57 protein-coding genes and 1 other RNA gene (2 of these 58 only partly in view) are annotated in these 55,607 nt (G+C 49.3%); 27 read left to right on the forward strand and 31 right to left on the reverse strand.

All coding sequences use genetic code 11. From position 1 onward, the window contains the following. The 4 genes from recB to ACTHTJ_RS01110 form a co-directional block, all read right to left on the reverse strand. A protein-coding gene (recB, locus tag ACTHTJ_RS01095) for an exodeoxyribonuclease V subunit beta (RefSeq protein WP_070584169.1) crosses the window boundary here: on the reverse strand, positions 1–367 show its 5' end (the start). Its footprint begins 3,290 nt before the window's first position; 367 of the gene's 3,657 nt are visible here — the first part of the coding sequence; the start codon lies at positions 365–367; its stop codon lies beyond the left edge, outside the window. A 144-nt stretch (positions 368–511) separates the two neighbouring features. Continuing rightward, the gene (locus ACTHTJ_RS01100) at positions 512–4,270 is read right to left on the reverse strand and encodes a hemagglutinin repeat-containing protein (RefSeq protein ID WP_070584171.1); all 3,759 of its coding nucleotides are present in this window, start codon (positions 4,268–4,270) and stop codon (positions 512–514) included. A 254-nt stretch (positions 4,271–4,524) separates the two neighbouring features. After that, a complete protein-coding gene (locus ACTHTJ_RS01105) occupies positions 4,525–6,192 on the reverse strand; it encodes a ShlB/FhaC/HecB family hemolysin secretion/activation protein (RefSeq protein ID WP_070584172.1) in 1,668 nt (555 codons plus the stop codon). A gap of 211 nt (positions 6,193–6,403) precedes the next feature. Continuing rightward, complete coding sequence (locus ACTHTJ_RS01110; RefSeq protein ID WP_070584173.1) at positions 6,404–7,312, reverse strand: Dyp-type peroxidase; 909 nt, start codon at positions 7,310–7,312, stop codon at positions 6,404–6,406. Positions 7,313–7,415: 103 nt separating this feature from the next. On the opposite strand from ACTHTJ_RS01110, the gene ACTHTJ_RS01115 reads away from it, so the two are divergent. Both ACTHTJ_RS01115 and ACTHTJ_RS01120 read left to right on the forward strand, forming a co-directional pair. Further along, positions 7,416–8,504, forward strand: coding sequence for a metallophosphoesterase (locus tag ACTHTJ_RS01115; RefSeq protein ID WP_070584175.1), 1,089 nt, complete (start codon positions 7,416–7,418; stop codon positions 8,502–8,504). A 139-nt stretch (positions 8,505–8,643) separates the two neighbouring features. Further along, the gene (locus tag ACTHTJ_RS01120; RefSeq protein WP_070584177.1) at positions 8,644–9,234 is read left to right on the forward strand and encodes a LemA family protein; all 591 of its coding nucleotides are present in this window, start codon (positions 8,644–8,646) and stop codon (positions 9,232–9,234) included. A gap of 108 nt (positions 9,235–9,342) precedes the next feature. On the opposite strand, the gene ACTHTJ_RS01125 is transcribed toward ACTHTJ_RS01120, so the two are convergent. From ACTHTJ_RS01125 to ACTHTJ_RS01140, 4 genes are read right to left on the reverse strand one after another with little or no spacing between them, the layout of a single operon-like run. Next, positions 9,343–10,455: an SGNH/GDSL hydrolase family protein gene (locus ACTHTJ_RS01125; protein ID WP_070584180.1), complete on the reverse strand. Its 1,113-nt coding sequence runs from the start codon at positions 10,453–10,455 to the stop codon at positions 9,343–9,345. Continuing rightward, entirely contained in the window at positions 10,452–11,480 is a 1,029-nt protein-coding gene (gene patB, locus ACTHTJ_RS01130) for a peptidoglycan O-acetyltransferase PatB (protein WP_070584182.1), read from the reverse strand. The genes ACTHTJ_RS01125 and patB overlap by 4 nt, the downstream gene beginning before the upstream one ends. A gap of 10 nt (positions 11,481–11,490) precedes the next feature. Continuing rightward, positions 11,491–12,927, reverse strand: coding sequence for an MBOAT family O-acyltransferase (locus ACTHTJ_RS01135; RefSeq protein WP_070584183.1), 1,437 nt, complete (start codon positions 12,925–12,927; stop codon positions 11,491–11,493). Between the two features lie 46 nt (positions 12,928–12,973). Continuing rightward, positions 12,974–13,612, reverse strand: coding sequence for a DedA family protein (locus ACTHTJ_RS01140; RefSeq protein ID WP_070584185.1), 639 nt, complete (start codon positions 13,610–13,612; stop codon positions 12,974–12,976). A gap of 229 nt (positions 13,613–13,841) precedes the next feature. Between ACTHTJ_RS01140 and hda the strand changes: the two genes are divergently transcribed. The 4 genes from hda to ACTHTJ_RS01160 all read left to right on the forward strand — a co-directional run bounded on the left by hda (position 13,842) and on the right by ACTHTJ_RS01160 (position 16,492). Next, positions 13,842–14,510, forward strand: a complete 669-nt coding sequence (gene hda, locus ACTHTJ_RS01145) for a DnaA regulatory inactivator Hda (protein ID WP_036490522.1) — start codon at positions 13,842–13,844, stop codon at positions 14,508–14,510. Then, positions 14,507–15,175 carry an HAD family hydrolase gene (locus tag ACTHTJ_RS01150; RefSeq protein WP_070584186.1) on the forward strand — a complete coding sequence of 223 codons (669 nt, stop codon included), beginning with the start codon at positions 14,507–14,509 and terminating at the stop codon, positions 15,173–15,175. Before hda ends, ACTHTJ_RS01150 begins: the two co-directional genes overlap by 4 nt. A 59-nt stretch (positions 15,176–15,234) precedes the next feature. Continuing rightward, positions 15,235–15,549: a TonB family protein gene (locus ACTHTJ_RS01155; protein WP_070584188.1), complete on the forward strand. Its 315-nt coding sequence runs from the start codon at positions 15,235–15,237 to the stop codon at positions 15,547–15,549. A gap of 157 nt (positions 15,550–15,706) precedes the next feature. Further along, positions 15,707–16,492: an endonuclease/exonuclease/phosphatase family protein gene (locus ACTHTJ_RS01160; RefSeq protein ID WP_070584190.1), complete on the forward strand. Its 786-nt coding sequence runs from the start codon at positions 15,707–15,709 to the stop codon at positions 16,490–16,492. A 162-nt stretch (positions 16,493–16,654) separates the two neighbouring features. Here the strand turns inward: ACTHTJ_RS01160 and ssrA are convergent. From ssrA to ACTHTJ_RS01175, 3 genes are all read right to left on the reverse strand, one after another. Next, positions 16,655–17,017: a transfer-messenger RNA gene (gene ssrA, locus ACTHTJ_RS01165) on the reverse strand. Positions 17,018–17,130: 113 nt separating this feature from the next. After that, positions 17,131–18,345, reverse strand: coding sequence for a pyridoxal phosphate-dependent aminotransferase (locus tag ACTHTJ_RS01170; RefSeq protein WP_070584192.1), 1,215 nt, complete (start codon positions 18,343–18,345; stop codon positions 17,131–17,133). A gap of 84 nt (positions 18,346–18,429) precedes the next feature. Further along, positions 18,430–18,645, reverse strand: coding sequence for a tautomerase family protein (locus ACTHTJ_RS01175; RefSeq protein WP_070584194.1), 216 nt, complete (start codon positions 18,643–18,645; stop codon positions 18,430–18,432). A 169-nt stretch (positions 18,646–18,814) separates the two neighbouring features. Here ACTHTJ_RS01175 and ACTHTJ_RS01180 point away from each other — a divergent pair, with 169 nt between their 5' ends. After that, entirely contained in the window at positions 18,815–19,414 is a 600-nt protein-coding gene (locus ACTHTJ_RS01180) for an MlaC/ttg2D family ABC transporter substrate-binding protein (RefSeq protein WP_070584229.1), read from the forward strand. A 59-nt stretch (positions 19,415–19,473) separates the two neighbouring features. On the opposite strand, the gene efp is transcribed toward ACTHTJ_RS01180, so the two are convergent. From efp to ACTHTJ_RS01195, 3 genes are read right to left on the reverse strand one after another with little or no spacing between them, the layout of a single operon-like run. Continuing rightward, positions 19,474–20,034 carry an elongation factor P gene (gene efp / locus ACTHTJ_RS01185; protein ID WP_070584196.1) on the reverse strand — a complete coding sequence of 187 codons (561 nt, stop codon included), beginning with the start codon at positions 20,032–20,034 and terminating at the stop codon, positions 19,474–19,476. A gap of 42 nt (positions 20,035–20,076) precedes the next feature. Continuing rightward, positions 20,077–21,237 carry an elongation factor P maturation arginine rhamnosyltransferase EarP gene (gene earP, locus ACTHTJ_RS01190; protein WP_070584230.1) on the reverse strand — a complete coding sequence of 387 codons (1,161 nt, stop codon included), beginning with the start codon at positions 21,235–21,237 and terminating at the stop codon, positions 20,077–20,079. 32 nt (positions 21,238–21,269) lie between these two features. Then, positions 21,270–21,548: a hypothetical protein gene (locus tag ACTHTJ_RS01195; RefSeq protein ID WP_070584197.1), complete on the reverse strand. Its 279-nt coding sequence runs from the start codon at positions 21,546–21,548 to the stop codon at positions 21,270–21,272. 102 nt (positions 21,549–21,650) lie between these two features. Here ACTHTJ_RS01195 and nadE point away from each other — a divergent pair, with 102 nt between their 5' ends. Beyond that, positions 21,651–22,439, forward strand: coding sequence for an NAD(+) synthase (gene nadE, locus ACTHTJ_RS01200; protein WP_070584199.1), 789 nt, complete (start codon positions 21,651–21,653; stop codon positions 22,437–22,439). Between the two features lie 68 nt (positions 22,440–22,507). Here the strand turns inward: nadE and ACTHTJ_RS01205 are convergent, their stop codons facing one another. After that, on the reverse strand, positions 22,508–22,708 hold the full coding sequence (locus tag ACTHTJ_RS01205) for a protein MIGRI (protein ID WP_003682450.1): 201 nt from the start codon (positions 22,706–22,708) through the stop codon (positions 22,508–22,510). A 116-nt stretch (positions 22,709–22,824) separates the two neighbouring features. On the opposite strand from ACTHTJ_RS01205, the gene metX reads away from it, so the two are divergent. Together metX and metW are read left to right on the forward strand one after the other, a co-directional pair. Further along, positions 22,825–23,964, forward strand: a complete 1,140-nt coding sequence (gene metX / locus ACTHTJ_RS01210) for a homoserine O-succinyltransferase MetX (RefSeq protein ID WP_070584201.1) — start codon at positions 22,825–22,827, stop codon at positions 23,962–23,964. Beyond that, positions 23,961–24,542: a methionine biosynthesis protein MetW gene (gene metW, locus ACTHTJ_RS01215; protein ID WP_004519858.1), complete on the forward strand. Its 582-nt coding sequence runs from the start codon at positions 23,961–23,963 to the stop codon at positions 24,540–24,542. The genes metX and metW overlap by 4 nt, the downstream gene beginning before the upstream one ends. 95 nt (positions 24,543–24,637) lie before the next feature. Here metW and ACTHTJ_RS01220 read toward each other — a convergent pair whose 3' ends face one another. Both ACTHTJ_RS01220 and ACTHTJ_RS01225 read right to left on the reverse strand, forming a co-directional pair. Next, on the reverse strand, positions 24,638–25,102 hold the full coding sequence (locus ACTHTJ_RS01220; protein WP_070460025.1) for a low molecular weight protein-tyrosine-phosphatase: 465 nt from the start codon (positions 25,100–25,102) through the stop codon (positions 24,638–24,640). A gap of 86 nt (positions 25,103–25,188) precedes the next feature. Then, complete coding sequence (locus ACTHTJ_RS01225; protein ID WP_070584203.1) at positions 25,189–26,289, reverse strand: conjugal transfer protein; 1,101 nt, start codon at positions 26,287–26,289, stop codon at positions 25,189–25,191. Positions 26,290–26,493: 204 nt separating this feature from the next. On the opposite strand from ACTHTJ_RS01225, the gene gloA reads away from it, so the two are divergent. Next, positions 26,494–26,907, forward strand: a complete 414-nt coding sequence (gene gloA / locus ACTHTJ_RS01230) for a lactoylglutathione lyase (RefSeq protein ID WP_039864394.1) — start codon at positions 26,494–26,496, stop codon at positions 26,905–26,907. Between the two features lie 52 nt (positions 26,908–26,959). Here gloA and ACTHTJ_RS01235 read toward each other — a convergent pair whose 3' ends face one another. Further along, positions 26,960–27,709 carry a lysophospholipid acyltransferase family protein gene (locus ACTHTJ_RS01235; RefSeq protein ID WP_070584206.1) on the reverse strand — a complete coding sequence of 250 codons (750 nt, stop codon included), beginning with the start codon at positions 27,707–27,709 and terminating at the stop codon, positions 26,960–26,962. 59 nt (positions 27,710–27,768) lie between these two features. Next, positions 27,769–28,524, reverse strand: coding sequence for a GNAT family N-acetyltransferase (locus ACTHTJ_RS01240; protein WP_070584207.1), 756 nt, complete (start codon positions 28,522–28,524; stop codon positions 27,769–27,771). 308 nt (positions 28,525–28,832) lie between these two features. Between ACTHTJ_RS01240 and ACTHTJ_RS01245 the strand changes: the two genes are divergently transcribed. The 4 genes from ACTHTJ_RS01245 to ACTHTJ_RS01260 all read left to right on the forward strand — a co-directional run bounded on the left by ACTHTJ_RS01245 (position 28,833) and on the right by ACTHTJ_RS01260 (position 31,839). Beyond that, entirely contained in the window at positions 28,833–29,273 is a 441-nt protein-coding gene (locus ACTHTJ_RS01245; RefSeq protein ID WP_070584209.1) for a YadA-like family protein, read from the forward strand. A 93-nt stretch (positions 29,274–29,366) separates the two neighbouring features. Beyond that, entirely contained in the window at positions 29,367–30,299 is a 933-nt protein-coding gene (locus ACTHTJ_RS01250) for an AEC family transporter (RefSeq protein ID WP_070584211.1), read from the forward strand. Between the two features lie 182 nt (positions 30,300–30,481). After that, the gene (gene dnrN / locus ACTHTJ_RS01255) at positions 30,482–30,955 is read left to right on the forward strand and encodes an iron-sulfur cluster repair protein DnrN (RefSeq protein ID WP_004519850.1); all 474 of its coding nucleotides are present in this window, start codon (positions 30,482–30,484) and stop codon (positions 30,953–30,955) included. Positions 30,956–31,113: 158 nt separating this feature from the next. Continuing rightward, on the forward strand, positions 31,114–31,839 hold the full coding sequence (locus tag ACTHTJ_RS01260; RefSeq protein WP_070584213.1) for a hypothetical protein: 726 nt from the start codon (positions 31,114–31,116) through the stop codon (positions 31,837–31,839). Positions 31,840–31,880: 41 nt separating this feature from the next. Here the strand turns inward: ACTHTJ_RS01260 and ACTHTJ_RS01265 are convergent, their stop codons facing one another. Next, positions 31,881–32,846: a tRNA dihydrouridine synthase gene (locus tag ACTHTJ_RS01265; RefSeq protein ID WP_070584215.1), complete on the reverse strand. Its 966-nt coding sequence runs from the start codon at positions 32,844–32,846 to the stop codon at positions 31,881–31,883. Positions 32,847–32,930: 84 nt separating this feature from the next. On the opposite strand from ACTHTJ_RS01265, the gene ACTHTJ_RS01270 reads away from it, so the two are divergent. Further along, positions 32,931–34,505: a glycosyltransferase family 2 protein gene (locus tag ACTHTJ_RS01270; RefSeq protein ID WP_070584217.1), complete on the forward strand. Its 1,575-nt coding sequence runs from the start codon at positions 32,931–32,933 to the stop codon at positions 34,503–34,505. Positions 34,506–34,727: 222 nt separating this feature from the next. After that, complete coding sequence (locus ACTHTJ_RS01275) at positions 34,728–36,056, forward strand: anaerobic C4-dicarboxylate transporter family protein (RefSeq protein WP_070584219.1); 1,329 nt, start codon at positions 34,728–34,730, stop codon at positions 36,054–36,056. 69 nt (positions 36,057–36,125) lie between these two features. On the opposite strand, the gene ACTHTJ_RS01280 is transcribed toward ACTHTJ_RS01275, so the two are convergent. Beyond that, positions 36,126–36,551, reverse strand: coding sequence for a DUF4124 domain-containing protein (locus ACTHTJ_RS01280; RefSeq protein ID WP_070584220.1), 426 nt, complete (start codon positions 36,549–36,551; stop codon positions 36,126–36,128). Positions 36,552–36,740: 189 nt separating this feature from the next. On the opposite strand from ACTHTJ_RS01280, the gene guaB reads away from it, so the two are divergent. From guaB to ACTHTJ_RS01295, 3 genes are all read left to right on the forward strand, one after another. Then, the gene (gene guaB, locus ACTHTJ_RS01285; RefSeq protein ID WP_003678893.1) at positions 36,741–38,204 is read left to right on the forward strand and encodes an IMP dehydrogenase; all 1,464 of its coding nucleotides are present in this window, start codon (positions 36,741–36,743) and stop codon (positions 38,202–38,204) included. Positions 38,205–38,488: 284 nt separating this feature from the next. Continuing rightward, positions 38,489–39,508, forward strand: coding sequence for a lipopolysaccharide heptosyltransferase II (gene waaF, locus ACTHTJ_RS01290; protein WP_070584222.1), 1,020 nt, complete (start codon positions 38,489–38,491; stop codon positions 39,506–39,508). Positions 39,509–39,624: 116 nt separating this feature from the next. Next, positions 39,625–40,278: an IS1595 family transposase gene (locus ACTHTJ_RS01295; protein WP_440360736.1), complete on the forward strand. Its 654-nt coding sequence runs from the start codon at positions 39,625–39,627 to the stop codon at positions 40,276–40,278. Between the two features lie 96 nt (positions 40,279–40,374). Here ACTHTJ_RS01295 and ACTHTJ_RS01300 read toward each other — a convergent pair whose 3' ends face one another. The 3 genes from ACTHTJ_RS01300 to ACTHTJ_RS01310 form a co-directional block, all read right to left on the reverse strand. After that, positions 40,375–41,349 (reverse strand): class 1 fructose-bisphosphatase, encoded by a 975-nt coding sequence (locus tag ACTHTJ_RS01300; RefSeq protein WP_070583371.1) that lies wholly within the window; start codon positions 41,347–41,349, stop codon positions 40,375–40,377. A 67-nt stretch (positions 41,350–41,416) separates the two neighbouring features. Continuing rightward, complete coding sequence (locus ACTHTJ_RS01305) at positions 41,417–41,770, reverse strand: hypothetical protein (protein WP_070583373.1); 354 nt, start codon at positions 41,768–41,770, stop codon at positions 41,417–41,419. Between the two features lie 130 nt (positions 41,771–41,900). Next, a complete protein-coding gene (locus tag ACTHTJ_RS01310) occupies positions 41,901–42,746 on the reverse strand; it encodes a 23S rRNA (adenine(2030)-N(6))-methyltransferase RlmJ (RefSeq protein WP_070583375.1) in 846 nt (281 codons plus the stop codon). A 125-nt stretch (positions 42,747–42,871) separates the two neighbouring features. On the opposite strand from ACTHTJ_RS01310, the gene ACTHTJ_RS01315 reads away from it, so the two are divergent. Together ACTHTJ_RS01315 and ACTHTJ_RS01320 are read left to right on the forward strand one after the other, a co-directional pair. Then, a complete protein-coding gene (locus ACTHTJ_RS01315) occupies positions 42,872–43,486 on the forward strand; it encodes a riboflavin synthase (RefSeq protein ID WP_003683409.1) in 615 nt (204 codons plus the stop codon). A 16-nt stretch (positions 43,487–43,502) separates the two neighbouring features. After that, positions 43,503–44,369, forward strand: a complete 867-nt coding sequence (locus tag ACTHTJ_RS01320) for an ATP-binding protein (protein ID WP_036472369.1) — start codon at positions 43,503–43,505, stop codon at positions 44,367–44,369. Positions 44,370–44,435: 66 nt separating this feature from the next. On the opposite strand, the gene ACTHTJ_RS01325 is transcribed toward ACTHTJ_RS01320, so the two are convergent. Further along, on the reverse strand, positions 44,436–44,864 hold the full coding sequence (locus tag ACTHTJ_RS01325) for a Spy/CpxP family protein refolding chaperone (protein ID WP_070583377.1): 429 nt from the start codon (positions 44,862–44,864) through the stop codon (positions 44,436–44,438). Positions 44,865–45,141: 277 nt separating this feature from the next. Here ACTHTJ_RS01325 and rpe point away from each other — a divergent pair, with 277 nt between their 5' ends. Beyond that, the gene (gene rpe, locus ACTHTJ_RS01330) at positions 45,142–45,822 is read left to right on the forward strand and encodes a ribulose-phosphate 3-epimerase (RefSeq protein ID WP_070583379.1); all 681 of its coding nucleotides are present in this window, start codon (positions 45,142–45,144) and stop codon (positions 45,820–45,822) included. Between the two features lie 104 nt (positions 45,823–45,926). Here rpe and ACTHTJ_RS01335 read toward each other — a convergent pair whose 3' ends face one another. Both ACTHTJ_RS01335 and ypfJ read right to left on the reverse strand, forming a co-directional pair. Continuing rightward, positions 45,927–47,309, reverse strand: coding sequence for a phosphomannomutase/phosphoglucomutase (locus tag ACTHTJ_RS01335; RefSeq protein WP_440360735.1), 1,383 nt, complete (start codon positions 47,307–47,309; stop codon positions 45,927–45,929). A 121-nt stretch (positions 47,310–47,430) separates the two neighbouring features. After that, positions 47,431–48,270: a KPN_02809 family neutral zinc metallopeptidase gene (gene ypfJ, locus ACTHTJ_RS01340; RefSeq protein ID WP_070583383.1), complete on the reverse strand. Its 840-nt coding sequence runs from the start codon at positions 48,268–48,270 to the stop codon at positions 47,431–47,433. 186 nt (positions 48,271–48,456) lie between these two features. Here ypfJ and ACTHTJ_RS01345 point away from each other — a divergent pair, with 186 nt between their 5' ends. After that, positions 48,457–48,954, forward strand: coding sequence for a YbhB/YbcL family Raf kinase inhibitor-like protein (locus ACTHTJ_RS01345; protein WP_002232090.1), 498 nt, complete (start codon positions 48,457–48,459; stop codon positions 48,952–48,954). A gap of 76 nt (positions 48,955–49,030) precedes the next feature. Here the strand turns inward: ACTHTJ_RS01345 and ACTHTJ_RS01350 are convergent, their stop codons facing one another. From ACTHTJ_RS01350 to ACTHTJ_RS01360, 3 genes are all read right to left on the reverse strand, one after another. After that, complete coding sequence (locus ACTHTJ_RS01350; protein ID WP_004519830.1) at positions 49,031–49,540, reverse strand: peptidylprolyl isomerase; 510 nt, start codon at positions 49,538–49,540, stop codon at positions 49,031–49,033. A gap of 118 nt (positions 49,541–49,658) precedes the next feature. Continuing rightward, on the reverse strand, positions 49,659–51,077 hold the full coding sequence (locus ACTHTJ_RS01355) for an SLC13 family permease (protein WP_070695531.1): 1,419 nt from the start codon (positions 51,075–51,077) through the stop codon (positions 49,659–49,661). Positions 51,078–51,342: 265 nt separating this feature from the next. Next, positions 51,343–52,515 (reverse strand): sugar transporter, encoded by a 1,173-nt coding sequence (locus tag ACTHTJ_RS01360; RefSeq protein WP_070583388.1) that lies wholly within the window; start codon positions 52,513–52,515, stop codon positions 51,343–51,345. A 144-nt stretch (positions 52,516–52,659) separates the two neighbouring features. Between ACTHTJ_RS01360 and ACTHTJ_RS01365 the strand changes: the two genes are divergently transcribed. Continuing rightward, the gene (locus tag ACTHTJ_RS01365; RefSeq protein WP_004519826.1) at positions 52,660–52,869 is read left to right on the forward strand and encodes a heavy-metal-associated domain-containing protein; all 210 of its coding nucleotides are present in this window, start codon (positions 52,660–52,662) and stop codon (positions 52,867–52,869) included. Between the two features lie 246 nt (positions 52,870–53,115). On the opposite strand, the gene cueR is transcribed toward ACTHTJ_RS01365, so the two are convergent. Then, complete coding sequence (gene cueR, locus ACTHTJ_RS01370; RefSeq protein WP_004519824.1) at positions 53,116–53,508, reverse strand: Cu(I)-responsive transcriptional regulator; 393 nt, start codon at positions 53,506–53,508, stop codon at positions 53,116–53,118. Positions 53,509–53,655: 147 nt separating this feature from the next. Between cueR and ACTHTJ_RS01375 the strand changes: the two genes are divergently transcribed. Together ACTHTJ_RS01375 and ACTHTJ_RS01380 are read left to right on the forward strand one after the other, a co-directional pair. After that, on the forward strand, positions 53,656–53,865 hold the full coding sequence (locus ACTHTJ_RS01375; protein WP_003674677.1) for a heavy-metal-associated domain-containing protein: 210 nt from the start codon (positions 53,656–53,658) through the stop codon (positions 53,863–53,865). Between the two features lie 99 nt (positions 53,866–53,964). Continuing rightward, positions 53,965–55,607 carry the 5' portion of a heavy metal translocating P-type ATPase gene (locus ACTHTJ_RS01380; protein ID WP_070583391.1) on the forward strand. It continues 520 nt past the right edge of the window, so the window shows 1,643 of its 2,163 coding nt (coding positions 1–1,643); it begins with the start codon at positions 53,965–53,967; its stop codon lies off the right edge, out of view.

A 55,607-nucleotide genomic window follows, 5' to 3' on the forward strand; every position in this document is an offset into this window, starting at 1 on the left:
CGTCTTGCTCGCCTAAAGCCAAAGGAATCAATCGATTGAGAAAGTCATCGGGGGATTTTTTCTCTTTTTCGTAATATTTGTTCAGGCCGTCTGAAATATGTTCCGGCTCGCCGCCCAAGGTTTGAATTTCGTTCAAAACCTGCAACACTTCGTCCAAACGCGCGCGCAAACGGGTTTTCAGTTCTGCCGTCGCCGCTTTGGTAAAGGTAACGACCAGAATTTTCTCGATGTCTTTTTTTTCTAAAACAATCAGTCGGGTAAAAAGCGCGGCAATGCCGTAGGTTTTACCCGTACCGGCAGAAGCTTCGATGAGGTTGGTACCGTCGATGGAAAGTGTGAGCGCGTCAAAAGGAAGGGCGGAAGACATGGTGGGAACGGAATAATATTAGCGAGGCATTATCATAACAGAGATAGTGTGTTGTTTTGCATTGATGATAAAAATGCCGTCTGAAAACTTTCTGTTTTCAGACGGCATGTCTTAATGGCTATTAAATGACTTCAATAGCGCATCTTAGTAGCGCAAACGGCGTCTGGCGTAGCTTGGTTGGCGAGGACGGTAGGTATAACGGTTCGCCGCAGGAGCTTTACTGTCGTCATAGTAGTACGCAACATTATTACCGTTGATGGTCGTATTGTTGACGCTCAAACCGGTTGGAGAGCCGGTAGTAATAACAACATTGTCGCTTTGGATGGTGTTTGCCGTATTGGTTACGTTGGCTTCGTTTTTACCTTTGGCGTTGATGCCGCCGTTTGGTTTGCCTGAAGCGTAGCTGCCGTTGACATTGACGGTCAGATTTTTTTCGTTAACGCTGCTGATCGCGCCGGAAGTATTGACTTTGTTGCCTTCTACTTCAACGGAGTTGTTGGATACCAGGTTGGTGCCGTGCAGGTTGACGTCGCCGTTGTTGGCATTGATTTTAATCTCGTTGCCGGCCGCTACATTCGCGCCTGTGGCGGTAGATGAAGCGTTATCGGTTTTATTGACGCCGACAGAGCCATTGACGTGAGGAACGGCAACACCGGTTTCAACATTGATTGTCGCGCCAGCGCCGATACCGACATTAACGGCTGTACCTTGGTTGGAGGCAGTATTGGCTGACTCGGTGAAGGTTACGCCGTTGCCTGCGGTAATGTTGACGTTGTTGTTGGCAGTAATGTTGGATGCGATTTCAGCAGAGTCTTTGGCGTTGATGACAACATTGGTCGCATTCATATCGCCTTTGACGGCGGTAGATTCTTTTTTGTTTTCATCAGCGTAGTTGACGTTCAGGTTGGCATTCACATCAACGTTTGAACCGTCTTTGGTGTATGCGCCGACAGTCAAAGAAGCGCCTCCTTGTTTACTGCTGCTGTTGCTGGTGTTGTGGGCGGCAGTGTTGTGGTATGAACCTGCATCAATGTTGATCGCACCGGTAACATCATATTTTGTACCTTCATCAGACACTTTGTCATTTGCCAAAATGATGGCATTGCCTGCGTTGATGGTGGTTACGGTTGCAGTGGATTCATTGTGGGTCGAAGAGTTGCCTTGACCTTGTGCAGTGATTTCACCGCCGATGCCTTTGTTGGTGCTGATGCCAACAGAAACGACCAAACCGCCGCCGTTTTGTTTCACATCGGATTTTGCACCGCTGTGTGCCGCTGCATGGGTAACGTTTTTGGCAGATTCAACCACATTGCCGGTCGCGTTAATCACGGTACCTTCTTGATTAATATTGCCGTTTGCAGTGATGGTAGCGTTGCCGCCGGTGTTGATGTTGGATACATGGGATGTATTCGTTACGGTAGTTGCATCTGTTTTGGTGCTGGTAATGCCGACAGATACGCCGACGCCTGCAACGTTATTTTTTTCGTATGCAGTAGCAGATACGCCCAAATCGGTTACGCGGCCGGATTCGGTCACAGTGCTGCTGCCTTTGGATGCAACAACATTGACGTCATTGGCTGCGGAAATGTTGACAGATTCTTCGCCGTTGACTTGGCTGCCGCTGACGGTAACGTTTGAGTTGGAAGACAACTGGGTGTTTTTACCGGTCAAAATGCTGCCGTTCAGGCCGACAGAATGGGTGTCGGTGTGGGTATCGGTAAATTTGATACCGGCTTTGGCAGTCACGCTGCCGTTTTCTTTATTGGTTTCGATACCAGAGTAGCCTTTGATGGAATACTCGTTGACCTGCTTGTTTTCTACTGCTTTGGCTGCATCAATGGTCAAATCGCCTGCGGAAGACAGTTGCAGTTTTTGTGCCGCAAACAATGCAGAACCGATCACATTGATGTCTTTGTTGGAAACAACGGTCAGGTCGGCATTGGAAACCAGGGTAGAACCGGTTACTTTTTCAATGCTGCTGTTGCTGCTGGTTTTAGAGGTAGTGATATTGAAAATCGTACCTTTACGCGCGCTTTGTGCGGAAGTATCGGTGCTGGTGGCGTTTTTAATATCAACATTGCCTGCTTTGGAGCTGACGAATGTACCGGCTTGGCCTTCAACGGTACTGCCGTAAACGTTGACGCCGTTTTTTGCACCCAAGACTACGTTTGAGTTGGCAGTAATGTTGCTGCCGTGCAGGTTTTCTGTACGGTTGTTTTGAACTTGGCTTTCACCGCCGAACAGGCCGCCCCAGTATTTTTTCTGGTCATCGAGGCTGTTGGTATTAGTGGTGGTTTGAGTGCCCAAGTTGATCTTGTTGACATCGGTAACGACATTGCCGTTTGCCGCGATGCTTGCGCCGTAAGTGCTCAAATCGCCTTCGGAAATCAAACCGATATCACCGGCTGCGGAGATTTTGGTTTGATGGGCGGTAGAGTTTTTGGAAGATTTTGTAGCGATACCGGTTTTCAGGGCGGCAGTTTCATTTTTGAAGCTGACATAAGTCGAGCTGCTGTCGGTTTCGCTGTTGCTGCTCAATACGATTCCTTGTTGGGCGGCAATGCGAGCATCAGCAGCCGAGTTTAGTTCGGTCGCATCCAATTGAACTTTGCCTGTGGTGGCAATATTGACAGAGCCGGCATTGATTTTGGTTTGATGCAGGCTTTCGTCAGCAGAAGAGCTCAGGTTGTTGTTGTACCAAAGGCCTTTGCTTTGAGTATGGTCGGATTCTATGCGGTTGGTGGTTTTTACCGCGTTAGAATTGAAGTTGCCTGTGGCAGATGCGGTCAGCGCGCCGGCATTGATGTTGGCTGCGCTCAGGTTGAGGCTGCCGCTATTGTTCAAAGTCAATGACTCGGATGCATTGATATTGCTGGCGGTAAAGGTTTCCGTTTTGTTGCGGTCTGAACGGAAGTGCTGAACATTTTTCGCCTCTTTGCCGCTGGAAGACTTGTTAGCAGAATGGCTGTTAACCGTGCCTTTGATGTCGGTATCGCGGGCAAACAATTCCATTTGTGCGCCGGTCAGATTGGCAGACTGGATGCTCAGGTTGCCTTTGCTGTCGATATTCAGGTAGCGGGTGCCGGTAATCGCCGCATTTTGAATGTTTTGTTTGGCGCGTTTGTCGGTCGCGTGGATGCGGATGGTACCGGCACGCATACTGCCGAAGATATGACCGTCAAGCACCGGCGCATTTGAAGCAGCGTCCAATGCTTCGATTTGCGAGGTTTTGTAGTCGAAGTTGCTTTTGCCTGAAGAAACGTTGATGGCGTCGGCGGCATTAACATTGGCTGATTTACCGACAACAACTTGCGGCGCGAGCAGGTCAACTACGCGGTTGCCGCTCAAATTGCCGTTTACTTGCAGTTGTTTGCCATTGTCGCTGATATTAAAAGATTTCAACGTGCCGTCTGAAACGGTTGGCGTACCGACAACCAAGGATGTGCGGTTGGCATTCAGGATGCTGCCGCCGTTGTGGGTAATGCCGTTAGGGTTTGCCAAAACATAGTCTGCGGCAATACCGAAGATCTCTTGCTGACCCAAGATCAGAGAAGGGTTTTTGCTGACCACTTCGTTCAAGATCACAGATGCGGCCTGACCTTGGAAGTTTTTGTTGGCAGACAGGTTTCCGGCCAGTTGGGATTTACCGGCAGACAGGGCGTTATTCAAAACGGCACCGTGTTGGGAAACGTTGTACTTGTTATATTGGTTGTGAGAAAGACCTTGGGCCGTCGGTGCGGCAATGTTGACGATGTCAACATTGTGTTGCTGCTGTACCGAAGTTTGGCCGATGGCTTCGATATTGGCCGCTACCGCTGCATTTCCCAGGAATGCAAAGCACACGGCGACAGTTACTTTGCCAGAAGCTGAGAGCTTAGGCTGATATAAAGTGTCGATTTTCATGGATTTTAATCCTTATTTATCGTGATGGAGATTGAATCAGAAATCCCATATCGGGTATGAGATTTCTGTTGAGGAAATTTTGAATGTATTAACATTGTTATAAAATTTTTTACAATAATACCACCAGTACGGCCTTGTGTGCACTATTTCAAATGCAAATATAAACCGCCCATCTTATTGATATTAATGAAAAATTAATAATGTTAAGATGGGCGGTTTATATATTGGATAAAAGGATATATATTTACATAACTTTAAAATGGAATGCGCAAAGAAACGGTCACATGATCCTGTATTTCACTGTTTGATTGGTTGGGCATGCGCGCAAAACCTTTGCCATAGTCGGCAGAAAGTTGCCATTTATCCGCCTTGCCCAAATTCAAACCTGCAACCACACCCATGGCGCGTTGCGAACCTTCGTTATTGTTTTTGGCAACGCCGATGTCTGCACCCAGATAAGGCTCGATATAGATGCCGTGAGGCGTATTGCGGCGGAAATAAACGGTATTGCTTAACAGGACTGCGCTGTTTGCGCTCAAAGAAGTTGAACGGAAACCGCGTACATTTTGATGACCGACGACGTCCATTTCTTTGGTGGCAAACAAATCATGAGGGCTATATTGGGCATCGATTTGGTGATGGTTGCGCACGATCCATTTACCCAATGGGCGGTTTTGAATCAAATTGCTTTGCAAGGATACAGAGGTATAGCGCTTGTCGAACGGCGTATGTTCGGTATTTTTCGCAAACCCTTGTTCCACGCCGATATTGTTGAGCCAAATACCGTTTGGCAGGATGGTTGTATGCGACAGGCCGACTTGTGCCGAATAGATTTCCGGGCTTTGCAGTTCCAGTTTGCTGTCGGCAAATTTTGCAGTCTGTTTCACATAATCGATGCCGGCATAGGCGGAGGTAATGTGTTTTTGACTGCGTGAAAATACGCGGTCCGCTTTGATTCCTGCCGCTTTGGATTTGGAGCGGTAGGCATAGCGCGTTACGCTGGGCGTTAAGATGCTTTGCGATTGCGACGCGGCGGCGTAAGTGCTGAATGTCCATGCGCCATAAGGTACTTGGTAGAACATACTGCCGCCGCGACTGTAATGGCTGTCGTGATTGTTTAGATTGGTATAGCCGTTTAGATAAAGGGAGTCGCTCAATCCCAACGGGCTGCCGACATTCAGGCTGCCGCGAAGTGTCGTGGTATTGGGTTTGCTGCCTTTATTGTCGATAGTCACGCTACCGCCCCAATGTTTTTGGGCATCGTTGTTGAGTTGGATGGAGGCGGTGCCGTCATCATGCGGATAAACATCGATGCTGACGTTGTTGCCGGCAACATGGTTTGCCTGTTCAATACCTTGGTCGAGGTATTGGATGTTCAGCGGTTTGCCTTGATGATCGGGGAAGAGGGTATTGACATTGACCGTACGGGAGCCGCCGGTAATTTCACGGATTTTGCCTTCGATGACTGCCAATTTCAGGACGCGTTCAGGCGTGGTTTCAAATTTGATTTGCGTATGCGGATAGCCTTGAGCGATATATTCGGCAACGATATCCCGGTTCAGTTGGTTGATACTGTTTTGATTGATGCATTTGGGTAACTTGGCTTCAATCTTTTTGGAATCGATGAGGGTAATACCGGAAAGCTCGATACCGGTGTAATCCAAGCATTCGGTATTGTTTTCAGACGGCATTTCTTGTGCAACCGCGTCATTATCTTGCTTTTTCTGCAAATCCCATGCCGACTGCTCGCGTTTTTGGATTTCGACGGAATGAATTTGGTCGAGATTGTCGCGGAAGTCTTTGTCGAATTGGTTGGGTACGTTTTTATCGATTTGATCAAGCGGATTCGGCGTATTGGCCGCATAGGCGTTTAGCGCGGAGAGAATCAATACAGGCAAGGGAAGAAGGCGGGATTTATACATGGTGTCGTAATTTTATAGGGATAATGATTGGGTTTATTTTATCGAAAATAGCTGCTTGGGCGTATCAGTTTTTATCGTTGTCTGTAATCAGGGTTTATTAAGCAACAAGTGGATAAATTTCTATGATAATACCATAAAAGTATTAAGGGAATTTAAATAACAAAAACCTGCCTTTTCAAAGGCAGGTTTTTTTCAGACGGCCTTTGAGCCGTTAAAGATTTTGCAAACGCTCGACAGAAGGTGCGTAGTAGTAAGCACCTGATACGGCTTTAGACAAATGTTTCAACAGCAAGTCGGTTTTGCCGTCAGATTCGCCGAACATATTGAGCAGTTGAACTTCAATATTGTGCAGCGTGTTGCAATAGGAAGTGAACATCAGACCATGTTCGCCACTGAGTTTGCCGAAGGGCAGGCTGCGGCGAACGATTTTCAGGCCAACGCCGTTTTCTTTGACATTGACGCGACCGAGATGAGAGTCGGGCAGGCGCACGTCTTTGCCGAATTCGTCATTGGTTTCTTTGCTGCGGCCAACGCTGGCTTCTTGTTCGGCAGTAGAAACAGCATCCCATTTTTTCAAATCGTGCAGATATTTTTGAAGCAAAACATAGCTGCCGCCGGCATCCGGCTTGCCTTCGGGAATGATGGCAACATTGCGCACATTGTCATCGCCCTGCGGATTTTCCGTACCATCGACAAAACCGTCCAAGCCGCGGTCTTCATACAGGCGCAGGCCGTGTTCTTCAGTGGCTACTCGGATGCTATCACCGAATGCGCTGAAAACAGATTGGGCCAAGGCGTAGGCGGCTTTTTGCTCGGTGGCTTGAATGTGGATATAGAGGTCGTGTTGGGTGGAGGGTGCGAGGCCGTTGCCCAATTCTGGGAAAGGTTTGATTTCGCTGCCTTCGTCAGTATGGCCGAACGATTGCCATGCGCGGCTGCCAAAGGCAATGGTCAAACCCAAAATATCATTCGGAAAACGGGTTTTCAGTTTAGCCAGAGCCTCCAAAGAAAGACGGCAGGCAGATTTGATGTCTTCATTGCGGCCGTCTGAAATGTCTGCTTCGATAAAAATACCGGCTTGTGCGTGATCAGGAATAATGGCTGATTGGGGATGGCTCATGATGATTCCTTTCAAAATATTATGGGTTTTTACGCGGGGGATTATACACTGAAAGTTTCAGACGGCCTAAAATCTGCCTTTTGATTTTTTAGGGCGGAAAGGCATGTTTGGCAAGATGTTTTTTGTGAGCGTCATTCTGTTGCAAGTGTTTACATTCGGGCTCGGGCGTTCGCTGCAATGGTTGTTTGCGCCTTGGATTGGCAAAGTCGGCAGACGTTGGCTGATGGGTATTTCCTATTTCATTACAAACGGCTTGTTGGTCGGTTTGCTGCTGGAGTTGGGACATATAATATTCCGCGCGATGGCGTTTTGGATGGTGATCTTGCTGTTTGTGATGTATGCCGCGCTGGCGACATTTATCCTGTATCTTTTGCTGCGCCGTTTTATGGCACGCCAACTGCTGTCACGAAGCCTGCGGCTGTTTGCGCCTTTGTTTGTGGCCGGTTTGCTCGGTTTTGGGATGTATAACGCCTATACGCCTGTTGTTCGCCATCAGACTGTATTCATCAATAAGAAAATGGATAAGCCGCTGCGTATCGGCGTGGCCAGCGATTTGCACTTGGGGATTTTGTTTGGCGCGCGTCAATTGGACAAGCTAACGGACATCATGAAGCGGGAAAAAGTCGACATGGTGTTGCTGCCGGGGGATTTGATGGACGATACCGTTGATGCCTACCTTAAAGAAAACATGAAACCGCATTTGCAGAAGCTGACTGCGCCGATGGGCGTTTATGCCACTTTGGGCAATCATGACTGGTTCCGCGATCAGAAGCGTATCAAACATGAATTGGAAGCGGCAGGTTTGACGGTTTTGGCCAATCAGGTTCTGGAAGTGAATGGTGTGTTGCTGGTAGGGCGGAGCGATGATTTGGATCGCAAGCGTCCCAGTGCGGAGCAGCTTTTGGAAGGTCAAAATACCCAATTACCGGTTTTATTGATGGATCACCGTCCTACTTCAATCGAAACCCATGCCCGGCTGCCGATTGATGTGCAGGTCTCCGGCCATGTCCACAACGGCCAAGTTGCACCTGCCAACCTTATCGTCCATACGCTTTATCGTCTCGCTTATGGTTATGAAGCAATCGGCAACGGCCATTTCTTCACCACTTCGGGCTATGGCTTCTGGGGCATTCCCCTTCGTTTGGGTTCGCAATCAGAAGTGTGGATTATCGACATCAAGTCAAAGCATTGAAATAGAAATATAAACTTCAGGCCGTCTGAATTTCAGACGGCCTTTTTTATGAAAATTGGGAAAAATATTGAAATTGGATTATAATCAATGTAAAAAATCAGCCACCGATATGAGTGGCATCATAACTAGGGAACTTACTATGGGTATTATTAGTCTTGCACTTATCTTCGTATCAATCACCGCCGTCTTATTGTATTTCAAACAACAGTTGAAAGACCGCAAAAAAGACTGTCGCGAATCTTTTGTCTCTTTGCGCATTGCGCTCGACTGCCGCCATCAGGCTGTCCGTCATATATTGGATGCATACAGCAAACACCTGCAAGAGCAGGGCATTGCATCGGATCAAAACGTTCAGCAGATGTGTGCCGAAGTCGAAACCGCATTGGCGCAAACTGTCAAAACATTTTCCGAATCCAAAATCAAACATCTGTGTGAAGCCGAAACAGCATTGAATTATGCCCTGAAAAAATTGCAAACTGCCGTCAACGGTCTTTTGAAACAGTATCCTGATAAGAAATTGGCCGGTTTGATGGAAATGCTGAATGCAGCAGAAGCGGAAGTCGCATCGGCACGCCGCACTTACAACCGCAGAGCCGGAAGTTACAACCATCATTTAAACAAGCTGCCCAACCGTCTTGTCGCCAAGCCATTAGGCTTTGACAAGCAGGCAGGATTGGTTCGTTTTACGGAAAATCAAACGCAACGCATGAGCAGCAATATGTTGGCTTAAAAATTAAGCAGTTTGCTGAATAAGCGATAAATAAAAGGCCGTCTGAAATATTAATTTCAGACGGCCTTTTGTGTACTGTTAATGAAAAGTACTTAGGCTTTGGCTAATTTATTGAGCAAAGCGGATCAGGCTGTCGGCAAGCTTATCGGCTGCAGTTTCGTAACCTTGTGCAGAGAAGTGAACGCCGTCTTTGGTTGCCAAGCCTTGAGCCATCCAGCTTTTCATGCTGCATGCGCCCCCCATTGCATCTTGCCAAGACCAGAACATGATTTTTTCGTCACGGGCAACGCGTTGCTGCATTTGTTGTACTTCGCTGAGCAAGACCGGACGGTTGCCGCAGCTGCCGTAGGCGGTTTTCAAAGATTCCGGAGCGCCGAGGATCAGGATACCTGCGTTGGGCAGGGTATTTTTGATTTGGCGGATGTAATTGCGCCATGTCCGTTCGGTAGAGGAAATATCGAGATTGCCGGAAAAGGCTTCATTGGTACCGTAGGCAAGGATGATTAAATCGGCTTTGGTTTGTGCCAAATCTTCCCACATGCCCGGCCGCCATTTTGACCATTGGGATAACTGCGCGCCGTTGATGCCCATGGCGGAAACAGTTACGCCGCGTCCGGGGCGTTCGATATTAATGAAACCGATTTGCCAAGGCATGCTGCTGCTGAGGGTCATCGGTAGGGAGGCATTGGTATGCATCAGTTGCCAACCGTTTTGTGTGGCAGGGATTTCGTGGCCGTTGACGGTCAGGGTTTGCTCGGACCAAACCGGTTTGCCGAAAATGGAGATTTGTTGCATATCCATGTTGCCGTCGGCTGCGCTTAAGGTAACGCTGCCGCCATCGGCGCGTGCTTCAATACCGCCGAAAGAAAAATCGCTGTGTGATTTGCGGCTGCTTATGGTGTTCCAACCGCTGCCGTTGTAGCGGACGGTTGCCATACGTTGGCCCTTGACGGTGTTGGGATAAACCCAACCGATGCCGCCGTTGCCCCATTGTTGTTGCAAACGGCGACGAAGGCGGTCGGTGAAGTAGTCGCCGGCGGTGTGGGAGTCGCCGACTTGGATGATGCGGAATTTGCCGTCTGAAGTGTTGTTGAGCTGTTGCAGTTTGTTCAGCCAGGCAGGGCGGTTGGAGCCGTAGTTGCTTAACAGGCCGTCATTGGTTGCGCAGGCGGTAATAGGGAGTGCGAGAAGCGTGAGGAGTAAGGTTTTATTAAATTTCATGGTTGTGTATCGTGTGTAAAATTAATTTTTTCCATAATTTTTCCGGCCAATAGCTTTTGGCCTTCTGCGGAAAAGTGAATGCCGTCCTTACTGCGGTAACGGATGATTTTTCCATCTACTTTGACAGAGTCGGCATATTCTTCTGCGCCATTGCTCAACAGTTTGTCGGTCGGCAGCCAAATGGCTTGAGGCGACACCGTACCCGACAGGATTTTGTCGAGGTAGCGCATCTGTTCGTTGAGCTTGGCTTTTTTCATGTAAGGAATGCCCAGCCAGATGACTTGGACATCATGTGTAGAGGCTGCATCAAGAATACGGCGGACGCGGTTGAGGTATTCTGCCTCCCATTCGGGGGAAGCGAACTTCAGGTATTTTTTACCCATCGGGAAATCCCAAGGGTCGTTAGGGCCTAAGAATACAACCAAAACGCGGATGTCAGGTTCTTTTTGCAAAGTTTGTTCGATGGTTTTCGGCCAGTCAAAGAAATTGGGGTAGGACAAACCGGTACTTTGTTTGCTGAGGTTGACCGATTGTACGCCATATTCTTGCTTGAGGTGCTTTTGTACGAAAGGTGCAACGCCCTGCATCAGCGAGTCGCCGGCAAAGAAAACTTTGTTGCCTTTTTTCAATACAACCTGCGTTGCCGACTGATCAGCCTGATTGCTTGGCTCGCTGGCTGCGGTATCCGTATTGTTGGCTACATCAGAAGCAGCAGAGTCTTTTTGGTTGTCCGATACCCCAATATCTTCGGTATTTTCAGACGACCTTGTTGTTTCAATGCCAGAGTCTTCCGAAGCCAAAGTGTCTTCTGCTTCCAGCGAAGCTTTCAGGCCGTCTGAAAATTCGTAGGCTTTTTGTTGCCAATCCGCACCGATACGCCACCAAGCGTATTCGGATAAAGGCTCAAGCGGACTGTTTTCATGATAGGTTTGCTGCCAATAGGCATTGATGGAGTTTTGGGCAAACCACGTCAGCGCAACCGCACTGAGCAGAATCGAAACAAACAGGGAGATAAAGCGTTTCATGTTCTGCTCCTTAGAAGTTGGCGTAAATAAAGCCGGGAATGCCGGACGGGGCGAAGACGATAATCAGGGCGAGGATAAGCGTGATGGGGATAAACCACAGCCATGCAGGCAGTTTGTCCAAGCCTTTTACCGATGCTTCAAATAAGCGAAGCAAATATGGGTATAGCAAAAGCATCAGTGCAAAGGCACCCAGCAACATGAGGTCGGTCGGTAGAGGCGCGTTCCAACCTTTGTCATTGGCAAATAATGCGCTGAACAGCATTTCCGTATCGGCAAGCGTTGCGCTGTTGAACACGACAAAAGCGAAACAAACGAAATGGAAAGTAAACAGCCAGGCGAGCGGTTTACCGATTTTCAGACGGCCTAAAGCATTGCGGCCAACGATTTTATCGCCACAATTAAGAAATACTAAAGCCGCACCGTGCAACGCGCCCCAAATCAAAAAGCTCCAGCCGTAGCCATGCCAAATGCCAGAAAGCAACATGGCAATCATTAGGTTGAGCTGGGTGCGGCCGAAGCCTTTTTTGCTGCCGCCCAAAGGGATATAGATATAGTCGCGAATCCAAGTGGACAGGCTGATGTGCCATCTGTCCCAGAAGTCACGGATGTTGATGGCGCGAAGCGGCGCGGCAAAGTTTTTCGGCAGCTGGAAGCCGAGCAGCATGGCCAAGCCGATGACCAAATCTGAGTAGCCGGAAAAGTCGAAAAAGAGTTGGAAGGTGTAGCCATAAATCGCAGACAACACGCCCCAGCCGTCGAACTGGGCCGGATTTTCAAAAACAGGCGATACCCAGCCTTCCGCCAATACGCCGGCAAGCCACCACTTTTTGGCAATGCCCAACATAATCAGGCCAACCGCCAAAGCCGGATAAATCAGCTGGCGTGCCTGTTTGGTGCGGATTTGCACCAATGCGCCTGCTTGTTCGCCATCTATGCTTTTAAAAGCGGCTGCACGGATAATCGGGCCGGATGTGATGGTGGGGAAGAAGCTCAGATGCAGTAGGAGCTCGTGCCATTCAAAACGCTCTCCCTTAGGCTCACGGTAGCAATACACCAAGTAAGCCAGCGATTGGAAAGTGTAATAAGACAAGCCCAGAGGCAAAAGGATGTCGATGATGGCGCTTTGTCCTGTATATTGCTGAATAATCGGGCGGAAAAAGTCGAAGTATTTGAAGAAACACAAAACAGTCAATGCCGCCAAAATACCGCAACCCAGCCAAAATTTGCGGATATGCTCGTTTTCAGAAAACATCAGCACGCTGACCAGGTAAACCACAGACGAGTAAACCAAAATCAGCGCGGCAAAGATGGGGTCGATACGGTAAAGCCAGCCCAGTCCGGCAACCAAAAGTAAAACGTTTTGAACTTTCGGCAAACGTGCAAATGCCCAGTACAGCGGCAAAAATACGATAAAGAATACCGCAAACTCAATAGACAACAACGGCATGACAATTCCTTGATGTGTTTAAACTTTCAAACTTTTCGATTGATTGTTATTTTTGGGCGTTAAGTTTGGCACGAATGACTTCAACTACTGCAGGTAAAATCGAAATTACGATGATTGCCGCCATGACTAAGCCCAGATTGTTTTTGACGATGGGGATATTGGCGAAGAAGTAGCCTGCATAGGAAAACGACAATACCCACAACACTGCGCCGATAATGTTGTAACGGATAAACGTCGCGTAGTGCATATCGCCCATACCGGCGACAAATGGCGCAAACGTCCGCACAATCGGCACAAAGCGGGCAATGATGATGGTTTTCCCGCCGTGTTTTTCATAAAACGCATGGGTTTTTTCCAAATACGAACGGCGGAAAATTTTGGAATCAGGATTGGCAAACAGTTTTTGTCCAAAATACTTGCCAATCATAAAGTTGGCCGCATCGCCTAAAATGGCGGCCGCTAAGAGCAGCAATACCATGACATGGATGTTCATGCCGCCGATGGCCGCAATACCGCCGGCAGCAAACAGCAGCGAGTCGCCGGGTAAAAATGGAGTCACGACCAAACCGGTTTCGCAGAAAATCACAACAAACAAAATCGCGTAAATCCACGGGCCGTATTGGGCGGAGAGGTGGACAAGGTGTTGGTCGATATGGAGGATGAAATCAATAAGGGTAGAAATCACTAGGGTTCCCAAATAAAAAGGTCGTCTGAAAAAGAACAGACAAATGTTTCGGCCAGAAGTTCGACATTGTAAAACCAAAGCGGAATAAAACCAATGCCGTAAGCGCGTCAAGATATGTTTAGAAGTGCAGATATGTTGCAGGTATAGGCTTCAGACGGCCTTTATCCTTGATGGTGAACCGCAAAACAACGTAAAATAAAACCGATTTCAACCTAACCGGTGCGCCTTTGTGAACCAGCTCATCTTCGATTTTGCCAGCCATGATTATCCCGGCTTCGACAAATTTCTGGGAACAGAAAATGCCGAGCTGGTGTATGTGTTGCAGCACAAACATGGGCAATTTATCTATGTTTGGGGCGAAGAGGGTGCAGGCAAAAGCCATCTTTTGCAGGCATGGGTCGCACAGGCGCTCGATGCCGGACGAAATGCCCTCTATATTGATGCCGCCGCCACGCCGCTGACAGAAGCCGCGCTGGATGCGGAATATCTTGCCATTGACCAAATCGAAAAGCTTAATAATGAAGAACAGGCTTTACTGTTTGCCATCTTCAACCGCTTCCGCAACAGCGGCAAAGGCTTTTTGCTTTTGAGTTCCGAATATACGCCGCAGCAGCTCGTTATCCGTGAAGACCTGCGTACACGCATGGCGTATTGCTTGGTTTACGAAGTCAAACCGCTGACCGACCGGGAAAAAATCGATGCGCTCGTCAGCATGGCGGCCGCCCGTCAGGTAACCATCGATCCGGAAATCTTTGAATACCTGATGAACCATTGGCGGCGCGATATGGACAGCCTGATGCAAATGCTCGATACCCTCGACAACTACGCCGTTATGATGGGCAAGCGCATTACTTTGCCGCTTTTGCGTCAGCTTTTAAAACAACAGGAAACCCAATGAAAAACCTTGCCATTTTCGACCTCGACAATACCTTGATCAATACCGATTCGGATCACTCCTGGCCGCAATACCTGATTAAAAAAGGCATAGTCGATGCGGCTGAAACCGAGGCGCAAAATGAAAAGTTCTACCAAGACTATCAAAACGGTTGTCTTGATATTGATGCTTTCCTCAAATTTCATCTCGCGCCTTTAGCCCGTTTCAGCAAGAAGGAATTGGCTGAGTTTCATCGCGAGTTTATGGCCGAATATATTGTTCCGCACATTTCTCCGATGCAGCGTATGTTGGTGCAAAGCCATCAAATGGCGGGCGACGAAATGTTGGTTATTTCTTCGACCAACGAATTTATCATTACCCCTATCTGCCAGCTTTTCGGTATTCACAATGTTATCGGCACACAGCTTGAAACCGGCGAAGACGGCCGATATACCGGCAACTATATCGGTACGCCCAGCCTGAAAGAAGGCAAAATTACCCGATTAAACCAATGGCTTGCCGAGCGTGGCGAGACATTTGAAAGCTACGGTAAGGTTTATTTTTACAGCGACTCCAAAAACGACTTGCCGTTGCTGCGTATCGTGGACGAACCTGTCGCCGTCAATCCGGATGCCGAGCTGGAAAAAGAAGCCAAAGCAAAAGGTTGGCCGATTTTGAATTTCAAATAACGACGAATCAGGCCGTCTGAAATATTTAACCTAACCACAACCCTAATAAGGACTAAAACATGAAAACGACTAAACTCCTCGCCTCAGCCCTGTTGTTTGCCGCTGTATTCGGTACTGCACAAGCAGCCGATACCGAAACTCTGGAAGCCATGAAAGCGCAAAACGGCAGCGTTAAAACCGTTTTGATGGATGTCTTCACAACTCCTGCCGGTAATGTCGACCGCGTGAATATCATTCAATCCAGCGGCAATCCTGAAATGGACGAACGCGCAGTGAAAAGCGTTTCCAAATATCCTTATCCGAAACGCAAAACCGCATCTAAATATCAGCACGCCGTTACTTTTGAAACCAATGTCGAAGTAATCAACAACTGATTTGGACGCAAGGCCGTCTGAAAAATAGAAGGCGTTTTGATTGGGAAATTCTCTGTCAAAACGCCGTTTTATTTTTTAAACAAGTATAACCAAAATTGCCGTAAAACCACACGCTCCGGTGCTATACTAAAACAAATAAACCGCTTCATCACACATCATGTCTCCCCGTCCAGTTACCATTACTTCCTACAATATGCACAAAGGCATGTCTGCGCTCAACCGCAAAGTACAGGTCAACCGCATGGCTGACGCGCTGGGTGCATTGGGTTCGGATGTTTTGTTTTTACAAGAAGTCCAAGGACAACATCTCAACAGAAGCCGTCGTACCGACTTCCCCGATGCGCCGCATTACGACATCATCGGCGACAGCCTGGATTATCATCGCAGCTACGGCAAAAATGCCGTCTATCCCAAACGACACCACGGCAACGCCATTCTCAGCCGCCTACCGCTGAAAACGGAAAACAACCTCAATATCAGCGTCAATAAACTCGAACAACGCGGCCTGTTGCATTGCGAAGTCGTGCCTGAAGGTTGGGAAGATCCGCTGGTGTGTTTGTGCGTCCACCTCAACCTGCGTGAGCCGGACCGCCTCAAACAATACCGTGCCATCAGCGACTACGTTGGTCGATACATTCGTCCGGAAAGCCCGTTGATTATCGCCGGCGATTTCAATGACTGGCGGCAGAAATCAGCGCGTGAGCTGGGCAGGGCATTAGATTTGAACGAAGTATTCGTCGATAATACAGGCAAACGCCCCAAAACCTTCCCTTCGCGCCTGCCCATCCTCAGCCTCGACCGCATTTACACGCGCAATCTTGATGTCATCGATTCTGAAATCCACAACAGTAAAGACTGGCAGCATTTGTCAGATCATCTGCCATTGAGTGTAACAGTTAGGCCGCATCGTAAAATGAATATGAAATCAGATAGAAAAATGTAAGGCTGAAATTTTTTAAAGCACTATTGGCAATGTATCGAAAGAAAAAGTTTTTTCAATCAGATATTTGAGATAAAAACAGGCCGTCTGAAAAGTTTCAGACGGCCTGTTTAAGTTTATAAAAAAGCGCAAACCTTTTTAAATCAAAAATTTGCGCTTCAAATCTGGTGGAGGCGGGGGGAATCGAACCCCCGTCCGAAAGTCCTCTACAGAGCGTTCTACATACTTAGTTGTGTCTATTTAGAATCTCGTCCCCATCATGCCGACCAACAGGCCTTCAGAGAACCAGTTACCTTAAATCTCGTTTCCTGCCAAGTAACCCGACAGAAAACCAGTCAATGTAGAATGACGTTGCGGTAGCTCGCGCTACACAGCCCATTGACCAACTGCTGCAACGGCAGGCCTTAAGCGGCCAGTGCGTAAGTTTCGTCGTTTGCGACTATTTAAATTCAGTGTTTAACGGGAAATCTGAGACCCCGGTATGCCCGCATCTGCTTTGCAACCCCCGTCGAAACCAAGATCGCCCCCAGATAGGAAAAGTCGATTATACGCATGTCAGCGTGCTTTGCCAAGTTGCCGATTAATTGAAAAGGCCGTCTGAACAGCAGTTTGCTTTTTCAGACGGCCTGTTTGGCTTAGATTTATTGATGGTAGTTTTGCAAGAAGCGTTTGAGTTTGTCCATGGCTTCTTCGATTTGATGAACGGGCGGCAGGGTAACGATACGGAAGTGGTCGGGGCGTATCCAGTTGAAGCCTGTGCCTTGGACGAACAAGACTTTTTCACGCACGAGCAAATCGTAGACGAATTTCATGTCATCTTGAATACCGTACATTTCGGTATCGATTTTTGGGAACATATACATCGCACCCATCGGTTTGACGCAGGAAACACCGGGGATTTGGTTTATCAGTTCCCATGCTTTATTGCGTTGTTCCAACAGGCGGCCGCCGGGCAGGATAAACTCGTTGATGCTTTGATAGCCGCCCAAGGCCGTCTGAATGGCGTGTTGCATCGGCGTATTGGCACACAGACGCATGGAGGAGAGCATGTCGAGGCCTTCGATATAGCCCTTGGCATGATGTTTCGGGCCGTTGAGCACCATCCAGCCTTGGCGGAAACCGGCCACGCGGTAGGCTTTGGAGAGGCCGTTAAACGTAATGGTCAGCAAGTCGGGGGCGAGGGCGGCAATGTGATGGTGTACGGCGCCATCGTAAAGAATTTTGTCGTAAATTTCGTCGGCAAAAATAATCAGGCCGTGTTTACGCGCTAATTCGGCGATTTCCAGCAGGATTTCTTTGCTGTACACCGCGCCGGTAGGGTTGTTGGGGTTGATGATGACGATGGCTTTGGTTTTCGGCGTAATTTTGGCTTCTATATCGGCCAGATTCGGGAACCAGTCGTTTTCTTCGTCGCACAAATAATGACGCACATTGCCGCCGGCCAGTGTTGCAGCGGCGGTCCACAGTGGATAGTCAGGCGCAGGAATCAGGATTTCATCGCCGTCGTTGAGCAATGCCTGCATGGACATGGTAATCAGCTCTGACACGCCGTTGCCGATGTAAACGTCGTTGACGGTAACGTCGAGCAGTCCTTTGGTTTGATAGTAATGAACGATGGCTTTGCGTGCGGAATAAAGGCCTTTGGAGTCGCAATAGCCTTGAGAAGTCGGCAGATTGCGGATGACGTCAACCAAGATTTCGTCGGGCGCTTCAAAGCCGAACGGGGCAGGGTTGCCGATATTGAGCTTGAGGATTTTGTTGCCTTCTTCTTCCAGTTGCAGGGCTTTTTTATGAACCGGGCCGCGGATGTCGTAGCAAACGTGGTCCAGTTTTGATGATTTGGGGAATTTCTCCATGATGTGTGTTCCGTAAAATTGTAGACAATGGGATAAATGTACTCTTTTTGAGGGTAAATTAAAAGGGTTTCAGACGGCCAAAGTTTAGTTATTGCGCGCTTCATTTCGGCGAATCGTCACGCTTTTGCCGCCTATGCCCCAGTTGTCCATATCGATTTCGTCAATGACGACGACGGTCGTCTCAGGGTTTTTGTTGAGAACGCGTGAAAGTAATTCGGTGACGCCGCGGATTAATTCGGCTTTTTGCTCTGCACTCGGGGCTTCATTGCCGCCGGTTACTTTGATATTGACGTAAGGCATGGCTTTTTCCTTTTAAAATAGCGTTCATATGTTATCTTATTTTTATCGGGCCGTCTGAAATTTGATTGCAGGATTTTTCATTGCTCATGACTGCTTTTACAAAGAATTAAGTTTTTTGGAATAGATTGTTTTTACAATGCGGTTTTATTTTGGTTGGATGGATATCGTCATGAACCGTTTTCTTCAGACTTTGATTGTGACCGCGCCGATGGTGATTGCCGCGCCTTATGTGGCGGCGGAAACGCATCCTGCGCAAAAGCAGATGCAGCAGAACATTGATGCCGTGTTGAAAATTGCACGCAATACGTCTTTGACAGAAGCGCAGCGTGTGAAACAGGTTGAGCAGTATGCTGACCGTTATCTGGATTATGAACGTATTTCGGCTCTGGCTGTCGGTGCGCCATGGCGTGAATTTTCTGCCAAACAGAAAACCGATTTTATCCGTGCATTCAAAGATATGGTGATTGCGATGTACTCGCATTCTGCACTGATTGGTGCGGCGGATGCGAATGTGCGCTTGTTGCCGAAGATGACGGCAAACGGTAATAAGTTTGACGTTTTCTCGGAAATTCAGACCAAAAAAGGCACTAAGTATGAAGTGGCCTACCAGCTTTACCAAAGCGGCGGTGCGTATAAGATTTACAACATCCGCGTGGACGGTACCAGCCTGGTAACGGTATACCGCAACCAATTTGGTGAGCTGATTAAGAGCAAAGGCATTGATGGTACGATTGCAACTGTTGAAGCCAAGGGCTTGAAGAAACAATAAGGCAGATTGAGAAAAAGGCCGTCTGAATATTCAGACGGCCTTTTTGTGTTACGGGCTGATTAAGCACGTTTGCGGAATTCGCCAGTACGGGTATCGATTTCGATTTTGTCACCGTTTTCGATATAAGACATCACTTGGATTTCAGTGCCGCCGACCAGACGCGCGGTTTTCATCACTTTACCGGAGGTATCGCCTTTAACGGCAGGCTCGGTGTATTCAACTTCGCGAACGATGATGGTAGGCAATTCTACGGAGATTGGGTTGCCTTCGTAGAAAGTGACTTCGCATACATCTTCCATGCCGTCAACGATGAATTTCAACGCGTCGCCGATGTTGTCGGCTTCGATTTCGTATTGGTTGAATTCTTCGTCCATGAAGACGTACATTGGGTCGGCAAAGTAGCTGTAAGTACAGTTTTTACGGGCCAAGATTACGACGTCGAATTTGTCGTCGGCTTTGTAAATGCTTTCAGAAGCGGCACCGGTCAGCAGGTTTTTCAGTTTCATGCTGACTTTGGCGGAAGAGCGACCGCCTTTGATGTATTCGGTTTTTTGAACAACCATAGGGTCGTTGCCAACCATGAATACGTTGCCGGCGCGCAGTTCTTGTGCTGTTTTCATTGTAGTTTTCCAATCAAATCGGTTGTAATAAAACGCGCTATTTTAGCGTATTTTTTTGTGCTTTGAAATAAAGGCGGCAAGTTTTTCAACGGCACTTTTTTGGGCAAAAAGTCCGTCCCGCCATTTTGCCGCGCTTTGGCGCCATTCATTTTGGTGTGCAGCTAGGATTTGCCATGCCTGCAGGCGTTGGCTGTCGCTGAGTGCTTCTCCGTTGTTGAGTTCGTCGGAAAGGAGGCAGTGTGCCGTGGCGACAACATCCGGATAAACCTGATGCGCTTTGTTCCAAAACGCGTGCAGTTTGTCGAGATGGATATTTTCTTCTTGCGGGTAGATGTGCCAAAAGAAAGGCTTTCCGGCGAGCTGGGTGCGAACAAAGCTGTCTTCGCCGCGTATGACGGCGCCGTCGGCAAGATTGAGCAGTTTATCGAAATCCTGTTGGGGGACAAAAGGGATTTTGATAAGGGTAACGTGTTCGCTCTGATACACATCGCCGTTTTCAAGCAGGGCATTTTTCGGCACTAGGCCGCTGTTTTTCAGGCTGGCGATGATTTGTGTACCTGCCAGCAGCAGGGTAATGGGTAGTTGGTCGGCCTGTTGCCACATGGTCAGCCATTTTGCCCAAATATCGCTTTGATAGCCGAAAAGCAGCCATTCGGGCGCATTTTTTGCGGGAAGTTTGAGTTGTCGGCGTAAGGCTTCCGTATCAAATCCGGCAGATTCGGCGTAATTGCATTCGCGCAGCAGGCCGCCGCTTTTTGCGCTAAAACCCATAAACCAAAAATATTTCTGTATGCCGCCGGCTTGGGGCGAGGGCATTAAGTGCAGCCTTTCGTTGCTACCTTCCGCGCTGAGGTATTCCCAGTTAAGCCAAAGCGGTCGGTGTCGGCGGATGATGGTTTGAACGTTGTCGGGCAGTTCGCAGGCGAAGGTTTCGATGACGATGTTGGGGGTAGGGGCTGTGTCGGTATCTTCGGCGTGGTCGGCTTGCCAAGCGTGAATGCCGATGCCTTGATGGATGTTGGGAATTGAGGCCAAGTCAGGGCAGAGTGCCTGAAGGGACGGGAAGTCGTCTGTCCATAAATGAATTTGCCAGCCGAGTTCGCGTTGCAAAATACGCGCCAGCCGCCATGAAACGCCGATGTCGCCGAAGTTGTCGATGACGTTGCAGAAAATCCAGCAGGTATAAGGTGGGGTGGTGTTCATGGAAAAAATATGCCCAAGGCCGTCTGAAAACATCAGAATGCGCCGAAATAGTGAAACAAATAAACAATCAGCAAAACAATCGGAATAAACATCCATATGCTTTGCCGTTTCAATTCGGGCTCTTGTTTTAGGTGGTGTTTGATGACGTCAAAGAGGATGAATTTGAATAGGAACGTGGCTTCGCAGGCAAGGATGATGCCGTTGATGAGGTGTTGCGTTTTGTCTTCGGGCGGGTTGAGGGCAAACCACAAAAGGGTGGCGAGCGGAATCAGGCAGACAACGAGCCAGCGCAGAAGGATGGGTTTGGACATGGTGTGTGTGCAAGAAATAAAAAGGGCATTATACCCTGTCGTCTTTCAGACAAGTGCAAATCAGGCTATCATTCGTTTTATTTGAAGCGAACATTTATCCCTATGCAAACCCAAGCCATCATCCGCCATATTGTTCAATGGCTCAAAGATTACGCCGAGCAGGCGCGTGCCAAAGGTTTTGTCGTCGGCGTATCCGGCGGCATCGATTCTGCCGTGGTTTCCACACTTGCCGCGCAAACCGGTTTGTCGGTTTTGTTGTTGGAAATGCCGATTCGTCAGAAATCCGACCAAGTAAACCGCGCGCAAGAACACATGGGCCGTCTGAAACAGCGTTATCCGAATGTAAAAGCGCAAAGCGTTGATTTGACTCCGGCGTTCGATACGTTTGCCGATACCGTTGACGTCAGCGAAACCGAATTTTCCAATAAACAGCTGGCACTGGCCAATGCACGCAGCCGCCTTCGCATGACGACGCTGTATTATTACGGCCAGTTGCATGGTTTGTTGGTGGCGGGGACGGGCAACAAAATTGAAGATTTCGGCGTCGGTTTCTTCACCAAATACGGCGACGGCGGCGTGGACATCAGCCCGATTGCCGATTTGACCAAAACTCAGGTGTACGCGTTGGCAGCCGAGTTGGATGTATCGGAGGATATTCAAAAAGCCGTACCGACGGACGGACTTTGGGATACCGAGCGTACCGATGAAGAACAAATGGGCGCATCTTATCCCGAACTCGAATGGGCGATGAGTGTGTACGACAGCCACAAGCCTGAAGATTTTGAAGGCAGACAGCGCGAAGTTTTGGCAATCTATACCCGATTGCACAAAGCCATGCAGCACAAAGTCAATCCGATTCCGGTTTGCAAGATTCCGGAAGAGCTGTTTTAAATTTGAACATCAAAAGGCCGTCTGAAAACGCTGGATTAAGGTTTTCAGACGGCCTTTTATATTTTATTTCAATAAGAATTAGGAATATGCTTGAAAAACAGCATCATCAGATACCAAAACAGCGTAGCGGCCGCCGCGCCCAGCAATACCCACGCGCTGATTTTGGCGATTTCCCGAATGGTGCGCTTTTGTTTGCGGCTGAACAAACGGTTCACAATCAATGCCGCTATGGCGCAAAAGAAAAAAAATCGCAAAAGCCTGCCTATCATTCTACATCCTCTCAAAAATATTGCCTCTAATTAGGGCAGGCCGTCTGAAGCCTCATGCACAAAACAAAAACGAAACGTTATAATACCCCTTTTGCCGCTTCACTTGGAAATTACAAATGACAACAAATGCCTCAGTGGGCATTGTAACGCCCCAGAAAATCCCGTTTGACACACCGCTTGCTCTGGAAAACGGCAAAACCTTACCTCGTTTCGACCTGATGATTGAAACCTACGGTACGCTCAATGCCGACAAAAGTAATGCCGTCCTTATCTGCCACGCCCTGTCAGGCAATCATCACGTTGCCGGCAAGCACAGTGCGGAGGATAAATACGCCGGCTGGTGGGACAATATGGTCGGCCCCGGCAAACCCATCGATACCGAACGCTTTTTCGTTGTCGGTTTGAACAACTTGGGCGGCTGCGACGGCAGTACCGGCCCTTTGTCCGAAAATCCTGAAACCGGCCGCGAATATGGCGCGGATTTCCCCGTCGTAACCGTCAAAGACTGGGTGAAGTCCCAATCCATGCTTGCCGATTATCTCGGCATTCAAAAATGGGCGGCCATTGTCGGCGGCAGTTTGGGCGGTATGCAGGCATTGCAATGGACGATTTCTTTGCCTGAACGCGTTGCCCACGCGCTCGTCATCGCTTCTGCGCCTAAACTTTCCACTCAAAACATCGCGTTTAACGATGTTGCCCGTCAGGCCATTTTGACCGATCCCGATTTCCATGAAGGCAATTACCGCAGCCATCATACCGTTCCTTCACGCGGTTTGCGTATCGCGCGCATGATGGGGCACATTACCTATCTTGCCGAAGATGGCTTGGGTAAAAAATTTGGCCGTGATTTAAAATCAGACGGTTATCAATACGGCTACGGTGTTGAATTTGAAGTGGAATCTTATCTTCGCTATCAAGGCGACAAGTTTGTCGGCCGCTTTGATGCCAACACTTATCTGCTGATGACCAAGGCGCTTGACTACTTCGACCCGGCCGCAGATTACGGCCACAACCTCACGCGCGCCGTGGAGAATGTGCAGGCCAAATTCTTTGTTGCCAGCTTCAGTACCGACTGGCGCTTCTCGCCGCAACGTTCGCATGAATTGGTCAAGGCATTAATCGCCGCGCAAAAATCCGTGCAGTACATTGAAGTCAAATCCAATCACGGCCACGATGCCTTCTTGATGGAAGACGAAGCCTATATCCGCGCGGTTGCCGCTTATATGAACAACGTTTACAAGGACTGCCAAAAATGAATCTGCGCGACGATTTGCAACTCATTTACGATTGGATACCCGAAGGCAGCCGAGTACTTGATTTAGGCTGCGGCGACGGCGAGCTGTTGGCTGCGTTGGTGGAACATAAAAATTGCACCGGCTACGGTGTTGAAATCGATACCGATAGCGTGATTGCTGCTATATCCCGCGGTGTGAACGTCATTCAAGCCGATTTGGAAGAAGGTTTGGTGGCTTTTGGTGATCAAAGTTTTGATGTGATTGTCTTGAGCCAAACCATTCAGGCGATGCAGAACACGGAAAAAATCCTGCGCTGCCTGATGCGCGTGGCCAAGCAGGCTATTGTCAGCTTCCCTAACTTCGGCTACTGGCGCAACCGCTTTCAAATCGCGGTCGGCGGCCATATGCCGGTTTCCGAGCGGATGCCGTATCATTGGTACGATACGCCCAATATCCATTGGTGTACCCTCAAAGACTTTGATTTGCTGTGTGCCAAAAATAAAATCCGCGTGCTTGAGCGTGCGGTCATGACGGGCAACCGGCAGGTCAAACATCTGCCGAATTTATTGGGCAGCCTGGCGTTTTATCGCGTAGGTTGATTGCGGTTATCAATAAAGGCCGTCTGAACAGGTAATCACGAAAGCATGGCTTTTGCGGATAGCTGTTCAGACGGCCTTTTATTGTTAAAGTCGGTTTAAGCCTGTTTCAATTTTTCCAACAAGGCCAAACTGCCGGCATCGACCAGACGGTAGGTTTCGTCAAAGTCGCCCGTGTACCACGGATCGGGAACGTGGTTGTACCCTGAATCGGGGATAAGGTCGGTCAGTTTGAAGATTTTGCCAGGGTGGAAACCGAGCTGCTTTTCAGTTTCTCTGAGGTTGTTGTCGTCCATCACGATGATGTAGTCGAAATGCTCGGCATCGCTGGGTTTGATTTTGCTGCTGGTAAAGCCTGACGGGTCGATGCCGTGTTGCTTGAGTGCGCGGCGCGTGCCTTCGTGCATGTCTTCTCCGTCGTGCCAACCTGATGTGCCTACGCTGGCAGTAATGACAGCATTGCCCATGCCTGCTTCGCGGGCGCGATGGCGCAGGACGTATTCGGCCATGGGGGAGCGGCAGATGTTGCCGAGGCAGACGAAAAGGATTTTGTGGGTTTTCATATGCGTGAAAATGAGCGGTAAGGTTTGAAAATCAATGCAACACGTTAAACCGTTTTCAGACGGCCTTGGCGTGTTGCATTTTCAATTTAGTTTACATTGCTGAAGAAAGGATTATGGCCTTCCAGTTTCAACGCTTGGGCATAAGTCGGGATGTTCTCGTTTTCGCCCAATGGGTTGTGCAGCAGGTAGAGGTGCTCGATTCGGCATTCGGCCATCAGGTCGAGGAAGTTTTGCTGAACGATGGCGATATTGTCGGTTGAAGCCAGCTCCCAAGTGAAGGTCTGTGGAACGATTTCAAACGCGCTGTCTGTCGCGTTGAAGCTGAACTGGAGCTTGCCGTCCGCCTTGGCTGCGGCAACAACGCCGACACGCGGGCTTTGCATACGGATGGCGCGGATGGCGTTGGTGGCAAAAACGTCCATGGCCATGCGTTGGCGGGTGTGGTTGCCATCGGTCAGCGCGTCAAGCGGCGTATTGGGCGAGAGCGGGTTAGTAAAGAGGGTAACGCCGTCGAGGGCGAGATGCTCTTGCCAAACCTGCATCAATGGCAGGCCTGCCTGTTGCAGGTTTAGACCCAAGGCCGTCTGAATGTCTTTATTGCCGTAGCCCAGCGCGTAAACAACATGGACGGATTGACCTTCGGGCAGCGTCAATGGTTTGTATTCGAATTTTTGCAGGAATGCGCCTGCCACTTCATCGTTTTGCTTGGCTTGGAACCATTCGCCCGGGGTAACGCTGCTCAAATCGGTCGATTGGACGAGGTAAGGCAGCCATTGCGTGTTTTGCGTGAGGGCACGCAGGTTGGGGTAGTTTTGCAGGCAGGCGAAGAGGGCTTCGGTAGGCAGCGTAAGCGGCAGGGTTTGTTCTTTTTTGCAACCGGCGACCAAAACGACAGGCAGGGCAAACCATTGGGCTTCGTTATCGTTTTCTGCCTTCAGGACTTCGCCCACGCTTTGAATCAGGCTGGTGTAAGTGCCGACATCGGGCGCCATGGTCATCGCCAATGAAAGGTTGATGTAATGGTTTTGGCTGAGCATGGTGCGGATTTCGGTTTGAAGTTGGCCGGCCGAAAGCTTGCGTGATGCGGAGGAGGAGTTGTGCGCCAGCTGATAGGCATTGAGCAGAAGGTAGTTTTTGATAGGGCTCTGCGGATAAGGGCGGGTATCTGGAAGAACAAAGGTTTTCATGACGGTTTGAAGTGTTGTGTTGTAAGTGTGGCGATTATAGCAATTTAGTCAGTCGGTGTGCTTGTTAATACATGAAATTCAAATGACGGCAGGGTGTGTGCTTCATTTTTATGCAGTTTCAGTGTCGGTATTTTGAGGCTGAAGAGGATGGTGCCCGATGTGTTATAATCCATGACCAAACATAATTCAGAAAGGAACAAAATCATGCGCTTGCTTCATACTATGCTGCGTGTCGGCAATCTCGAACGCTCTTTGGATTTCTATCAAAACGTATTGAATATGCAACTGCTGCGCCGCCGCGATTATCCTGAAGGCCGTTTTACTTTGGCTTTTGTCGGTTATGGCGATGAAGCGGATCATACTGTTTTGGAACTGACCCACAACTGGGATACCGAGTCTTACAACTTGGGCGATGCTTACGGCCACATCGCGATTGAAGTCGATGATGCTTACGCCGCGTGCGAACGTGTCAAAGAAATGGGTGGCAAAGTGGTACGCGAAGCCGGTCCGATGAAACACGGCACGACTGTGATTGCGTTTGTCGAAGATCCGGACGGCTACAAAATTGAATTTATTCAAAAGAAAAGTGGTAGCGATTCGGTACAATATTCATCTTAAGACATAAGATAATGGAAAAGGCCGTCTGAACATTCAGACGGCCTTTTTTTGATCAGCCCAACTGTTTTTGCTTTTCGCTCAACAGGGCGTGTACGTGAAGCGCGGTAGCATAGCGGTCTTCTCCCGCTTCAATCGGATCGAGGAAATGCAGCTCGACCATGCTGGAAGGTTGGCTGATGACCATGCAGATGGATTGCCAGAGGCTGATGTCGCCGTAGTAGGCAGTGTGCGGATTGGGGCTGCTGCCGTCCGGATTCGGATAGCGGCAGAGTGCCGGAATAATCGGTACGCCTGCATCATAGGCCGTCTGAAAAAAGCTGGGTTTGAACGGCAGGATTTCACGGCCTTCGGTACTGGTACCTTCGGGAAAAATAGTGACGGTATCGCCGTTTTTCAGTGCTTCGGTTACGCCGGCGATTTTGGCGGAATTGCCTTTGATGCCGCGGTTGCGCGAAACGTAAACCGTTTGCGCCTGTGTGGCGAGATAACCGACCACAGGCCATTTGGCCACATCGTCTTTAGCCACAAAACGGCCGGGGAAAGCACCGTTGACCGCCATAATGTCCAACCATGAAATATGGTTGCTGATAAGCATCTGGCCGCGGCCTTCTTGCGGCGGCGTGCCGAAAGTTTGCAGTTTCATGCCGCAGGAAGCGAGCACGCGCAGCGACCATAATTGGATCGCGCGCAGTTTGCGTTTGCTGCTGTAAAAGGGAAACAGAAAAAACATTTCGGCCATGCCGTACAAAAGGCAGCCGGCAATGCAGAGAAGACGGAAGATAAAACGGATTTTGGTAGTCATTGTGTGTGTTTTTTTTATAAAGATTAGGCAGGCCGTCTGAAGTTTCAGACGGCCTTTTATTATGAATCGGTTTTAGGGGCAAAACGCTGCAAGTAGCGGTCGGAAAGGTGGCTGATGTCCATCATGATCAGCACATCTGCGCAGTTGAATGCTTCATCGACGCAAGGCTCGCCACAGAACCACGCGCCTGCTTTGAGATAGCCTTTGATCAGGGCGGGCACAGGCGGATTTTCAGACGGCGTGATGCTGTCCCATTTGAGCGGGTTGAGCGGTTTGACGCGCCATTGTGCCGGAGCAAGGTATTTGTCTTTCAAAGTATGATACAGGCCGGCCGCATCGTTGCCGCCGTCGCGCATTTCGATACTGCCGCAACCAATCATAAAGCGCAGGTTTTCGTCTTTCATGAATTTGACCAAACCGGTCCATAACAGCATGACCAAGCCGCCGTTGCGGTAGTCCGGGTGGGTGCAGGCACGGCCGAGTTCGACGGTTTGCGGCAGGATATCTTTCAAAGGTTCAAGGTCGAATTCATGCTCGCTGTACCAGCCGCCGACTTTTTTTGCGGTTTCTTCGGTAATCAGGCGGTAACAGCCGATTACCTCGCCGGTTGCATCGTCAAACGCGAGCAAGTGGTGGCAATGCTCATCATAAGGATCGACATCGCGGCCGTCATCGCTTTCGATTTCCGCACCCAATTCTTGGGCAAAAACCTGATAGCGCAATCTTTGGGCGGCTTCGATTTCAGCTTGGGTTTCTGCAAGGCGTACGCTCAGGCCGATTTTGGGGCCCGTTTGATTGAAACGGCTGGGGGACATGATGTTTCCTGTTTGAAGAAAATGGCTGATTATAGCGGATATACGGACAGATTTATATTGATTTGCTTTGCGGTAGGGCAAATTATGTCGGGTTGTTGGAAAAAGGCTTCAGGCCGTCTGAAACTGATGGTTGTTTAGAAAGATGGCCAGGAACATTTGCCAGGATGTTTGAAATTTATGACACAAATCAAAATATTTATCCAAACTATTTAATATAAGAATAAAAATATATACAATATAACTAGTTCAAAAGTATTAATTTGATTGAACGAGATATTTTTAATATTTAAAAAATGGAGAATATAAAGATGAAACTAAATGTATCGCTCAGTCCTTTGTGTTTGGCTTTAGCGCTTTTTTTCGGTACTGCGTATGCGGACGGAGGTATTAATGTGGCTCAGGTCAAAAGGCTTGCGGAAAGATGGCAGGCCGACAGTCAGCAAAAAGAGTCGGCAGTAGCCGCTCAAATCAATCAGATACGCGCTGAAACACGCGTAGAAATGAAAAAACTGGAAGACCGTGCTGATGCCGGCTCTGCCGCTGCGATTGCGGTGGGTAATCTGGGACAAGCTTATCAGCCGGGACAGGGTGCGGTATCCATTGGCAGCGGCGTTTGGCGCGGAAAGGCCGGTTTTGCTGTCGGAGTGTCGAAAGTATCCGCCAGCGGCAAATGGCTGGTGAAAGGTTCGGCTGTTGGCGCATCTAAGGGTGGTGCAGGCGGTGGAGCCAGCGTAACTTATCTGTGGTAGAAAATTTCAGATGGCCTTGAATGTTGAGGCCGTCTGAATTTGGTATGCGAAGCGGTAGAAGCGTAAAATCAACGTTTTTACCGCTTTTTTATTATGGAAACCTCTTTCCTGCTTGCCGGAAAAATTACCGAGCTGACGCTGATTGTTTTGATGGGCGTGGCCTTGGTGAAGGCCGGGCTGTTGAAATCGGAAAACAGCTACACGCTCTCCGTCATCGCGCTTTACCTGATCAGCCCGTCCGTCATGATTCACGCTTTTCAGATGGATAATACGCCGCAGATTATCGAAGGGCTGAAGCTTTCCGTCATGCTGGCGGTGTTTTTCCATGTGGTACTGATTGTTCTGGGCAGGTTGTTTAAGCACTTGTTCAAACTCGATGCGCTCGAACACGCGGCGACGGTGTACAGCAATTCGGGCAACCTGATTATCCCTTTGGTAATGTCGGTCTTTGGTGCGGAATGGGTGATTTACACCAGCGGTTTTATCATGGTGCAGACGTTTTTATTTTGGACGCATCTGCGCCTGTTGATTTGCGGCCGAGGCAATGTGGCTTGGAAAACCATTCTTACCAATATCAACATCTTATCTATGCTAGTCGGGTTGCTGATGTTTACCTTCCAAATCAAGCTGCCGCATATTGTCGATAATACTTTGGCGACGGTGGGCAGTATGATTGGCCCAGTTGCCATGTTGGTGGCGGGCATGCTTTTGGCTTCTCTGCCGTTGCGCTCGATTATGTGGACGCCAAGGCTTTATCTTGTTGCTTTTTTAAGGCTGATTTTGATTCCGGTATTATTGCTTTTTGCCGTCAAAGTCTGCGGTTTTGCCCATCATGATGCGCATGCGGATACGGTTGTTTTAATCAGCTTTTTGGCAACGACTTCGCCTGCAGCTGCGACGGTTACCCAAATGGCGGTTGTTTACGGCAAAAATGCCCAAAAAGCCAGCGCGATTTATGGACTGACGACCTTGCTTTGTGTGGTAACCATGCCGGTGATGATTGCGTTATATCGTTGGATTATTTAAGAAAAGGGCAGGCCGTCTGAAACTTTGACTTTATGTTTCAGACGGCCTGTTTGGTATTTTAATTTTGAAAATAACTTTTATTATCAATTAATTAAGCAATTAAAAAACTATACAAAGCCGCAAGCAGCGTGTATCCTTATGCCTAACATTCATCCAATATCAATCTTTAAAGGAACACAGCCATGACCGACTTTACCGTTTGGGAAACCGCACCTTTCAATTCCACCATTGACCATATTTTGCAGCGTTACCACAATGTCCACCGCGCCCAGTTTGAAGAGTTGGTTCCGCTGGCGCAAAAAGTGGCGCAGGTTCATGCTGATACTTTCCCTGCCGAAGTTCCTGATTTGTTGGCCTATATGCAAAACGAGCTGTTGATGCACATGATGAAAGAGGAGCGCATGTTGTTCCCAATGATTAATCAGGGCGTGGGTCGTGGCGCGGCAATGCCCATCAGCGTGATGATGCACGAGCATGAAGAACACGACCAAGCCATCGCGCGTTTGGAAGAATTGACCAACAATTTTGAGCTTCCCGAAGGCGCTTGCGGCAGCTGGACCCGTTTGTACACTTTGGCCAAAGAGATGGTGGATGATTTGAAAGACCATATCCATTTGGAAAATGAGATTTTGTTCCACCGCGTTTTGGCTTCTTAAAAATTTGAGCTTAATCAAGGCCGTCTGAATGTTCAGACGGCCTGTTGTTTAATCCCTTGCTAATTTAGTGCAATGGTTCTAAAATTTTAACAAAGAAACAAAATTAGGCAGTAAAGGCACACATCCGTTCTTTTGTTTACTTGAGAAGGAGTTTATGAATGAAACATTCTAAAGTTTTACTATCGGGTATTCTGTTTGTTGCTCTGACTGCGTGCGCCCAAACGACGGACGGCAGCTGGAGCGCCTTGCAGGATACGAAAACAGGCGTGCAGTCGCGGCCTTATTATGAATTTGGCAATGTGGTTCAGAAGATTTCTTTTAAGAAAACCGGCAATCCGGAAAATGGTCTGAAAAAGCCTGTCTTGACTGTGTATCGTCAGGGCAAGCTGTTGGGAGAAGCATATAATTTGGAAGCCTCTCATGGCACCCCCTTGTTGCCAACCCTGTTTTTGGTAAACGGCAAGTCATTAAATATCAATGACGGCAACGATAGAAAACTATTGGCTTCTGCTAAGAGAATCGATTTTTACGATTTCGGACGTGGTCGGATCGGACATGCGATCTTTACCGCGCCTAACGGCATCTGTCAGGATATGAAACACGGCAAAGGCGTTTCCTACAAGCTGGTTACCAACTATGTTAATTTTCCGGATTATCCTTCACCTGAAAATATCTTGATTATTACTGCGCAAGGCAAATATGAGCAAGACGGGTTTATATTGGATTCCACTGAGTCAAGAGTGACCAGTGCCAATAAAGAGTTTGCCAGAAAATATGGTGAAGCCCTGAAATCCAAGAATGGCCCTGAGACCAGACAGGTGAATATGGCTAATGCAGCCAGTGCGGAAAAAGGCAGACTGTTGGCTGATTATGTATGTAGGTGATGAAATCAAAGGCCGTCTGAAATTCAGACGGCCTTTTTGAATCATGAATGCATTTCTTGTTCAAACGACAGCAGAATCTGTTTTACTTCATCCGCTTCTTTGACGGCGCGGATGCGGTCAAACAATACCTGCGCCTGTTCAAACTCTTTTTTCATCATGCCCAGCCATTGTTTCAAACGGGCAACTGGATATTTGTTGTTGGCTTCTTTGGAAAGGCATAAGTCGAAGAATTGGACTATCCATGAGGAGACTTCGGCAAAGTCAGTGTCTTTGACTGTTTCGCCGTTTTCATATTGTTTGATTTGCCGAGCCAAGTCGGGGCGGATAACCGCGCCGCGCCCGAGCATCACGCTGTCGCAGCCGCTGACGGTTTTAATGTCGAGATAGTCTTGAAGGCTGAATACATCGCCGTTGGCGGTAACGGGAATACTGACTGCATCGCGGATTTTGCGCACCCATTCCCAATGTGCCGGCGGTTCGTAGCCTTCGACTTTGGTGCGCGCATGGACGGTCAACGCGCATGCGCCGCCGTTTTCAATCGCAGAAGCGCATTCCAATGCCAGACTTTTGTCTTCATAACCGAGCCGCATCTTGGCAGTCAACGGAATGTATTGCGGCAGGCGTTGGCGCAGGGTGTGGACGATGTGGTAAATCAAGTCCGGCTCTTTGAGCAAGACCGCACCGCCTTTGTGTTTATTGACTGTCGGCGCGGGGCAGCCGAAGTTGAGGTCGATTTTGTCCGCACCGAAACGCACGGCTTCCAAAGCGTTGACGGCCATGTTTTCCGCATCGCTGCCCAAAAGCTGGACAGTACAGGGCGTGCCGGCCGGCGTGCGGTTGGCATGGGCGATTTCGGGAACATATTTAAGCCAAGTGGCGCGTGAGTGGACCGTGTGCGTAATGCGGACAAATTCGCTGACGCATTCGTCAAATCCGCCGATACGCGTCAACAGGTCGCGCATCACATCGTCCACCAGCCCCTGCATGGGGGCAAGAATAAGCTGCATGGGTCAGGCCGTCTGAAAAAAAGGAGGACATATTGTAGCGGTATATCGGTTAAAATACAGCTTCCTTTTTCAGACGGCCTTTTTATGATGTACACAATTCCGGCAACCGCCGCCATGTTGGTAAAAAATTCAGAACGTTATCTTTCAGAAGTTTTGAGTGCGCTGAAAGACTTTGACGAAGTCCTGCTGTTGGACAACGGCTCGACCGACCGTACTTTTGAAATTGCCAAGGGCTTTCCCAATGTCAGCTATTACAAGCATGACTTTATCGGGTTTGGCCCGATGAAAAATCTGGCGGCCAGACTGGCGCAAAACGATTGGATTTTCAGCATAGACAGCGATGAAGTGGCGGATGAGGCTTTAATCGAATCCATTCATGGGGCCGTTTTGGAAAATGAGAAGGAACATATTTTTTCGCTTTCCCGTCTGAACCATTACCACGGCAGACTGATTAAAGGCTGCGGTTGGTATCCGGATATTATTCCACGCCTTTATCATCGCAGATTTACCCGTTTTTCCGACCGTCAGGTGCATGAATCTTTGGTGTTGCCGCAGGAAGCTAAGATTAAACAACTTGATGGCCGTCTGAAACATTATTCTTTTGAAAACGCCGAAGGGCTGATTCAGAAAATGCAGCAGTACAGTTCGCTGTATGCGGAAGAAAACCGCTTCAAGAAAGACAGTTCGCCGTTTAAGGCTTTGCTGCATGGCGGCGTATCGTTTGTGAAAAATTACCTGCTCAAGCGCGGTTTTGCCTATGGGGCGGACGGGCTGACGATTTCAGTTTCCAATGCACAAGGTTCGTATTACAAATATGTCAAACTCTACGAGCGCAACCGCACGATAACCGTCTCCCTCATCATCACCACTTACAACCGCCCTGATGCTCTGGAGCTGGTGTTGAAATCGGCTTTATCGCAAACCCGTCTGCCGGATGAGATTATTGTCGCAGATGACGGCTCAAGGCAGGAAACCACCGAAGTGGTTGATTTTATCCGCCGTAGGACAAGCATTCCGATCAAACATTCATGGCAGCCGGATAGAGGCTTTCGTGCCGCCGAATCGCGCAACCGTGCGCTGGCGCAGGCGAAAAGCGATTATATTGTGTTGATTGACGGCGATATGGTTTTGGATCCGTCTTTTATCGCCGATCATTTGAAGATTGCCCGCAAAGGACGTCTGATACAGGGTTCCCGCGTGATTTTGACTAAGGATAAAACGCAGGATATTTTAGACGAAGGCGATTTGCCTGCCTTGTCTATGTTCAGCTCGGGAATAGAAAAACGGCTGTCCGCCCTGCGCTGCCGTTGTTTGGCCAAATTGGCAGGCCGAAAAGGCAACCGCAAGCACAAAGGCATCAAAACCTGCAATATGGGTTTTTTCCGCAGCGATGCGCTTGCCGTCAATGGGTTTGACAATAGCTTTGTCGGTTGGGGCAGGGAAGACAGCGAATTTGTCGCCCGTTGCTATCATAACGGTATGAAACGCCATAATTTGAAATTTGCCGGCATTGCGTACCACCTCTGGCACAATGAGGCAGAACGCGATTCATTGCCGCAAAACGATGCCTTGTTGGAGGCAACGTTGTCGGAACGCAAAATCCGCTGTGTCCATGGCGTATCGGATTTTGTAAAAGATGAAGAAGTAGCCGGAAAATAGCCTTATCATCTTTTTAAATCATAGAGGCCGTCTGAAAATCTTCAGACGGCCTTTTTTGTGTTTTTAAAAACCTAGCGGTTAAATGAGAATATTATTTATTTGATATAGATCAGTATGTATAATTAGGTAAAGTATGGTTATGGAAGAGGGTTTACTCTATAATCCAACCGTTTGTAATTTTATTTCGGCTAAGGCCGGATTTTGGGAGTTGTGATGTCAACTATGTTTTTTATCCAGTTTGCCATTGTGCTGCTGTGTATCCTGATTGGTGCGCAGGTTGGCGGTATTGGTTTGGGCGTGCTCGGCGGTATCGGCTTGGCCGTATTGTCTTTTGGTTTCCATCTTCAGCCGACCAGCCCGCCGATTGATGTGATGCTGATGATTATGGCGGTAGTGTCTGCCGCGGCGGCCATGCAGGCCAGCGGCGGTTTGGACTATATGATTAAGATTGCCACGCGCGTGTTGCACCGCAATCCGAAATACATCACCTTTATCGCGCCGGCGGTAACTTACACCTTCACCGTCTTGGCAGGTACAGGTCATGTGGCTTACTCGGTCTTACCCGTGATTGCCGAAGTCAGCCGTCGCAATGGCATACGTCCTTCCCGTCCGTTGACGATGGCGGTTATCGCTTCCCAATTTGCGATTGTCGCCAGCCCGATTGCCGCCGCCGTTGTTGCTTGCGTCTCCATGCTTGAGCCGCAGCACATTACGATGGCGGACGTGTTGAAAGTCACCGTTCCGTCCACGATTTTGGGTATCGGTTTGGCTTGCGTGTTCGTAAACAAACTGGGCAAAGAATTGAAAGATGATCCGCATTATCAGGCTTTGCTGAAAGACCCGAATTATGTGAAAGAATACATCGATGTGGAGGAACAAAAAACCGACGTCGCCATTTCGCCGAAAGCCAAATTGTCGGTTGGTATTTTCTTGACTGCGGCATTGCTGGTGGTGGTAATGGGTGCATTGCCTGAGTTGCGTCCGGCTTTTGAACACGATGGCGCGATCAAGCCTATGGGTATGGCGCATACGATTGAAATTGTGATGTTGTCTGCTTCTGCGCTGATTATTCTGGCGTGTAAACCCAATGGCGATGCGATTACCCGAGGTTCGGTATTCCATGCCGGTATGCGTGCCGTGATTGCGGTGTTTGGCGTGGCTTGGTTGGGCGATACCTTGATGAACGGCCACTTAACAGAAGTAGAATCGACCGTCAGCCATTTGGTTGAGTCTGCACCATGGACCTTTGCCTTTGCCCTGTTTGTCTTGTCGGTATTAGTCAACAGCCAAGGCGCGACAGTGGCAACGCTATTTCCAATCGCCATCAAACTGGGTATTCCTGCGCCCATCATTATCGGCACATTCGTTGCGGTAAACGGTTATTTCTTCATTCCGAACTACGGCCCGATTATTGCCGCTATCGACTTCGATACAACCGGCTCGACCAAAATCGGCAAATTTATCTTCAACCACAGCTTCATGATTCCGGGCCTGTTGAGCATGGCATTCAGCTTAGCCATCGGTTTGTTGTTGGTTCAGCTGTATTATTGATAGGCTGAAAAATAAAGGCCGTCTGAAATTAAATTTCAGACGGCCTTTTTGATATTGTTATTCGAGAGCTTAATTGCAGTATTTATTGACGTCGTTTTGGTATTGTTTAATCAGGCTGTCGCGATTGGCCAAGCGTGCGCTTTCGGCGACTTGGCGGTTGATTTTGGCGATTTTGCAGTTTTCCAGCTTGTTTTGGCGGTTTTGCTCTTCGATTTTTTTATTGCGCTCTTCGATTTGTTTGTTTTGTTCCGCGACCTGTTCGTTGGGCTGCTCGGCAACCGGTTCAGATGCTGCAACAGCAGGCGCAACGGCAGGTTTGACGTTGTGCGTGCGGATGTTGACCACGCCGGAACGCTTCGGTTGCAGACGGTTTGGCGTATCGGAATAGCTGTTGCCCGATGCGCCTTTCCAAGTGTAAACCTCGGCCGCACCGGTCAGGGCGGCGGAAGAGAGAAGGGCTGCTGTCAGACAGGTTTTGAGTGCGGAAGATTTCATGGATTTCCCTTATGTAAATGATGTTCTCATTCGACCTATTTTACTTGAAACTGCAATGCGTTGGCATATTTTTGTACTGCGGATCAAATCATGTAAAAAAATAACGTTAAAACATGTATTGCCAATGTTAGCATCAAGCCGGTGTGATATAATGCCGTGCATCTTGCACAAACTGAAAGACCGAGCATCATGCGTATTGTAGAAAAAGCCTATACTTTCGACGACGTTTTGTTGGTTCCAGCGCACTCAAACGTGCTACCTCGAGATGTCAAACTTCAAACCAAACTCACCCGCGATATCACGCTCAACCTCCCTCTACTTTCTGCTGCAATGGATACCGTTACCGAAGCGCGTCTGGCCATCTCTATGGCTCAAGAAGGCGGCATCGGCATTATCCATAAAAACATGACGCCGGAGTTGCAAGCGCGTGCCGTTTCCAAAGTGAAGCGCCATGAGAGCGGCGTGGTGAAAGATCCCGTTACCGTTGCGCCGACCGCATTGATCCGCGAAGTCTTGGAAATGCGCGCACAACGCAAACGTAAAATGTCCGGTCTGCCTGTTGTTGAAAACGGCAAAGTGGTTGGTATCGTAACCAACCGCGACCTGCGTTTTGAAAACCGTGTCGATCTGCCGGTTTCTGCCATCATGACCCCTCGCGACCGTTTGGTTACCGTTCCTGAAGGTACCAGCATCGATGAAGCCCGCGAAATCATGCATGCGCACAAAGTTGAGCGCGTTTTGGTATTGAACGACCAAGACGAACTCAAAGGTCTGATTACAGTTAAAGATATTCTGAAAACAACCGAATTCCCTAATGCCAACAAAGATGCCGAAGGCCGTCTGCGCGTCGGTGCCGCGGTGGGTACCGGCGGAGATACCGAAGAGCGCGTCAAAGCATTGGTAGAAGCCGGCGTGGACGTGATTGTGGTCGATACTGCCCACGGCCATAGCCAAGGCGTTATCGATCGCGTGCGCTGGGTAAAAGAAACCTATCCGCACATTCAAGTCATCGGCGGCAACATCGCGACTGCTAAAGCCGCTTTGGATTTGGTGGCTGCCGGTGCGGATGCCGTTAAAGTCGGTATCGGCCCAGGCTCGATTTGTACGACCCGTATCGTGGCAGGCGTGGGCGTGCCTCAGCTGACTGCGATTCACAATGTTTCCGAAGCCCTGAAAGGTACAGGCGTTCCCCTGATTGCCGATGGCGGTATCCGCTTCTCCGGCGATATTGCCAAAGCTCTGGCAGCAGGTGCATATAGCGTCATGCTCGGCGGTATGTTTGCCGGTACGGAAGAAGCACCGGGCGAAATCGAACTCTACCAAGGCCGCTCTTACAAGTCTTACCGCGGCATGGGTTCGTTGGGTGCGATGAGTCAAGGCTCTGCCGACCGCTACTTCCAAGACAAAACCGACAGCACAGACAAATATGTTCCTGAAGGCATCGAAGGCCGCGTTCCTTACAAAGGCCCGATCGTGAACATTATCCACCAGCTGACCGGCGGTCTGCGCTCCAGCATGGGTTATTTGGGTTGCGCCAATATTGCTGAAATGCACGAGAAAGCAGAATTTGTGGAAATCACTTCTGCCGGTATGAGCGAATCTCACGTTCACGACGTACAAATCACTAAAGAAGCACCTAACTACCATCGTTAAACCAGTATAAAAAGGTCGTCTGAAAATATTTCAGACGGCCTTTCTGTTTTTATAAGGTTTTAAAAATGAAGAGAATATTGCTTGCCGCCGTTATGCTTAGTATTTGGGGCGTGGTATTTGCAGAATAATTGGGGAGACAAACGCTTCACGCGCTCAAACCAGAGTGCATCTGTTGAAATGACATGTATCAACTAGTACGTTTTGAACTGAGCGATTAAACCAAGTTTCAGACGGTCTTTTAAAAATCGCATTACAATAAGCCAAAATTAAAAACACATTCCATTATGTCCAAAAAAATCCTGATTATTACCCCAAGCTGGATTGGCGACTGCGTCATGACCCAACCGCTTTATCGCCGTTTGCATGAGCTGCATCCCGGCTGCACTATTGATGCTTTTGCGCCCAAATGGTCGATGGCCGTATTTGAGCGCATGCCTGAAATCAACCGTGTGATGGAAAACCCGTTTGGACATGGTGCATTGGAATTGAAAAAACGCTGGCGTATCGGGCGTGAATTGGGAAAAGAAGGCTACGATCAAGTGATTGTTTTGCCCGGTTCGCTCAAATCCGCCATTATTGCCTTGGCTACGGGCATTAAGCAGCGTACGGGCTACGTCGGCGAATCGCGCTATTTTTTGCTGAACGATATCCGCAAGTTGGATAAGGCCGCGTTGCCTCTGATGGTTGACCGCTATACTGCGCTGGCGCATCCGACCCAAGCGGATTTTAACGGGCATTCCGATAATCCGTGTTTCACGATTGATCCTGAAAGCCGTCAAGCCGCTTTGTCAAAACATGGTTTGATGACAGATAAACCGATTTTGGCATTTTGTCCCGGTGCGGAATATGGCCCGGCCAAGCGTTGGCCTGCGCGTCATTTTGCCGAACTCGGCCGCCGATATTTAGCCGAGGGTTGGCAGGTTTGGCTGTTTGGTTCTCAAAAAGATTTTGATATTGCAGATGAAATCAACCGACTTTCAGACGGCCTGTGTACCAATCTTTGCGGCAAAACCAATCTTCCTGAAGCCATTGATCTGTTGTCTTGCGCCGATACGGTCGTGTGCAACGACAGCGGTCTGATGCACCTTGCGGCTGCGCTTGATCGGAAATTGGTTGCGGTTTACGGCTCATCCAGCCCTGACCATACGCCGCCTCTAAGCCAAAAGGCAAAAATCGTCAGTTTGAATTTGGATTGCTCGCCTTGTTTCAAACGCGAATGTCCGTTAGGGCATACGGATTGTTTGAATAAGCTGACGCCGGATAGGGTGCAAAAAGCGGCGGAAGAGCTGGCTCGTTCGGCGTAATCCAATAAAAATTAGATGGAAAACAGCAAAGGGTGGATTTGAGTCTGTCCTTTTAATCTTTCGTTTCTTTTATTTTGGGGCTGTACTAGATTAGCAGATATGTTACCCATCGAAATATGAAGATAACGCACTGCAAATTAAAGAAAAAAGCACAGAAAGAACTGCTCCGTTTTTTTGTATTGGAAGTTACCACCCGTTCTGCCGCCGATATTTTGGGTATCCATCCCAATTCAGCAGCACTGTTCTACCGTAAAATCCGCACGGTTATCAACTATCATTTGGCCTTGGCTGCCGATGAGGTTTTTGAGGGCTCTGTCGAACTGGACGAAAGCTATTTCGGCGGACGGCGTAAAGGCAGACGTGGTCGCGGTGCGGCAGGAAAAGTGATTGTCTTCGGCATTCTGAAACGCAACGGACGGGTCTATACCGTTGTGGTGGATAATGCCAAGTCTGAAACGTTACTCCCTGTCATTAAAAAGAAAATCATGCCGGACAGCATTGTTTACACGGATAGCCTGAGCAGCTACGACAAGTTGGACGTGAGCGGTTTCATCTATTACCGCATCAACCATTCCAAGGAATTTGCAGACCGTCAGAACCACATTAACGGCATTGAGAATTTTTGGAATCAGGCAAAACGTGTCTTGCGAAAATACAACGGAATCGATCGCAAATCTTTCCCGCTGTTCTTGAAAGAATGCGAATTTCGATTTAACTTCGGCACACCGTCCCGGCAGCTAAAAATCCTGCGGGATTGGTGTGGAATTTAGAGCTAATCTAGTACAGCCCCTTTATTTTTTAACAAAAGGCCGTCTGAAAATTATATTTCAGACGGCCTTTTTTTGGTTTGAAATCAATACATCCGATTATTTTTGATGCAGATTGTAAACGTATTCGACTTCTTCGCGGCTGCCCATGAATACGGCAACACGTTGGTGCAGGCCGGTAGGTTGGATGTCGAGCATGGCTTCGATGGCGTTATTTGATGCGCCGCCGGCTTGTTCCATAATCAGGCTCATCGGGTTGGCTTCGTACATCAAGCGCAGTTTGCCCGGTTTGGATGGGTCTCGTTTGTCTTGCGGATACATGAATACGCCGCCGCGCATCAGGATGCGGTGAATTTCGGCAACCATGCTGGCTACCCAGCGCATATTGTAGTTTTTGCCGCGTACGCCGGTTTCTCCTGCCAGCAATTCGTCAATGTATTGTTGAACAGGGGCGAACCAATGTCTTTGGTTGGACATATTGATGGCGAATTCTTTAGTGGATTCGGGAACGCGCGGATTTTCTTTGGTCAGCAGGAATTGGTTGGCATCGTCCAAAGTGAAGACGAACACACCGTGACCGACAGTCAGTACCAGTTGGGTTTGCGGACCGTATAAAACATAACCTGCGGCTACTTGATTGCGGCCTTTTTGTAGGAAAGACTCGGTAGTCAATGCGCCTTCAGGTTTCGCCAAGATGGAGAAGATGGTGCCGACGGAGATGTTGACGTCGATATTGGAAGAGCCGTCCAGCGGATCAAACAATACCAAATAGCCGCCGTTTTCGTGTGTGGCGACATAGGTGTCTTCTTCTTCGCTGGCAAGGCCTGCGATGTTGGCATTGGCTTTTAAAACATCAATCATGATGTTGTTGGCGATGACGTCAAGTTTCTTTTGGTCTTCGCCTTGGATGTTGCCGGTACCTGCCATGCCCAAAACGCCGGAAAGCGCGCCGAGGCGGACTTTGGCGTTGATGTCCAAACAGGCTGAGGCCACGGATTCCAATACGCTGGCCAGCTCTTGTGGCAGTTTGTGTTCGGGCAGGTGTTGGGCTAAGAATTGGCTCAATGTATTCATGGTTTCACTCTTTTCCTAAGTTTGAATCGAATATTTTTCAATTTCAGGCCGTCTGAAAACGGTGTGTTTATTTGGTTTTGCTGTCAGCCATGCCTAAAACTTCTTTAGTGCAGGCGATGCTGGTGTCTTTGATGCGTTTTTTCAGCTCGTCACTCATGGAGTCGCTGCCGCCCAAAAGCGATGTCGCTTCTTCAGGATTGATTTGGTCGACTGTTTTTTCGCCGATACAGCGGCAGATTTTTTCAGTGGTCGCGGAATCAAACGGGCTTTTTCCGGAAGCTTTTTCTACACAGGCTTCGGTTGCCGAGCGGACAAATTCGGTGCGGAAACTTTGGGTAAATTCTTCTTTAAATTCGTTTTTTACAGATTCGCTGCACGCGCAAAGCAGGAGTGTGCAGGCTAGGGGTGTGCGTATATTCATGAGTGGACGGTCGTTAATTGTTATGTTGTGAATTGTAGTGGAAAAAGGCTTAAGTATAAAGGGTTAAGGCCGTCTGAACAGGTATGGCGGCAAAATCGAAGTGCTTGGGTATGCGTTCAGACGGCAGCGTTTATTTCGTTTTGCTTTCCAATACATAATGCGCGCCGGCATCTTGCGCCAAAATTTTGGTAAGTTCGGGCAGATTGTTTGGCAGCTGTTCGGCAAGCATATAGGGCGGGTTGATGACGAACATACCGCTGCCGTGCATACCGAAGCCGTCACTGCGCGGCGTATGGACATGAAGCTCGGCGTGTAGATAGTTGTCGGGAGCGATTTTTTTGAGTTCGTCCGGCAGTTTGCGGCTTTCTTCGCGGCTCAGGCAGGGATACCAAACCATGTAGCAGCCGGTTTCAAAGCGTTTCAAGGCATCTTTCAAAACTTGGACGACACGGCGGTAGTCTTGTTTGCCTTCGTAGGGCGGATCAATTAAGACGGCGGCGCGGCGGGGCGGAGGAGGCAAGAGTGAAATCAGGCCTTGATAACCGTCTGCTTGGCTGACCTGCACTTTACGCGGCGGACGGACTTCGCGCATATTGTTTTGCAAATGAACAAAATCGGCAGGGTGCAGCTCAAAGAGGCGCATTTTGTCGCTGTCGCGCGTGAGCGCCTGTGCCAGCCAAGGCGAGCCGCAGTAAAGGTTGTCTTGCGGCAGTATTTGTTTCAGACGGCCTACAAATTCGGCCAATTCGGCAGGCAGCTTGTCAGCTTGTTCCAAGAGCGCAATGCCTTGTTTGTATTCGCCGACTTTTTGCGCTTCATCACCGCTCAAATCATACAAACCGGCACCGCTGTGCGTATCGATATACCAATAAGGCTTGTCTTTGCGGTTGAAATATTCGAGGACGAGGAAGAGGGTAAAGTGCTTGAGCATATCGGCATGGTTGCCGGCATGGAAGGCGTGGCGGTAGCTGAGCATGATCGGGCTGCGGAAATAAAAATCCGATTATACCCCAAACCATCGCCACCACCGCTTTCAGACGGCCTTTGTGCCTGGAAAATGCTACAATATCCGCCTTATCGTACCATCGGAAAGAAGACATCATGTTTACAGGCATCGTACAAGGCATGGGCAAAATTACAGACATCGCCCAACCTTCGCCCGACTTTCGTACCCACACTGTCGAGCTGCCCCCCGAAATCGCCGACAATCTGCAAACCGGCGCCTCTGTCGCCAACAACGGCTGCTGCCTGACCATTACCCGAATCGACGGCAACAAAGTCAGCTTTGATTTGATGGACGAGACTTTACGCAAAACCAATCTTGGCAGCTTGAAAGTCGGCGACAGTGTCAATTTGGAACGCGCGGCGCGGTTTGGCGATGAAATCGGCGGTCATGTGATGAGCGGCCATGTGATGGCGGTTACCCGAATTTCCCGTATCGAATCCAGCGAGTTCAACCGCACAGTTTGGTTTGAGCTGCCGGAAAACCTTAAGCCCTACATTTTGACCAAAGGCTTTGTCGGTTTGGACGGTTGCAGCCTGACCATAGGCGAAGTCAGCGACAGCGAATTTTGCGTACACCTGATTCCGGAAACGCTGGAGCGTACCCTGTTTGGCAGCCGCAAGGAAGGCGACCTCATCAATATTGAAATCGATCCGCAAACCCAAGCCGTTGTCGATACCGTTATGCGAGTATTGGCGCAAAAGGCCGTCTGAAAAAAAGAAAGCCAAAATGAAATTATCCAATTTTTTGAAAAAAGCCAATTCCGTTTTAAACCGTCTGGATTTAATCCTGCCTGACGAAGCCGGTAAAACCGACTGGCGCGCTTTGGCCTACCGTTGGCACAGCGTGGGCAAAAAAGGTATTTTGGAAAGCCTGCCGCGTCCGCATACGTTTCCTTTGAGCAGATTGGCGGCAGTCGGTTCGCAAACCGACAGGCTGAAACGCAATACCGAGCAATTTTTGGCAGGCCGTCCGGCAAATAATGTCTTGATGACCGGCGCGCGCGGTACGGGTAAATCTTCCTTGGTTAAAGCATTGTTGCACGAATACGCCGAGCGCGGCCTGCGACTGATTGAGGTGGACAAAAGCGATTTGATCAGCTTGCCGGCTTTGTTGACGTTGTTGTCCGAGCGCCCTGAGAAGTTTATCGTTTTCTGCGATGATTTGTCGTTTGAAACCGGCGATGAGACCTATAAAGCCTTGAAAACTGCTTTAGACGGTGGACTGTCGCAACGTTGCACCAATGTTTTGGTTTATGCCACTTCCAACCGTCGTCATTTAATTCCCGAATACATGGATGAAAACGGCGGTACTACGGGCACTCGCGGCGAAATCCATCAGAAAGAGGCCGTTGAGGAGAAAATCTCCCTTTCCGACCGCTTCGGCTTATGGCTGAGTTTTTATCCTTTCGATCAAAACGATTATTTGACCGCCGTAGCTAACTGGTTGGACGATTTCAATGTGCCTTTTGACGATACGGCGCGCCAAGCCGCGTTGCAATGGGCGCAAATGCGCGGCAGCCGTTCAGGCCGCTCGGCATGGCAGTTTGCCTGCGACTGGGCAGGCCGGTTGCCGGAAGAAAGAGTGTTGGATTAAGGCTGAAAAAAGCAAAGGCCGTCTGAATATGGTTTCAGACGGCCTTTTTGTATTTTTATTTATCCATCAGCGTAAGCATGAAGACAACCATTGCTGGCGTTGGCGCGGATTGAGCAGATGGTAGAGGCGGTATTGGATTTCCATTTCATCCACAGCATAGTCCATGCTGGAGAGGTAGCGGTTTTCAACATAATCGCGGGCGGCGTTTGAATCGAATGAGTCGCCGGAGAGGATTTTGATGATGGTTTGACGACGGTTGCGGTCGGAGCGTACGGTTTTGCGGTAGGCTTTATCGTTGATTTGTTTGAAGTCGGTACGCAGGCGGCGCAGGGCGGCGTGTTGGTCGGCCGATAAATTGAGCTGTCGGATGTCGCAATTCGGGTGGAAGTCGTCCAAAGTGGCCAGAAACGGACTGGCGTGTGCAGGCAGACTGGAACAGAGTAGGGCAAGTGCTAAGAAAATAAAAGTCGGATAGCGGGAAAGTGCAACAGACACGGTGTTTTCCTAATGTTTCATCAGGTTTGGAAATATAACCGATAAGCGTGTGAAAGGCAGTATCAATGCAGTTAACTTTTGTTAATGATGTTAGATTTTTTTGCACATGTATGTAATCTAATAATTTATTTTCAAAGCCTTACTATGTGATTATAAGTTTCATTAATGTATATGAAATGTAAATTCATAAAAATGACGGCAGAGATGTTGTCGGCAGCATACAACATAGGGTTAAAAATGCGATAATGACAAAGGAACACACTTTAGGAGAATAAACATGACCGACTACCGTATTGCCCCCAGTATTTTGTCTGCCGATTTTGCCCGCTTGGGCGAAGAGGTTGGCGAAGTTATCCGCGCCGGTGCGGATTTGATTCATTTTGACGTGATGGACAACCATTATGTACCGAATCTGACTTTCGGCCCTATGGTTTGCGCGGCTTTGAAACCGTATGCAACCATGCCGGTCGATGTGCATTTGATGGTTGAGCCGGTGGACGATTTGATTCATGCGTTTGCCAAAGCCGGTGCCAATATCATTACTTTCCATCCCGAAGCCAGCCGCCATGTCGACCGCAGCTTGGGTTTGATTAAAGAATACGGCTGTCAGGCTGGTTTGGTATTGAATCCTGCTACGCCGGTCAATATTCTGGAAAACGTTTTGGATAAACTGGATATGGTGTTGCTGATGTCGGTCAACCCGGGCTTTGGCGGACAAAGTTTTATTCCGAATACGCTGGGGAAAATCCGCAAAGTGCGCGAGATGTTGGATGAGTATGAACGGCAAAGCGGCCGCCATATCGCATTGGAAGTCGATGGCGGCGTGAAGACAGACAATATTGCTGAAATTGCGGCGGCAGGTGCGGATACGTTTGTTGCCGGCTCGGCGATTTTTGGCAAACCGGATTACAAAGCCGTTATTGATGAAATGCGTCAACAGTTGGCGCAAGTCGGATAACTAAGCCGGGATATTCTTGGTTTCCAAACTTTAAATAATCAATGTTTAATATTAAAGGCCGTCTGAAATGATTTTCAGACGGCCTTTTGTTTTAGCCTAAACCCTTATAGCGGCCATTTCAATGCAGGATTGCTTTCAATGACTGCTTTGAATTGGTTTTGAATACGCTCAATCGCTTCTTGCGTATCCGCTTCAAAACGCAATACCAAAATCGGCGTGGTATTGGAAGCACGCATCAGGCCGAAGCCGTCAGGGAATTCAACGCGCAAGCCGTCGATGGTGATGATTTCGGTCACACCTTCAAACTTGGCATTGGCAGCCAGCTCTTCAATCACTTTGTGGCCGTTGCTGCCTTCGGGCAGGTCGATGTTGAGTTCCGGAGTGGAAATGCTTTGCGGCAGCTTGTTCAACACTTCGGACGGATTGTCGAAGGCAGACAGGATTTCCAAGAGGCGTGCGCCGGCATACATACCGTCGTCGAAGCCGTACCAGCGTTCTTTAAAGAAAACGTGGCCGCTCATTTCTCCGGCAACCAGTGCACCGGTTTTTTTCATGGTGGATTTGATGAAGCTGTGGCCGGTTTTTTCCATCACAGGATCGCCGCCGTGTTCTTTAATCCAAGGTGCGAGCAGGCGGGTGGATTTGACGTCGAAAATCACTTTGGCTTTAGGATTGCGGCTCAACACGTCTTGCGCGAAAAGCATCAGTTGGCGGTCTGGATAGATGATGTTGCCGTCTTTGGTGACCACGCCCAAGCGGTCGGCATCGCCGTCAAATGCCAAGCCGATTTCAGCATTGCCGTTTTTGAGCTCGACGATGAGGTCTTGCAGGTTTTTCGGTTTGGACGGATCAGGGTGGTGATTAGGGAAATTGCCGTCCACTTCGCAGAAAAGTTCGGTCACTTCGTTGCCCAAACCTTTGTAGAGTTTGCCTGCAAATGCGCCGCCGACACCGTTGCCCGCGTCAATCACGATTTTCATCGGGCGTTTGATTTTGATGTGGCCGACGATGTTGTTGTGGTATTCGCCGGAGATGTCTTTTTCGGTTACGCTGCCTTGTTTGTCGGCGGCAACAAAACCGTCTTTCTCAACAATAGCTAAAAGTTCTTGAATGGCTTCGCCTGCGAGCGTGTCGCCGCCGAGCATCATTTTGAAACCGTTGTAATCGGGCGGATTGTGGCTGCCGGTAATCATCACGCCGCTGCCGCCGCATTCGTTGATGGCTGCGAAGTAAAGCATAGGAGTGGCAACCATGCCGACGTTGAGGACATCGATGCCGCTGTCTGTAAAACCGCGTTGAATTTGTGCCATCAGGCCGGGGCCGCTCAAACGGCCATCGCGGCCGAGTGCGATGCGGGTAATGCCTTTTTCGGAGGCTTTGGTGGCAATGGCTTTGCCGATTAAGTAGGCAGCTTCGTCAGTCAGAGTTTTACCGACGATGCCCCGGATGTCGTAGGCTTTGAAAATGTCGCGGGCGATATTTGCCATGTGGATTTCCTTTAAATTTAAGTGGAAATAATGGGGTTTATTCTAACACGGCTAAAAGGCCGTCTGAAAAAATCAGACGGCCTTTTGTCGTTACATCAAAGAACAGTGTTGTTTGGACGAATCAATTGTTGAAAGTGTTGCACTGGTTGATGTCGCCGCTTTCCAAACCGCGCTTGAGCCAAGTCATGCGTTCTTCGGACGAGCCATGGGTAAAGCTGTCGGGAACGACATAGCCCTGCGCCTGTTTCTGCAAGCGGTCGTCGCCGACGGATTCGGCGGCAAGCATCGCTTTTTGAATGTCTTCTGTTTTGAAGATATTGTTGTTGATGGCGTAGTGTCCCCAAATACCGGCGAAGCAGTCGGCCTGCAATTCGAGTTTGACGGAAAGGGCATTGGCCTCTTTTTTGCCGACTTGCTGTTGCATTTTGTGGATTTTAGGCAGAATGCCGAGCAGGTTTTGAACGTGATGGCCGACTTCATGGGCAATAACGTAGGCAAACGCGGCATCGCTGGCGGATTCGAGCTTGGTGCGCATGTCTTCGTAGAAACTCAAATCCAAATAAACTCTTTGGTCGCCCGGACAGTAAAACGGGCCCATGGCAGATTGGCCCGTACCGCAGGCGGTGGACGTACTGCCTTCATACAACACCATGGTTGTCGGTGTGTAGTGTTGGCCGTGTTGCTGGAAATATTTACTCCATGTTTTTTCGGTATTAGCAAGGACGACACGGGACAGTTCTTTCAACTCGGCTTCTTGTTGGCTGTCGAGTCGGGAAGCTTGCTGGGTAGGAATGCCCATCGAAGATGAGCCGCCAACCAAACCGCTCAAATCCACGCCGTAATATGCGCCGATCAAAACCACGATAATGCCGAGTATGCCCGGCGTTTTACCGCTGCCGCCGCCACGGCTTCCGCGGCGATCTTCGACGTTTTGGCTTTGTTCACGACCTTTCCAATCCATAATGCGTATCCTGTGTAATTTTCATGCGGCGGATTATACTATGGAATGTCAAATGTGTTTGATCGAATTGTGAATATTGCTTGAGGCCGTCTGAAAATGCGGCATCGGGAAAGTGAAAACGGCAGTATCTTTCAGACGGCCTTGGTGTTTGTTAGAATGAACAAACCTACTATTGGGAGATATAAGATGAAAGTCAGCAGTAAAGCTATTGTCAACGGCGAATTTGAAGACAAATACGGCAAGCGCGGCAGCCAGTTCAGCCCGAGCGGTATGCCTTCTTATTCGATTCCTTTTGAGATTGAAGATGCGCCTGAAGGAACAAAATCGTTTGCCGTGGTGCTGGAAGACAAAGATGCCATTTCAGCATCCGGCTTCGTATGGACGCATTGGTTGATTTCGGATTTGAAACGCACTTCCGTGGCAGAAAATGAAAGTATTTCTGCAACAGATTTCACACAGGGCGCGAACACTTGGGCGAGTGCGTTGGGTAAATTTGAAATTGAAGAGGCTTCTTTTTACGGCGGTATGGCACCACCGAACAACCGCCATCGTTATGAACTGATTGTGTACGCGCTGGATACTGTTTTGGATTTACCGCGCGGTTTCCGCTTTAATGAGCTGCATTTTGCCATGCAGGGTCATGTCTTGGATTCGGCATGCGTGGTCGGTACTTATGATGTGTGACGGTATGCGTCATTATTGAAAAACAGCCTATCCGGTTTTAATTCGGACAGGCTGTTTTTATGGGAAATCAAATCAATTAAACCACTTCGGCTTTAGTGATGATGACTGGTTCGCTCGGTACGTCGTCGTGGTAGCCGTGACGTTTGGTAGAAACGCCTTCGATGGCATCGACAACGTCAAAACCGTCAACGACTTTACCGAATACGGCATAGCCCCAGTCTTGGACTACGGTTTTGCCGTACAGCTCTTTAGAACGGAAGTTCAGGAAAGCGTTGTCGGCAGTGTTGATGAAGAATTGCGCGCTGGCAGAATGAGGATCGGAAGTACGCGCCATGGCGATGGTGTATTTTTCGTTAGGCAAACCGTTGGACGCTTCGTTTTGAATCGGATCGCGGGTTTCTTTTTCGTTCATGTTTTCATCCATGCCGCCGCCTTGAATCATGAAGCCTTTGATGACGCGGTGGAAGATTACGCCGTCGTAGAAGCCGTCTTTAACGTATTGCTCGAAGTTTTTAGCTGTAACGGGGGCTTTGTCGAAATCGAGTTCGATTTTGATATCGCCTTTGTTGGTGTGCAGGATAATCATGGGTTTCCTTTCGTTAGAATCCGGTTTTGAATCATTCGTTAAATTGTGTCTGAACGACAAACTTCAAGGCCGTCTGAAAAATATTCTTTCAGACGGCCTGGGATATGGTTTTACGGGTTTACGGCATCAGGACGAAATAAGCCCACAGCGCAACCAATACGATACAGAGGACGTTCAGCAATAAGCCAACGTTCATCATTTCGCGTTGCTTAATCAAGCCTGTACCGAACACAATCGCGTTAGGCGGCGTGGCAACCGGCAGCATGAAGGCACAAGATGCGCCAATGCCGATGACGAATACCAAGACTTGTTCGGGCAGACCCATTTGTGCGGCGATGCTGGCGAAAATAGGTACAAGCAAGGCGGCGGAAGCCGTGTTACTGGTGAACTCGGTCAGGAAGATGATGAAGGCGGCAACCACGAAAATCACCAGCAATGCAGGAGAATGGGAGAACGTGGAAGCAACTTGCTGACCCAGAGCTTCAGATGCGCCGGAAGATTGCAGCAATGCGCTCAAGCTGATACCGCCACCGAAGAGCATCAATACACCCCAGTCGGTATTGCGGGCAACTTCTTTCCATTGCGCCACGCCGAATACGACGACGGCAACGGCGGCAATCAGGGCAATAACGGTATCAGGGTTGGAAATACCAAATGCGGCTTTGATTTTGGAGCTGAATACCCAAGCGATGGCGGCTGCCAAGAAAATCAACAGCGCGATAACGCGGTGCAAAGTCCAAGGGATAGATTCGGCTTTAACTTCTACACGCTCGTTCAAATTAGGTTTGAGGATGACGTACATGGAGAACAGCATCAGCGGCAGAATCAACAGCATCATCGGCAGGCCGAGCTTCATCCAGCCGACGAAGTCCAAGTTTAGCGCTTTGGCGGCAATCATGTTCGGCGGAGAACCGACCACGGTGCCCAAGCCGCCGATACTGGCGCAGTAGGCGATACCGAGCAGGACGAAAACGTAGGTTTTGCGTTCTTTTTCTTGATCGAGGTGGCTCATCATACCCATTGCCAAAGGCAGCATCATCGCGGCAGTTGCAGTGTTACTGATCCACATAGACAGGAAGGCGGTAACGGCAAACAGCATCAACACGGCAACTTTCATATTGCCACGGGACAGGCGCAACAGGCTGACAGCGATTTTACGGTCGAGACGCTGCATGTGCAGGGCGGTTGCAAGCGCGAAGCCGCCGAAGAAGATGTAAATCGTCGGGTCGGAGAAACCGGCCATCGCTTTTTTGATGTCCATATCCGGGAAACCGAGTACAACGGCAAGGATAGGGATCATCAGTGCGGTAACGGTAATGTGTACGGCTTCGGTAAACCAAAGTGCCGCAACGAAAATCAACAGCGCGATACCTTTGTTGGCATCGGGGCTGTAGGGAAGGATGTAATAAATGCCGAAGCAGACAACAGCAGAGATAATGGTCGTCAGCAGTCCTTTAAAGTCGGTAATCGGCTTCTGCGCACTGAGAAGCTCGACGTTCTCAGGATGCTGAGTCTTATCCTTGGCGTTTAAGTCCATGATGTATTCCTCTGAAACATGATTGGTTTTTCTTTTCAGCCGTACGTTCAGACGGCCTAATAGGCGACAGTATATTTGTAATTTGATGTAGTGTAAACAAATTGTAAATTGTTTTTTAGAAATGAAATGAAAACCGGATAAGCAGCAAGAAAACTGCTTATCCGGCGGAATGAAGATCCATCGTGAGTTAATAAGAATCAGGACAAATCGGTAAAACTGCCAAAATTACGGCAGGGTCAGTAATACCATCCTGATTTATATGGATTTAAACATTTTGCGTCAGATTGTCTTGTTCCTTAAACAATAAACCGCAAACGGCCAGACCTGCCGCTGCCAGCAAGGCTCCAGCAATGCCGATATTGGAAAGGCCGAACCAAGTGGTCACATAATGCCCCAAAAGCGCACCGCCGCCGATACCGACGTTGTACAAACCTGAATAAATTGAGTTGGCCACATCTGTTGCATCCGAGGCGAATGCCAAGACTTTCGACACCATGCCCAAGCTGACGATGACGATGGCCACGCCCCAAATAAACACCAGCGCGTATACCGCATAAGGGAAAGCGGCAAACGGCAGAAGCAGCAGGGCGGATAGCAGGATGACCGCCACCGCGCCGAGCATAAACAAACGTTGCGCTTTGGCAAACCATTTGCCGAATAGATAAGATGCGGCAAATCCTGCCAAACCGTACAGGCTTAAGACTATTGTTACTTGTTCTGCCTTAAATCCGCCAACTTGCAACACAAAAGGCTCGATATAGCTGTATGCCGTGAAATGTGCCGTAATAATCAACACCGTCATTGCATAGAGCAGCATCAGGTTGCGGCGTTTGAACAAACTCGGCAGACTGCTTAAAGAGCCGGTATTTTGGCTTGGTAAAGCAGGCAGGTTTTTGGCCAACACCAGCATTACGCCGGCAGCACAGACCCCGATCAGCAGGAAGCTGAGCTGCCAGCCGAAGTATTGCCCGACCACGCGCCCCAGCGGAATACCCAAAACCATCGCCAAAACCGTACCCGTACTGAGCAAGCCCAGAGCCTGATTGGTTTTGCCCGTGGGCGCAAGCCGTACCGCCAAAGAAGCCGTAATCGACCAAAAGACCGCGTGTGTCAGCGCAATCCCGATACGGCTGACCAAGAGGATGTTGAAGTTCCAAGAAAAGAACGACAGCGCGTGAAACAGCGCAAACAGTGCAAACAGCATCAGCAATAATTTGCGCCGTTCGATGTTTTTCGTCATCAGCATCAGCGGCAGCGATAGGAGCGCAACAATCCATGCATACACCGTAATCATCATGCCCACTTCCGTTGCCGGTTTGCCAAAGCTCTGACCGATGTCGCTCAAAAGCGCAATCGGAATGTATTCGGTGGTATTGAAAATAAATGCACCCACCGCCAGCGCGCATACGCTAACCCATTGTTTGAATGTTGAAGTCATTATTATGTCCGTTTGATGAAGCAAAGGGCGTTATTGTACGCCTATCTGCATTTTTCAGACGGCCTTAATGAAGAATTTGCAAGCTGTTTGTGTAAGGAGTAAAGTATTTGGCAACTATATTTGTTTGAATGAAAGGAAATACAAATGCAAACTGTTACCCTCAATATCGACGGCATGACCTGCGGCGGCTGCGTGAAAAGCGTAACCCGTCTTTTGGAAGGCGTAGAAGGCGTGGAAAAAGCAGAAGTCAGCTTGGAAAACAAAAATGCAGTGATTACTTTTGATGAAAGCAAGACAGATACCGATGCGCTGATTGATGCCGTAGAAGACGGCGGATACGATGTGGCTTTGTAACCGATAAGCGTATTTTGAAAAGGCCGTCTGAAACGCTTCAGACGGCCTCTGTCTCTTGATAACTTACTTTTTGCCATTATTTGGATTACACCGCCACACGGGTAAACAAAAGTTTTCGCGCATATCTGAAGCAAAGCGGCGGCAAGTGGCTGCCGTATTACGACGAGGCCTGTACCAAACCGTTAGCGGCCGACTAAGGCTACCTGAAACTTTTCAGGTAGCCTGTTTCTATTCTGCCCAAGCCGCCTAACTCTCCTCCAGCCCGGCCAAAATCGAACAATCCGGGAAGTCGTCTCCCGCGCAGGCATCGTGCCAACGTTGCAGCTCGGCCACCATGCCCTGCAAGCGTTCGATTTTGGCTTCCAGCTCGGCGATGTGCCGCGCGGTGAGCGTTTTCACTTCGCGGCTGGTGCGCTGCGGGTTGTGTTGCAGGCTCAAAAGCTGCCCGATCTGCGGCAGCGAAAAGCCCACTTCCCGCGCATGGCGGATAAAGCGCAGCCGGACAAGGTCGGCCTGTCCGTAGCGGCGGTAGCCCGCTTCGCTGCGCGCGGCCGGGGCGATTAGGCCGTGCTTTTCGTAGTCGCGGATTTGTTTGGCGGAAAGGCCGCTCTCGGCCGCGGCCTGGCTGATGTTCATCATGATGCTTGACCTTTACTTCGGGTAAAGCTTTATAGTGGCGGCACTTAGCGGGAAAGCAAGAGCAGACCCATCATTTCAGGTTACCTGAAAGCTTTGGCTGCAACGGGCTTTAAAACCTCAGCCTCATTCCAACAGAAAGGAAACCCTATGCAAACCATCACATTAAACATCGAAGGCATGACCTGCGGCGGTTGCGTGAAAAGCGTTACCAGCATCCTCGAAGGCGTAAACGGCGTGGACAAGGCCGAAGTGAGCCTGGAAAACAAGAACGCCGTCGTGGAATTCGACCCCGCCCAAACCAACCCCGCCGCGCTGATAGAAGCGGTGGAAGACGGCGGCTTTGATGCGGCTTTGTAAATCGAATCGCAACAAATCGACTGCAACACCCCAAAGGCTACCTGAAAACCCTGCTCCGCTTTTTTCAGGTAGCCCAACCACATTCAGAAGGAAGAAACCATGCAACAAAAAGTCCGTTTCCAAATCGAAGGCATGACCTGTCAGGCCTGCGCTTCGCGCATTGAAAAAGTGTTGAACAAAAAAGATTTTGTCGAATCGGCAGGGGTAAACTTTGCCAGCGAGGAGGCGCAGGTTACGTTTGACGACAGCAAAACTTCCGCTGCCGACATCGCCAAAATCATTGAGAAAACCGGTTACGGCGCAAAGGAAAAAACGGAAGATACATTGCCGCAACCTGAAGCAGAACACCATATCGGCTGGAGGCTGTGGCTTTTGCTGGCCATTAATATTCCGTTTTTAATCGGCATGGCAGGCATGATGATCGGGCGGCACGATTGGATGATTCCGCCTGTATGGCAGTTTGTGCTGGCAAGCGTGGTGCAGCTTTGGCTGGCCATCCCGTTTTACAAAAGCGCGTGGGCAAGCATTAAGGGCGGGTTGGCGAACATGGACGTGCTGGTTACCATCGGCACGGTATCGATTTACCTGTATTCCGTTTATATGCTGTTTTTCAGCCCGCACGCGGCGCACGGCATGGCACACGTGTATTTTGAAGTAGGCGTGATGGTGATCGGTTTTGTGTCGCTGGGCAAATTTTTGGAACACCGCACCAAAAAATCCAGCCTGAACAGCTTGGGCTTGCTGCTCAAGCTCACGCCGACCCAAGTCAACGTGCAACGCGATGGCGAATGGAAACAACTGCCCATCGACCAAGTACAAATCGGCGACCTTATCCGCGCCAACCACGGCGAACGTATTGCTGCCGACGGCATCATCGAAAGCGGCAGCGGCTGGGCGGATGAGAGCCATCTTACCGGCGAATCCAACCCCGAAGAGAAAAAGGCGGGCGGCAAAGTGTTGGCAGGCGCGCTGATGACCGAAGGCAGCGTGGTGTACCGCGCTACGCAGCTCGGCAGCCAAACCCTGCTCGGCGACATGATGAATGCGCTCTCTGAAGCACAAGGCAGTAAAGCACCGATTGCGCGCGTAGCCGATAAAGCGGCGGCGGTATTCGTGCCTGCCGTCGTGGGCATTGCGCTTTTGACTTTTATCGTTACTTGGCTGGTGAAAGGCGATTGGACGGTGGCGCTGATGCACGCCGTCGCCGTTTTGGTGATTGCCTGCCCGTGCGCGCTCGGTCTGGCAACGCCCGCCGCGATTATGGTCGGCATGGGCAAAGCAGTGAAACACGGCATTTGGTTTAAAGACGCGGCGGCAATGGAAGAAGCCGCCCACGTCGATGCCGTCGTACTGGACAAAACCGGCACGCTGACCGAAGGCAGGCCGCAGGTTGCCGCCGTCTATTGCGTGCCCGACAACGGCTTTGACGAAGACGCTTTATACCGCATCGCCGCCGCCGTCGAACAAAACGCCGCCCACCCGCTCGCCCGAGCCATCGTTTCCGCCGCCCAAGCGCGCGGCTTGGATATTCCCTCCGCGCAAGATGCGCAAACCGTTGTCGGCGCAGGCATTACCGCCGAAGTGGAAGGCGTGGGTTTGGTGAAAGCAGGCAAAGCCGAATTTGCCGAACTGACCTTGCCGAAGTTTTCAGACGGCGTTTGGGACATTGCAAGCATTGTTGCAGTCTCGGTCGATAACAAACCCGTCGGCGCATTCGCACTTGCCGACGCATTGAAAGCCGA

The organism is Neisseria sp. P0018.S001, assembly GCF_051957355.1.
GTDB lineage: Bacteria > Pseudomonadota > Gammaproteobacteria > Burkholderiales > Neisseriaceae > Neisseria > Neisseria subflava_A.

Bases quoted from the DNA above. Each gene is read 5' to 3' on its own strand.
- ACTHTJ_RS01100 (WP_070584171.1), bottom strand. From the start codon at position 4,270: ATGAAAATCGACACTTTATATCAGCCTAAGCTCTCAGCTTCTGGCAAA.
- ACTHTJ_RS01105 (WP_070584172.1), bottom strand. From the start codon at position 6,192: ATGTATAAATCCCGCCTTCTTCCCTTGCCTGTATTGATTCTCTCCGCG.
- ACTHTJ_RS01110 (WP_070584173.1), bottom strand. From the start codon at position 7,312: ATGAGCCATCCCCAATCAGCCATTATTCCTGATCACGCACAAGCCGGT.
- ACTHTJ_RS01115 (WP_070584175.1), top strand. From the start codon at position 7,416: ATGTTTGGCAAGATGTTTTTTGTGAGCGTCATTCTGTTGCAAGTGTTT.
- ACTHTJ_RS01120 (WP_070584177.1), top strand. From the start codon at position 8,644: ATGGGTATTATTAGTCTTGCACTTATCTTCGTATCAATCACCGCCGTC.
- ACTHTJ_RS01125 (WP_070584180.1), bottom strand. From the start codon at position 10,455: ATGAAATTTAATAAAACCTTACTCCTCACGCTTCTCGCACTCCCTATT.
- patB (WP_070584182.1), bottom strand. From the start codon at position 11,480: ATGAAACGCTTTATCTCCCTGTTTGTTTCGATTCTGCTCAGTGCGGTT.
- ACTHTJ_RS01135 (WP_070584183.1), bottom strand. From the start codon at position 12,927: ATGCCGTTGTTGTCTATTGAGTTTGCGGTATTCTTTATCGTATTTTTG.
- ACTHTJ_RS01150 (WP_070584186.1), top strand. From the start codon at position 14,507: ATGAAAAACCTTGCCATTTTCGACCTCGACAATACCTTGATCAATACC.
- ACTHTJ_RS01155 (WP_070584188.1), top strand. From the start codon at position 15,235: ATGAAAACGACTAAACTCCTCGCCTCAGCCCTGTTGTTTGCCGCTGTA.
- ACTHTJ_RS01160 (WP_070584190.1), top strand. From the start codon at position 15,707: ATGTCTCCCCGTCCAGTTACCATTACTTCCTACAATATGCACAAAGGC.
- ACTHTJ_RS01170 (WP_070584192.1), bottom strand. From the start codon at position 18,345: ATGGAGAAATTCCCCAAATCATCAAAACTGGACCACGTTTGCTACGAC.
- ACTHTJ_RS01175 (WP_070584194.1), bottom strand. From the start codon at position 18,645: ATGCCTTACGTCAATATCAAAGTAACCGGCGGCAATGAAGCCCCGAGT.
- ACTHTJ_RS01180 (WP_070584229.1), top strand. From the start codon at position 18,815: ATGAACCGTTTTCTTCAGACTTTGATTGTGACCGCGCCGATGGTGATT.
- efp (WP_070584196.1), bottom strand. From the start codon at position 20,034: ATGAAAACAGCACAAGAACTGCGCGCCGGCAACGTATTCATGGTTGGC.
- earP (WP_070584230.1), bottom strand. From the start codon at position 21,237: ATGAACACCACCCCACCTTATACCTGCTGGATTTTCTGCAACGTCATC.
- ACTHTJ_RS01195 (WP_070584197.1), bottom strand. From the start codon at position 21,548: ATGTCCAAACCCATCCTTCTGCGCTGGCTCGTTGTCTGCCTGATTCCG.
- nadE (WP_070584199.1), top strand. From the start codon at position 21,651: ATGCAAACCCAAGCCATCATCCGCCATATTGTTCAATGGCTCAAAGAT.
- ACTHTJ_RS01205 (WP_003682450.1), bottom strand. From the start codon at position 22,708: ATGATAGGCAGGCTTTTGCGATTTTTTTTCTTTTGCGCCATAGCGGCA.
- metX (WP_070584201.1), top strand. From the start codon at position 22,825: ATGACAACAAATGCCTCAGTGGGCATTGTAACGCCCCAGAAAATCCCG.
- metW (WP_004519858.1), top strand. From the start codon at position 23,961: ATGAATCTGCGCGACGATTTGCAACTCATTTACGATTGGATACCCGAA.
- ACTHTJ_RS01220 (WP_070460025.1), bottom strand. From the start codon at position 25,102: ATGAAAACCCACAAAATCCTTTTCGTCTGCCTCGGCAACATCTGCCGC.
- ACTHTJ_RS01225 (WP_070584203.1), bottom strand. From the start codon at position 26,289: ATGAAAACCTTTGTTCTTCCAGATACCCGCCCTTATCCGCAGAGCCCT.
- gloA (WP_039864394.1), top strand. From the start codon at position 26,494: ATGCGCTTGCTTCATACTATGCTGCGTGTCGGCAATCTCGAACGCTCT.
- ACTHTJ_RS01235 (WP_070584206.1), bottom strand. From the start codon at position 27,709: ATGACTACCAAAATCCGTTTTATCTTCCGTCTTCTCTGCATTGCCGGC.
- ACTHTJ_RS01240 (WP_070584207.1), bottom strand. From the start codon at position 28,524: ATGTCCCCCAGCCGTTTCAATCAAACGGGCCCCAAAATCGGCCTGAGC.
- ACTHTJ_RS01245 (WP_070584209.1), top strand. From the start codon at position 28,833: ATGAAACTAAATGTATCGCTCAGTCCTTTGTGTTTGGCTTTAGCGCTT.
- ACTHTJ_RS01250 (WP_070584211.1), top strand. From the start codon at position 29,367: ATGGAAACCTCTTTCCTGCTTGCCGGAAAAATTACCGAGCTGACGCTG.
- dnrN (WP_004519850.1), top strand. From the start codon at position 30,482: ATGACCGACTTTACCGTTTGGGAAACCGCACCTTTCAATTCCACCATT.
- ACTHTJ_RS01260 (WP_070584213.1), top strand. From the start codon at position 31,114: ATGAAACATTCTAAAGTTTTACTATCGGGTATTCTGTTTGTTGCTCTG.
- ACTHTJ_RS01265 (WP_070584215.1), bottom strand. From the start codon at position 32,846: ATGCAGCTTATTCTTGCCCCCATGCAGGGGCTGGTGGACGATGTGATG.
- ACTHTJ_RS01270 (WP_070584217.1), top strand. From the start codon at position 32,931: ATGATGTACACAATTCCGGCAACCGCCGCCATGTTGGTAAAAAATTCA.
- ACTHTJ_RS01275 (WP_070584219.1), top strand. From the start codon at position 34,728: ATGTTTTTTATCCAGTTTGCCATTGTGCTGCTGTGTATCCTGATTGGT.
- ACTHTJ_RS01280 (WP_070584220.1), bottom strand. From the start codon at position 36,551: ATGAAATCTTCCGCACTCAAAACCTGTCTGACAGCAGCCCTTCTCTCT.
- guaB (WP_003678893.1), top strand. From the start codon at position 36,741: ATGCGTATTGTAGAAAAAGCCTATACTTTCGACGACGTTTTGTTGGTT.
- waaF (WP_070584222.1), top strand. From the start codon at position 38,489: ATGTCCAAAAAAATCCTGATTATTACCCCAAGCTGGATTGGCGACTGC.
- ACTHTJ_RS01295 (WP_440360736.1), top strand. From the start codon at position 39,625: ATGAAGATAACGCACTGCAAATTAAAGAAAAAAGCACAGAAAGAACTG.
- ACTHTJ_RS01300 (WP_070583371.1), bottom strand. From the start codon at position 41,349: ATGAATACATTGAGCCAATTCTTAGCCCAACACCTGCCCGAACACAAA.
- ACTHTJ_RS01305 (WP_070583373.1), bottom strand. From the start codon at position 41,770: ATGAATATACGCACACCCCTAGCCTGCACACTCCTGCTTTGCGCGTGC.
- ACTHTJ_RS01310 (WP_070583375.1), bottom strand. From the start codon at position 42,746: ATGCTCAGCTACCGCCACGCCTTCCATGCCGGCAACCATGCCGATATG.
- ACTHTJ_RS01315 (WP_003683409.1), top strand. From the start codon at position 42,872: ATGTTTACAGGCATCGTACAAGGCATGGGCAAAATTACAGACATCGCC.
- ACTHTJ_RS01320 (WP_036472369.1), top strand. From the start codon at position 43,503: ATGAAATTATCCAATTTTTTGAAAAAAGCCAATTCCGTTTTAAACCGT.
- rpe (WP_070583379.1), top strand. From the start codon at position 45,142: ATGACCGACTACCGTATTGCCCCCAGTATTTTGTCTGCCGATTTTGCC.
- ACTHTJ_RS01335 (WP_440360735.1), bottom strand. From the start codon at position 47,309: ATGGCAAATATCGCCCGCGACATTTTCAAAGCCTACGACATCCGGGGC.
- ypfJ (WP_070583383.1), bottom strand. From the start codon at position 48,270: ATGGATTGGAAAGGTCGTGAACAAAGCCAAAACGTCGAAGATCGCCGC.
- ACTHTJ_RS01345 (WP_002232090.1), top strand. From the start codon at position 48,457: ATGAAAGTCAGCAGTAAAGCTATTGTCAACGGCGAATTTGAAGACAAA.
- ACTHTJ_RS01350 (WP_004519830.1), bottom strand. From the start codon at position 49,540: ATGATTATCCTGCACACCAACAAAGGCGATATCAAAATCGAACTCGAT.
- ACTHTJ_RS01355 (WP_070695531.1), bottom strand. From the start codon at position 51,077: ATGGACTTAAACGCCAAGGATAAGACTCAGCATCCTGAGAACGTCGAG.
- ACTHTJ_RS01360 (WP_070583388.1), bottom strand. From the start codon at position 52,515: ATGACTTCAACATTCAAACAATGGGTTAGCGTATGCGCGCTGGCGGTG.
- ACTHTJ_RS01365 (WP_004519826.1), top strand. From the start codon at position 52,660: ATGCAAACTGTTACCCTCAATATCGACGGCATGACCTGCGGCGGCTGC.
- cueR (WP_004519824.1), bottom strand. From the start codon at position 53,508: ATGATGAACATCAGCCAGGCCGCGGCCGAGAGCGGCCTTTCCGCCAAA.
- ACTHTJ_RS01375 (WP_003674677.1), top strand. From the start codon at position 53,656: ATGCAAACCATCACATTAAACATCGAAGGCATGACCTGCGGCGGTTGC.